Annotated in this window: 54 protein-coding genes and 1 riboswitch (1 of these 55 running past the window's edge); of the genes, 33 read left to right on the top strand and 21 right to left on the bottom strand. The window is 66.7% G+C overall.

Annotated elements, in window-relative coordinates:
• On the bottom strand, positions 1 to 3,310 hold a 3,310-nt coding region (locus ACFU4Z_RS28215), incomplete at its 3' end, for an amino acid adenylation domain-containing protein (RefSeq protein ID WP_379068529.1).
• 1,011 nt (positions 3,311 to 4,321) lie between these two features.
• Positions 4,322 to 4,963 carry a class I SAM-dependent methyltransferase gene (locus ACFU4Z_RS28220; protein ID WP_379068532.1) on the bottom strand — a complete coding sequence of 214 codons (642 nt, stop codon included), beginning with the start codon at positions 4,961 to 4,963 and terminating at the stop codon, positions 4,322 to 4,324.
• 482 nt (positions 4,964 to 5,445) lie between these two features.
• Here ACFU4Z_RS28220 and ACFU4Z_RS28225 point away from each other — a divergent pair, with 482 nt between their 5' ends.
• The 6 genes from ACFU4Z_RS28225 (at position 5,446) to ACFU4Z_RS28250 (ending at position 8,548) form a co-directional block, all read left to right on the top strand.
• Positions 5,446 to 5,835: an MmcQ/YjbR family DNA-binding protein gene (locus ACFU4Z_RS28225; RefSeq protein ID WP_379068535.1), complete on the top strand. Its 390-nt coding sequence runs from the start codon at positions 5,446 to 5,448 to the stop codon at positions 5,833 to 5,835.
• A 104-nt stretch (positions 5,836 to 5,939) separates the two neighbouring features.
• The gene (locus ACFU4Z_RS28230) at positions 5,940 to 6,365 is read left to right on the top strand and encodes a pyridoxamine 5'-phosphate oxidase family protein (RefSeq protein WP_379068537.1); all 426 of its coding nucleotides are present in this window, start codon (positions 5,940 to 5,942) and stop codon (positions 6,363 to 6,365) included.
• A 153-nt stretch (positions 6,366 to 6,518) separates the two neighbouring features.
• Positions 6,519 to 7,181 carry a hypothetical protein gene (locus tag ACFU4Z_RS28235; RefSeq protein WP_379068540.1) on the top strand — a complete coding sequence of 221 codons (663 nt, stop codon included), beginning with the start codon at positions 6,519 to 6,521 and terminating at the stop codon, positions 7,179 to 7,181.
• Complete coding sequence (locus ACFU4Z_RS28240) at positions 7,178 to 7,531, top strand: hypothetical protein (RefSeq protein ID WP_379068542.1); 354 nt, start codon at positions 7,178 to 7,180, stop codon at positions 7,529 to 7,531. Before ACFU4Z_RS28235 ends, ACFU4Z_RS28240 begins: the two co-directional genes overlap by 4 nt.
• A gap of 142 nt (positions 7,532 to 7,673) precedes the next feature.
• Positions 7,674 to 7,820: a hypothetical protein gene (locus ACFU4Z_RS28245; RefSeq protein WP_379068545.1), complete on the top strand. Its 147-nt coding sequence runs from the start codon at positions 7,674 to 7,676 to the stop codon at positions 7,818 to 7,820.
• Between the two features lie 83 nt (positions 7,821 to 7,903).
• Positions 7,904 to 8,548, top strand: a complete 645-nt coding sequence (locus ACFU4Z_RS28250; protein WP_379068548.1) for a LysE family translocator — start codon at positions 7,904 to 7,906, stop codon at positions 8,546 to 8,548.
• A gap of 9 nt (positions 8,549 to 8,557) precedes the next feature.
• Here the strand turns inward: ACFU4Z_RS28250 and ACFU4Z_RS28255 are convergent, their stop codons facing one another.
• Positions 8,558 to 10,156, bottom strand: a complete 1,599-nt coding sequence (locus ACFU4Z_RS28255; RefSeq protein WP_379068551.1) for an ABC transporter substrate-binding protein — start codon at positions 10,154 to 10,156, stop codon at positions 8,558 to 8,560.
• Positions 10,157 to 10,399: 243 nt separating this feature from the next.
• Between ACFU4Z_RS28255 and ACFU4Z_RS28260 the strand changes: the two genes are divergently transcribed.
• The 5 genes from ACFU4Z_RS28260 (at position 10,400) to murQ (ending at position 15,946) form a co-directional block, all read left to right on the top strand.
• Positions 10,400 to 11,338: a BadF/BadG/BcrA/BcrD ATPase family protein gene (locus ACFU4Z_RS28260; protein WP_379068554.1), complete on the top strand. Its 939-nt coding sequence runs from the start codon at positions 10,400 to 10,402 to the stop codon at positions 11,336 to 11,338.
• Positions 11,339 to 11,410: 72 nt separating this feature from the next.
• Positions 11,411 to 12,940 (top strand): sodium:solute symporter, encoded by a 1,530-nt coding sequence (locus ACFU4Z_RS28265; protein WP_379068557.1) that lies wholly within the window; start codon positions 11,411 to 11,413, stop codon positions 12,938 to 12,940.
• Entirely contained in the window at positions 12,940 to 14,100 is a 1,161-nt protein-coding gene (locus ACFU4Z_RS28270; protein ID WP_379068560.1) for an anhydro-N-acetylmuramic acid kinase, read from the top strand. Before ACFU4Z_RS28265 ends, ACFU4Z_RS28270 begins: the two co-directional genes overlap by 1 nt.
• A gap of 3 nt (positions 14,101 to 14,103) precedes the next feature.
• Positions 14,104 to 14,967, top strand: coding sequence for a MurR/RpiR family transcriptional regulator (locus ACFU4Z_RS28275; protein ID WP_379068563.1), 864 nt, complete (start codon positions 14,104 to 14,106; stop codon positions 14,965 to 14,967).
• 85 nt (positions 14,968 to 15,052) lie between these two features.
• Positions 15,053 to 15,946, top strand: coding sequence for an N-acetylmuramic acid 6-phosphate etherase (murQ, locus tag ACFU4Z_RS28280; RefSeq protein WP_379068566.1), 894 nt, complete (start codon positions 15,053 to 15,055; stop codon positions 15,944 to 15,946).
• Positions 15,947 to 16,136: 190 nt separating this feature from the next.
• On the opposite strand, the gene ACFU4Z_RS28285 is transcribed toward murQ, so the two are convergent.
• A complete protein-coding gene (locus ACFU4Z_RS28285) occupies positions 16,137 to 16,856 on the bottom strand; it encodes an esterase/lipase family protein (protein WP_379068568.1) in 720 nt (239 codons plus the stop codon).
• Between the two features lie 112 nt (positions 16,857 to 16,968).
• Between ACFU4Z_RS28285 and ACFU4Z_RS28290 the strand changes: the two genes are divergently transcribed.
• A complete protein-coding gene (locus ACFU4Z_RS28290) occupies positions 16,969 to 17,628 on the top strand; it encodes an RraA family protein (protein WP_379068571.1) in 660 nt (219 codons plus the stop codon).
• A gap of 33 nt (positions 17,629 to 17,661) precedes the next feature.
• On the opposite strand, the gene add is transcribed toward ACFU4Z_RS28290, so the two are convergent.
• Positions 17,662 to 18,687 carry an adenosine deaminase gene (gene add / locus ACFU4Z_RS28295; RefSeq protein WP_379068574.1) on the bottom strand — a complete coding sequence of 342 codons (1,026 nt, stop codon included), beginning with the start codon at positions 18,685 to 18,687 and terminating at the stop codon, positions 17,662 to 17,664.
• Positions 18,688 to 18,922: 235 nt separating this feature from the next.
• On the opposite strand from add, the gene ACFU4Z_RS28300 reads away from it, so the two are divergent.
• Positions 18,923 to 19,780 carry a helix-turn-helix domain-containing protein gene (locus tag ACFU4Z_RS28300; protein WP_379068577.1) on the top strand — a complete coding sequence of 286 codons (858 nt, stop codon included), beginning with the start codon at positions 18,923 to 18,925 and terminating at the stop codon, positions 19,778 to 19,780.
• Positions 19,777 to 20,592: a DUF998 domain-containing protein gene (locus ACFU4Z_RS28305; protein WP_379068580.1), complete on the top strand. Its 816-nt coding sequence runs from the start codon at positions 19,777 to 19,779 to the stop codon at positions 20,590 to 20,592. Before ACFU4Z_RS28300 ends, ACFU4Z_RS28305 begins: the two co-directional genes overlap by 4 nt.
• A 9-nt stretch (positions 20,593 to 20,601) precedes the next feature.
• Here ACFU4Z_RS28305 and ACFU4Z_RS28310 read toward each other — a convergent pair whose 3' ends face one another.
• Positions 20,602 to 20,901 carry a DUF1992 domain-containing protein gene (locus ACFU4Z_RS28310; RefSeq protein WP_379068583.1) on the bottom strand — a complete coding sequence of 100 codons (300 nt, stop codon included), beginning with the start codon at positions 20,899 to 20,901 and terminating at the stop codon, positions 20,602 to 20,604.
• A gap of 188 nt (positions 20,902 to 21,089) precedes the next feature.
• Between ACFU4Z_RS28310 and ACFU4Z_RS28315 the strand changes: the two genes are divergently transcribed.
• Positions 21,090 to 21,611 (top strand): ester cyclase, encoded by a 522-nt coding sequence (locus ACFU4Z_RS28315; protein WP_379068586.1) that lies wholly within the window; start codon positions 21,090 to 21,092, stop codon positions 21,609 to 21,611.
• Between the two features lie 81 nt (positions 21,612 to 21,692).
• Here the strand turns inward: ACFU4Z_RS28315 and ACFU4Z_RS28320 are convergent, their stop codons facing one another.
• Positions 21,693 to 22,049 (bottom strand): hypothetical protein, encoded by a 357-nt coding sequence (locus ACFU4Z_RS28320; protein ID WP_379068588.1) that lies wholly within the window; start codon positions 22,047 to 22,049, stop codon positions 21,693 to 21,695.
• Positions 22,050 to 22,358: 309 nt separating this feature from the next.
• Positions 22,359 to 23,354, bottom strand: a complete 996-nt coding sequence (locus ACFU4Z_RS28325; protein WP_379068591.1) for a hypothetical protein — start codon at positions 23,352 to 23,354, stop codon at positions 22,359 to 22,361.
• 226 nt (positions 23,355 to 23,580) lie between these two features.
• Between ACFU4Z_RS28325 and ACFU4Z_RS28330 the strand changes: the two genes are divergently transcribed.
• Both ACFU4Z_RS28330 and ACFU4Z_RS28335 read left to right on the top strand, forming a co-directional pair.
• Complete coding sequence (locus ACFU4Z_RS28330; RefSeq protein ID WP_379068594.1) at positions 23,581 to 23,790, top strand: hypothetical protein; 210 nt, start codon at positions 23,581 to 23,583, stop codon at positions 23,788 to 23,790.
• Between the two features lie 111 nt (positions 23,791 to 23,901).
• Positions 23,902 to 24,384: a hypothetical protein gene (locus ACFU4Z_RS28335; RefSeq protein WP_379068597.1), complete on the top strand. Its 483-nt coding sequence runs from the start codon at positions 23,902 to 23,904 to the stop codon at positions 24,382 to 24,384.
• Between the two features lie 15 nt (positions 24,385 to 24,399).
• Here ACFU4Z_RS28335 and ACFU4Z_RS28340 read toward each other — a convergent pair whose 3' ends face one another.
• The 6 genes from ACFU4Z_RS28340 to ACFU4Z_RS28365 form a co-directional block, all read right to left on the bottom strand.
• Positions 24,400 to 24,744: a hypothetical protein gene (locus tag ACFU4Z_RS28340; RefSeq protein ID WP_379068600.1), complete on the bottom strand. Its 345-nt coding sequence runs from the start codon at positions 24,742 to 24,744 to the stop codon at positions 24,400 to 24,402.
• Complete coding sequence (locus ACFU4Z_RS28345) at positions 24,741 to 25,064, bottom strand: hypothetical protein (protein ID WP_379068603.1); 324 nt, start codon at positions 25,062 to 25,064, stop codon at positions 24,741 to 24,743. The genes ACFU4Z_RS28340 and ACFU4Z_RS28345 overlap by 4 nt, the downstream gene beginning before the upstream one ends.
• 173 nt (positions 25,065 to 25,237) lie before the next feature.
• Positions 25,238 to 25,924, bottom strand: a complete 687-nt coding sequence (locus ACFU4Z_RS28350; protein WP_379068606.1) for a GntR family transcriptional regulator — start codon at positions 25,922 to 25,924, stop codon at positions 25,238 to 25,240.
• A gap of 72 nt (positions 25,925 to 25,996) precedes the next feature.
• Positions 25,997 to 26,845: a hypothetical protein gene (locus tag ACFU4Z_RS28355; RefSeq protein ID WP_379068609.1), complete on the bottom strand. Its 849-nt coding sequence runs from the start codon at positions 26,843 to 26,845 to the stop codon at positions 25,997 to 25,999.
• Between the two features lie 84 nt (positions 26,846 to 26,929).
• A complete protein-coding gene (glpK, locus tag ACFU4Z_RS28360; RefSeq protein WP_379068612.1) occupies positions 26,930 to 28,462 on the bottom strand; it encodes a glycerol kinase GlpK in 1,533 nt (510 codons plus the stop codon).
• A gap of 107 nt (positions 28,463 to 28,569) precedes the next feature.
• Positions 28,570 to 29,334, bottom strand: coding sequence for an IclR family transcriptional regulator (locus tag ACFU4Z_RS28365; protein WP_379068615.1), 765 nt, complete (start codon positions 29,332 to 29,334; stop codon positions 28,570 to 28,572).
• Positions 29,335 to 29,591: 257 nt separating this feature from the next.
• Here ACFU4Z_RS28365 and ACFU4Z_RS28370 point away from each other — a divergent pair, with 257 nt between their 5' ends.
• Genes ACFU4Z_RS28370 through ACFU4Z_RS28385 form a run of 4 tightly spaced genes read left to right on the top strand, consistent with a single transcriptional unit; the run spans position 29,592 to position 33,554 of the window.
• On the top strand, positions 29,592 to 29,783 hold the full coding sequence (locus ACFU4Z_RS28370; RefSeq protein ID WP_379068618.1) for a hypothetical protein: 192 nt from the start codon (positions 29,592 to 29,594) through the stop codon (positions 29,781 to 29,783).
• Positions 29,780 to 31,300 (top strand): glycerol kinase GlpK, encoded by a 1,521-nt coding sequence (glpK, locus tag ACFU4Z_RS28375; RefSeq protein ID WP_379068621.1) that lies wholly within the window; start codon positions 29,780 to 29,782, stop codon positions 31,298 to 31,300. Before ACFU4Z_RS28370 ends, glpK (ACFU4Z_RS28375) begins: the two co-directional genes overlap by 4 nt.
• Before the next feature lie 56 nt (positions 31,301 to 31,356).
• The gene (gene glpD / locus ACFU4Z_RS28380) at positions 31,357 to 33,036 is read left to right on the top strand and encodes a glycerol-3-phosphate dehydrogenase (protein WP_379068623.1); all 1,680 of its coding nucleotides are present in this window, start codon (positions 31,357 to 31,359) and stop codon (positions 33,034 to 33,036) included.
• 38 nt (positions 33,037 to 33,074) lie between these two features.
• Positions 33,075 to 33,554 (top strand): YbaK/EbsC family protein, encoded by a 480-nt coding sequence (locus ACFU4Z_RS28385; protein ID WP_379068626.1) that lies wholly within the window; start codon positions 33,075 to 33,077, stop codon positions 33,552 to 33,554.
• Positions 33,555 to 33,768: 214 nt separating this feature from the next.
• On the opposite strand, the gene ACFU4Z_RS28390 is transcribed toward ACFU4Z_RS28385, so the two are convergent.
• Complete coding sequence (locus ACFU4Z_RS28390) at positions 33,769 to 34,254, bottom strand: carboxymuconolactone decarboxylase family protein (protein ID WP_379068629.1); 486 nt, start codon at positions 34,252 to 34,254, stop codon at positions 33,769 to 33,771.
• 167 nt (positions 34,255 to 34,421) lie between these two features.
• Here ACFU4Z_RS28390 and ACFU4Z_RS28395 point away from each other — a divergent pair, with 167 nt between their 5' ends.
• Positions 34,422 to 35,351 (top strand): RNA polymerase sigma-70 factor, encoded by a 930-nt coding sequence (locus tag ACFU4Z_RS28395; protein WP_379068632.1) that lies wholly within the window; start codon positions 34,422 to 34,424, stop codon positions 35,349 to 35,351.
• A 158-nt stretch (positions 35,352 to 35,509) separates the two neighbouring features.
• On the opposite strand, the gene ACFU4Z_RS28400 is transcribed toward ACFU4Z_RS28395, so the two are convergent.
• Both ACFU4Z_RS28400 and ACFU4Z_RS28405 read right to left on the bottom strand, forming a co-directional pair.
• Positions 35,510 to 36,646, bottom strand: a complete 1,137-nt coding sequence (locus tag ACFU4Z_RS28400; RefSeq protein ID WP_379068635.1) for a metallophosphoesterase — start codon at positions 36,644 to 36,646, stop codon at positions 35,510 to 35,512.
• Between the two features lie 122 nt (positions 36,647 to 36,768).
• On the bottom strand, positions 36,769 to 37,251 hold the full coding sequence (locus ACFU4Z_RS28405) for a group II truncated hemoglobin (protein WP_379068638.1): 483 nt from the start codon (positions 37,249 to 37,251) through the stop codon (positions 36,769 to 36,771).
• Between the two features lie 156 nt (positions 37,252 to 37,407).
• Here ACFU4Z_RS28405 and ACFU4Z_RS28410 point away from each other — a divergent pair, with 156 nt between their 5' ends.
• The 4 genes from ACFU4Z_RS28410 to ACFU4Z_RS28425 all read left to right on the top strand — a co-directional run bounded on the left by ACFU4Z_RS28410 (position 37,408) and on the right by ACFU4Z_RS28425 (position 41,273).
• Complete coding sequence (locus ACFU4Z_RS28410; protein ID WP_379068860.1) at positions 37,408 to 39,039, top strand: hypothetical protein; 1,632 nt, start codon at positions 37,408 to 37,410, stop codon at positions 39,037 to 39,039.
• Positions 39,036 to 39,491, top strand: coding sequence for a FixH family protein (locus ACFU4Z_RS28415; protein ID WP_379068641.1), 456 nt, complete (start codon positions 39,036 to 39,038; stop codon positions 39,489 to 39,491). Before ACFU4Z_RS28410 ends, ACFU4Z_RS28415 begins: the two co-directional genes overlap by 4 nt.
• Before the next feature lie 67 nt (positions 39,492 to 39,558).
• On the top strand, positions 39,559 to 40,731 hold the full coding sequence (locus ACFU4Z_RS28420) for a hypothetical protein (RefSeq protein ID WP_379068644.1): 1,173 nt from the start codon (positions 39,559 to 39,561) through the stop codon (positions 40,729 to 40,731).
• Positions 40,728 to 41,273 carry a hypothetical protein gene (locus ACFU4Z_RS28425; protein WP_379068647.1) on the top strand — a complete coding sequence of 182 codons (546 nt, stop codon included), beginning with the start codon at positions 40,728 to 40,730 and terminating at the stop codon, positions 41,271 to 41,273. The genes ACFU4Z_RS28420 and ACFU4Z_RS28425 overlap by 4 nt, the downstream gene beginning before the upstream one ends.
• 28 nt (positions 41,274 to 41,301) lie before the next feature.
• On the opposite strand, the gene ACFU4Z_RS28430 is transcribed toward ACFU4Z_RS28425, so the two are convergent.
• Positions 41,302 to 42,672 (bottom strand): purine-cytosine permease family protein, encoded by a 1,371-nt coding sequence (locus ACFU4Z_RS28430; protein WP_379068650.1) that lies wholly within the window; start codon positions 42,670 to 42,672, stop codon positions 41,302 to 41,304.
• Positions 42,667 to 42,783: riboswitch (TPP riboswitch) on the bottom strand. (Overlaps the previous gene by 6 nt.)
• 542 nt (positions 42,784 to 43,325) lie before the next feature.
• Between ACFU4Z_RS28430 and ACFU4Z_RS28435 the strand changes: the two genes are divergently transcribed.
• The 4 genes from ACFU4Z_RS28435 (at position 43,326) to ACFU4Z_RS28450 (ending at position 48,624) form a co-directional block, all read left to right on the top strand.
• On the top strand, positions 43,326 to 44,552 hold the full coding sequence (locus ACFU4Z_RS28435) for a hypothetical protein (RefSeq protein ID WP_379068653.1): 1,227 nt from the start codon (positions 43,326 to 43,328) through the stop codon (positions 44,550 to 44,552).
• Between the two features lie 353 nt (positions 44,553 to 44,905).
• Entirely contained in the window at positions 44,906 to 45,355 is a 450-nt protein-coding gene (locus ACFU4Z_RS28440) for a helix-turn-helix transcriptional regulator (RefSeq protein WP_379068656.1), read from the top strand.
• A 5-nt stretch (positions 45,356 to 45,360) separates the two neighbouring features.
• Positions 45,361 to 45,771 carry a VOC family protein gene (locus ACFU4Z_RS28445; RefSeq protein WP_379068659.1) on the top strand — a complete coding sequence of 137 codons (411 nt, stop codon included), beginning with the start codon at positions 45,361 to 45,363 and terminating at the stop codon, positions 45,769 to 45,771.
• Positions 45,772 to 46,212: 441 nt separating this feature from the next.
• Positions 46,213 to 48,624 (top strand): ATP-binding cassette domain-containing protein, encoded by a 2,412-nt coding sequence (locus ACFU4Z_RS28450; RefSeq protein ID WP_379068662.1) that lies wholly within the window; start codon positions 46,213 to 46,215, stop codon positions 48,622 to 48,624.
• Positions 48,625 to 49,034: 410 nt separating this feature from the next.
• Here ACFU4Z_RS28450 and ACFU4Z_RS28455 read toward each other — a convergent pair whose 3' ends face one another.
• Positions 49,035 to 49,475, bottom strand: coding sequence for a MarR family winged helix-turn-helix transcriptional regulator (locus ACFU4Z_RS28455; protein ID WP_379068665.1), 441 nt, complete (start codon positions 49,473 to 49,475; stop codon positions 49,035 to 49,037).
• A gap of 418 nt (positions 49,476 to 49,893) precedes the next feature.
• Here ACFU4Z_RS28455 and rox point away from each other — a divergent pair, with 418 nt between their 5' ends.
• Complete coding sequence (gene rox / locus ACFU4Z_RS28460; RefSeq protein WP_379068668.1) at positions 49,894 to 51,321, top strand: rifampin monooxygenase; 1,428 nt, start codon at positions 49,894 to 49,896, stop codon at positions 51,319 to 51,321.
• A gap of 190 nt (positions 51,322 to 51,511) precedes the next feature.
• Here rox and ACFU4Z_RS28465 read toward each other — a convergent pair whose 3' ends face one another.
• On the bottom strand, positions 51,512 to 52,624 hold the full coding sequence (locus ACFU4Z_RS28465; RefSeq protein ID WP_379068671.1) for a hypothetical protein: 1,113 nt from the start codon (positions 52,622 to 52,624) through the stop codon (positions 51,512 to 51,514).
• 236 nt (positions 52,625 to 52,860) lie between these two features.
• Here ACFU4Z_RS28465 and ACFU4Z_RS28470 point away from each other — a divergent pair, with 236 nt between their 5' ends.
• Positions 52,861 to 54,102 carry a site-specific integrase gene (locus tag ACFU4Z_RS28470; RefSeq protein ID WP_379068674.1) on the top strand — a complete coding sequence of 414 codons (1,242 nt, stop codon included), beginning with the start codon at positions 52,861 to 52,863 and terminating at the stop codon, positions 54,100 to 54,102.
• Between the two features lie 208 nt (positions 54,103 to 54,310).
• On the opposite strand, the gene ACFU4Z_RS28475 is transcribed toward ACFU4Z_RS28470, so the two are convergent.
• On the bottom strand, positions 54,311 to 55,870 hold the full coding sequence (locus ACFU4Z_RS28475; protein WP_379068677.1) for an amidase: 1,560 nt from the start codon (positions 55,868 to 55,870) through the stop codon (positions 54,311 to 54,313).
• 244 nt (positions 55,871 to 56,114) lie between these two features.
• Here ACFU4Z_RS28475 and ACFU4Z_RS28480 point away from each other — a divergent pair, with 244 nt between their 5' ends.
• Positions 56,115 to 56,299: the 5' portion of a helix-turn-helix domain-containing protein gene (locus tag ACFU4Z_RS28480; protein ID WP_379068863.1), read on the top strand. It continues 154 nt past the right edge of the window; 185 of the gene's 339 nt are visible here — the first part of the coding sequence; the start codon lies at positions 56,115 to 56,117; its stop codon lies beyond the right edge, outside the window.

The following is a 56,299-nucleotide window of genomic DNA, read 5'->3' on the forward strand; positions in this document are numbered from 1 at the left end:
CTCTACAACAACCCGGGGGGTTGGGGGGCGCGGGGGCCCCATCTCGCGCCCAACCCCCGCCCGGGGGGGGGGGGGCGGGGGGGCGGGCCCCCCCCCCCCCCCCGCCGCCGGGCAGCTCCTCCAGTGCCGGTGCCGCGTCGGCCACCTCGGTGGCGACGGCAGCCAGGCCTGCGACGGTCTTGCGCTCGAACACATCCCGCACGGTGAATACCAGTCCGGCCGCCTTCGCCCGCGCGACCAGCTGTACCGCGACGATGCTGTCGCCGCCGAGCGCGAAGAAACTCTGCTCCGCTCCCACCGCATCCACGCACAGGACCTCCGCGAACAGTCGGGCGAGCAGGTGTTCGCGCGGTGTCGCGGGCGGGCGCGACACCTGCTCGCGCGCGCTGAAATCTGGGGCGGGCAATGCGGCGCGATCCACCTTGCCCGCGGTGGTCAGCGGCAGCTCGTCGAGCAGCACTACCGCCGAGGGCACCATGTACTCCGGCAGGAAATCGGCGGCGAAGATCTTCAAGTCGACCGGGTCCGGCGCGGTATCCGGCTTGGGCGACACGTAGGAGACGAGCACGGTGCCGCCCGCCGGTGTGGTGGCGGGGACAGTGACCGCCCTCGCCACCTCGGCGTGACGCTCCAGGCAGCGGTCCACCTCGCCTGGCTCGATGCGCAGGCCGCGAATCTGCATCTGCATGTCGCTGCGGCCGAGAAATTCCAGTTCGAGGCCGAGGCCGTGGTCGGCCCACCGCATCACGTCACCGGTGCGATACATCCTTGTGCCGGGTGCGGCGAACGGCGCGGCCACGAAATGCGCTGCGGTGAGGGCGAATCGACCGAGGTAGCCGCGGGCCAGGCCGGGGCCGGTCAGGTACAGCTCACCGGCGACGCCCACAGGGACGGGACGTAGTCTGCGGTCGAGAACGGCGGCCGTCATCCCGGGCATCGGCCCGCCGATCGCGATCGGGGCATCCTGGTGCATGGGGTCGGGCATGGTCGCGGCGATGGTGGTCTCGGTGGGCCCGTAGCTGTTCACCAAGCGAACCCGGAAGGCCCAATGCGACACCAGGTCTGCCGGGCACACGTCCCCGCCGACGATGACCGCACGCAGCGCGGGCACCTCGTCTGGGTCGATCGAGGCGAGCACGGCCGGGGCAACCGAGAGCTGGGTGACCTCGTTGCTGCGCAGCGCCGCGGCGAACTCCGGTCCCGCATAGGCCTGCGGCGGCACGATCACCGAGGTGGCCCCGCAGGCGAAGGCCACGAGCAGTTCCTCGATGGAGGAGTCGAAACTGGGCGAATCCGCGTGCCCGAGCCGGGAAGTCACGTCGACGTTCAGCGCGCGGCGCGACTCAGCGACCAACGTTGCCAGTCCGCGATGGGAAACGGCCACACCCTTGGGCGATCCGGTGGATCCGGAGGTGTAGATCACGAACACGGTGTTGTCGAGGCGGATCGGGGCGTGGCGATCGGTGTCGGCGATCGGGGCCGCATCCTGCCGCGCGCACAGCGTTTCGACGCCCGCGTCGTCCAGGACGAGCCAGTCGATGCCGCCGGGCAGCCCCGCCTGCGCGTCGGCGACGGTCAATCCGATGACCGCGCCGCAATCGGAGAGCATGTGGGCGATCCGATCCGCGGGCAGCATCGGGTCGATCGGGACGAAGGCCGCGCCGGTTTTCGCCACGGCCCATACCGCGAGTACCGAGCGCACGGACCGTCCGATCACGATGGCGACCGCGCGCTCCGGGCCCGCACCGCGCGCGATGAGCAGCCGGGCCAGCCGGGTCGAGCGCGCATCGAGCTCGGTGTAGGTCAGCTGTGTATCGTCCGAGACAACCGCGGCGCCGTGCGGATTGCGGCGCACACCCTGTGCGAGTAGCTCCGGGAACGACTGCGGCGCAACCGGATCCGCTCCCCGCACGGGCGTCAGCTCGGCGTACTCGCCAGGGTCGAGCAGTTCTACCGACGACACCGCCCGCTGCGGCCCGGCTGCGAGGAATCGGCGCAAGTAGCCGACGAACCGCCGATGGTGGCGCGCCAGCTCCGCCTCGGTGTACAGATTCGGGTTGGCTTGGAAGTCGATATTGGTGCTCTCGCCGCCGATGCCCGGATACAGATTGACGAACAGGTCGTCGATGATCCCCGAGGTGAGCACCCGCAACCGACCGACGGCTTCGCCGACGACCACCTTGGTATCGAATGCCATGATGTTGACCGAGGGGCCGAAGCCTGCGACCTGATCGCTGGCGTAGCCGAGGTCTCGGAAGATGTCTTCCTGGCGGTAGCGCTGCCTGCGTAGCGCACCGGTCAGCTCGTGCTGAGTGGCACGGATGGCCTCGCCGACCGTGATCTCTTCGTCCATGGTGAGGCGCAGCGGCACGACATTGGCCACCATGCCGCCGGAGTGCCGTAGTGCGGCGGTGGTGCGCGCCGAAACGGGCAGGCTCAGCAACACGTCGTCGCTCTCGCTGTCCCTGGCGCCGCTCGTGACTCGGGATAGATACGCCGCGAACGCGGCGACCAGGACCGGCGCCGGGCTAGAGTTCGCCGCACGAGCCACTGATTCGAGCAGCTCGACGGTTTCCTGCGGCAGGGTAGCGCTCACCAGCAGCGGATGCGCATCCGCCGCTGCGACAGCGCCGGACAGGCTCACCGCGGCCGGCGCACCATCCAGCCGCTGGGCCCAGTACGCACCATCGGCACGAAAGCGTTCGGAATCGCGGTAGGCGGCGTCGGCGGCGACGATGTCGGTCAGGGACTGCGCCCGCGACGGCGGCTCCGGCAAGCCGGTGACTGCGGCTGTGTAGAGCTCGGCGATCCGGCCGACCATCGTCGCGGCCGCGTAGCCGTCCAACGCGATATGGTGGATCCGGCAGTACCACAGCCAGGTGTCGTCGGCGATGCGCAGACCGGCGGCCTTCACCAGGTGGTCGTGCAGGAGATCCAGTGGCGCGGTGTAGTCGGCGTGCATCCATTCGCTGGCCGCCCGCATCGGATCCGGTTCCGCACGTAGATCAACGATCGTCGGCTCGGTCTCCATCGTGGGGTCCACCGTCTGGTACGGGATGCCGTCGATCTCGATAAGACGCAGGTACCCGGTGCCGAACTCACGTCCCGCCTGACGACTCGCGGCTATCATTGCCTCGAGGTCGATGTCGCCGGTGGTCTCGATGTACTGAGCCATGGAGATCGGGACTGACCGGGCGACTTGCTGTGCGAACCAGATGCCACGCTGCGCCGCCGAGAGCGGAAACGGCCCGGCCTCCATATCCCTCGTCGTCGTGGGATCGGTGTCTACATCCGCCGGTCGGTGCCGCATGTGTTCCTCGTTCGAGCTATTCCTTGCCACCCACCATCGGGGACAACCACGCTCCCGCAAATCGCTGCATTCAAATATATCGCTGCACGCGTCTTACATCCCGAAACCACTGTCTGGACGACGTTCCGAGGGGTGCCGTATCCCGCATCATGTCTTGGACGTACGACCTGCCTGGACCGAAGCCCCAAATTCCGCCTACTAGTGGATCGTGCCACCAACGTTCACGTGTTACACGATAAAACGAAATGCGATGTGGCGAGAAGTTCAATTCGGCGGCGAAACGACCGAAAATCTCGCCGATCCAGAGACGGAAACGACTACATGACCAGCCGTCACCGATCTTGTTCAGCGTCACACCACCGCGCTAGAAGTCGGAGATTCGGTCTTCGACCGGCCGCAATCGACAGCGAGCACGGCGAGATGTCGACGCGGAACACCATCCGGTGACAAGAAATTTCCGCTGGTGGAGTCGGTGCGCATAGATGGTCGCGTCCCGCAGCAGATCCCCGGTGCCGGATTCGGGCTCGATCTAAAGACGAGGTTTATGCTTCCCCGTATCGACCTACGGCATGACCAGAAGCGGGTTGAGCCCACCAAAGAGGCCGCTCGTCGCGAATCCGCAGCGAGAATCCGACGACCGCAGCGCCATAGCATTGCGTGTCGTATTCCATCGCGCATGCAACTATCGCCCCGGCACTCTCGTCTGGGATGAATCTGCTCAGCGACTTGTGGTCGTACACCACCAACATCGGCCGTACATAATTGGGCGCGAGCTATCGGCGCTTCATATTACTGGAAAATAAACACAGAGCGCATACTTCGCGCCACCTTGATTAATCAAGTCTTGTTCGTCGACTTGGGGGTTCGCTCCTTTCCTCAGGAATCACATTGGGGCACGCGTAGATTAGCAACGGAGATCGTAGGCGGCAGAACATAGCCGTCCGCAATCCCTGCTCGTCCTCCGAATGTGTCTGTGTGACAAAACAATCAGGCGAGCTCGCCTTTTCGCTGCTACCTCTCGGCTCGGCGCACCCTGGCCAACCAAGCCGCTTCGTCGACCACGCTGCCGGGGGCGAGTCCGAGTTCCTCGGCCTCGGTAACAACCTGGGTGACACGCCCACGGTAGCGAACGGGCTGCAATTCCTCGAGCACCCAGCCGTTACCGAACGCGTCCACAATGGCCTCGCGGCCGATGCGCGGTCCGAAACCCGGTTCGGCGGTCGAGAGAGCGAGGATATGCACCAGTCCACCAGGTTTGCACACCCGGTGCAGACTGCGGACGTAGTCGGTCGGGTCGCCGTTTTCGTGCGCGAAGACGTGAAACAGCGCGCTGTCGATGATGGTGTCGTAGCGGGGTTCGCGGCCGAGATCCAGCGCATCGGCGACCTCGAAACGCGCAGAGACGCCGTGTGCCTCGGCATTCGCCGTGGCGTAGGCGATCGCGCTCGGCGACAGATCCACCCCGAGCACGTCATAGCCGAGCCGGGCCAGATGAATGGTGTGCTCACCGGCGCCACACCCGACATCGAGCACCGCGCCGCGCACCATGCCCTGTGCGATCACATCGACGATAGCGGGCTGCGGCTCTCCGATCACCCACGGCGCGGCACCACTGTCATAGACGGAATTCCAGAATTCGGCAGGTCGAATCATGCCTCCAGTGTCCAACCTCAACTTCGATTCATGTCAATACGCGGTCGCGTCGTTCTCGGCCGTGACCGCGGCCGAATCTCGCTGATACAGGACGAGGGCCCCTTCTCTCACCTCGCGTCGGGCCCCGTCGCGGTGCCGTGCCATCGCTCTGTGAGACGCCTCGCTGGACAGCCGGAATTGCGCTGAGATCGATGCGTCAGCGACGATGCGCCATGTCGTACCACTCGTGGGGAACCGACCAATCCCACCGCGCGGCAGGCTGTGTGCCGCCGGGATCGCTGCGAGCCCACTCCGCATAGCATCGCGCCGATCCGCCGAAGCACGCTCCGCACAGGATCAATCCTCGAAGCAGGTGGCGCCACAGGGCACGGCCTGAAATGCGTCGCGGCATCGCGACCTCCTCGACGGTGACGGCCGTTCCGAATACAGACATAGCCTCAGGTCACGGACGATACCGCCGGGTGGCCCCGCAGGAATGCGAAATGAAAGTTGTCGGTACTCAGTGGCACGATCGGCGCATGGTCACCGTCGAGGACGTGCGCGGCCTTGCACTCACCCTCCCCCGTTCCTACGAGGCGGTCGTGGCGGACCGCATCAAGTTCCGCGTCGGCCGGATCGTGTATCTCGCTTTCTCCCGCGACGAGTCGGTCATGGGCTTCGCCTTTCCCAAGCAGGAACGCGCCGCGCTCATCGCGGCCGAACCGGAGAAGTTCCGGATGCCGCGAGTATCGGATCAGCGCTACAACTGGCTCGACTGCTGGACGGCCGCCATCGACGATCAAGAGATGCGCGAACTCGTCATCGACGCGTGGCGCATGGTGGTGCCGAAGTTTCTGCACGATCACCCGAGCACGTCCACGTCTGACTCGTAGTCCGGCTCCTATCCATCGCGCCCACGGCTCCTCGGCTCGGCCGCTGCGGCGTCGGCACCGGGCGATCGCGCCGCCGAGGCCGTGCCGACGGGTTAATCTCGGGCATGCCAACTACGTTGCCTGCCAAGGCTGTCGGTGCGATCAACGGCGGATTGCTCGCCCATCTCGTCACGACCAACGCCGACGGCTCGCCGCACGTCCGCTGCGTGTGGACCCGCGCGGAGGCCGACGTGCTCACCATCGGGTCCATGGGTCTGGACAAACGCTATGTCCGCAACCTGCAGCGCGATCCCCGCGTCGCGGTGTCCTATGAATCCGGCCGGATCGACGACTACGGTCTCGCCGAGTACATGGTGGTCGAGGGCAATGCCGTGGTAGCCGGGCCCGGCGGCCGTGAGCTGCTGAACCGACTCGCCAAGTCCTACATCGGACCCGACTCCGACTTCCTCTCCGATCCGGCGGCCGGTGACGGTGACCTCATCCGCGTGACCATCACCAAGGTCAGTGGCATCGGCGACTGGCTGAACTGACTCACCCTCGCGGCCGCGACAACGGCGCCGCCGAGCGTGGCCGCACCCACCCGACCGCTCCAGAACGGGCACTCCACGATGCCATCACTGCCAACGCGCATCGCCTGCACGGACTTCGGCCTTCCGACACCGACTCCCGTTAGCATGCACCTCATGACGCAGAGCCGGAGATGGCGTACGTCGGTGCTGGGAGCCTGCGTGGTCGCGCTGACTGTCACGGGATGCATCGGTGCGGTCGACCGCGGCGACTTCGAGAACCTGGTGCACGAACGGGGCGGCGGGTTGGTGACCACATTGCCGGCCGGGGCGATCGAGGCCTTGCGGGAGCGCTTGGGGGTGGCGGACTTTCAGACCAGCGTCATTCTGCTGACCGCGCCGAACTCGTCACAGTTGCGGATCGTGGTGCCCGATCAGCCGACCCAGCTCACCCGATTCCTCAGCGGGAAACACAACCTTGCCGGCCCGCAGGCGTTGGCGCACTTGCGTATTCGGGTCCCGCAGCATCCGGAGCAGCTCGACGACTACATGTTCGGTCAGGGGTCGCTGAGTAAACCCACGCCGGTGCAGGTGGCGGCGTCCGATGATCTGGACGGGGAGGCGTTCGCGGTGAGCGAGGTGACCGGCTTGTCGCGGATCGAGGACATCGTCGATACTGCACTCGCGCGCAGCGGGCTCGAACAGGGCTATGTATCAACGATTTTGGCGAATCGATTCGGCCGCGACATTCTGATCACGGTCAACGTCACCTCGCCGCGTGCCGCAGCGGTCGCCCAGTTCGACAACGCTGGAGCGTTCATTCGGGTGCAGCGGGTATGAGTCTCAGGAAACTGACGGTGATTCTCGCCGCGATCGCCGCATGCACCGCCCTTGTCGGATGCGTACTGCCGATTGCGATCTGGCCCGGAGAAGCGAAACTGACAGCACCGCTGTTCTGCGCCGAGCCGTACACCGAACCGATGGTCGTATCGGACACCTTCGTCGACTCCGAAGGCACTGGAACAAATTTCACGCTGTACTGCGTGGGCGATCGCGGCCAGTTCACCGATGAGGGCTTCCTGCTGCCATGGCTCGCACTGTGGGCCGCACACACGGTGCTCGCCGTCGTAGTGGTGCTGCTGATCGCCGCATCCCACCGTGCCAGGCCCGAAATTTCCGACCCGCTGTAGTTCGGGCACGGACTGTGGGCCGGTGTTGTCACTGGCCAGTGTCAACACTGACCAGGACGTGCCCTACCTGCGCAAACAGTGGACACCCTCCGGTGCGCAGACGTTGGATCGAACCATTCAGCACAGTGGAGGGAGGTCGACGATGAAGCGTTCCGCGCTCATCCTCGCCACCGCTGGGATAATCCTTGCCGGATCCGGAACAATCGAATTGCTCGACGCCATAGACGGGCCCGCGCAGTCCCCGGTCGTCCATCTGACCGACGACCACACGATCGAAGAGTGCCAGTAGGTCAAACGCCGTTCGCCGGGCCCGACGCTCGTAGCCGCGCGCACAGCGAGTGGAAGACGCGCTGAGCCAAGTAAATTGAGTCCATGAGTGTCTGGATGGGCCTGGTTTCCTTCGCCGCGGTGGCAGGACTGCTCACGCTGGTTCCCGGCGTGGATACCGCACTGGTGCTGCGCGCCGCCATTGTTCGAGGTTCCCACCACGCCTTCGCGACGGCGCTCGGCGTGGGGACCGGTGTGCTGGTCTGGGGCGCGGCCGCGGCGTGCGGCCTCTCGGTGTTGCTGACCACCTCGCATCTGGCCTACACGGTGTTGCGGATCGCAGGCGCGGTGTACCTCGTCTGGCTCGGCGTCAAGACCTTGGTCACGTTGTGGCGCGGGCAGGGGTCCACCGCCGACGCTGAGGACGGCGACGGCGACGCGAGCGGTGGCCTGCTGCGCGCGTGGGCGCGCGGTGCGGCCACCAATCTCCTCAATCCGAAGATCGGCGTCTTCTACATCGCGATGCTGCCCCAGTTCATTCCTCCGGAGGCGCCACACCTGGCGATGGGTGTGGCGCTCGCGGTGGTCCACGACATCGAGGGAATGCTGTGGTTCAGCGTGCTGATATTCGGCGTGCAGTTCACGAGAACGTGGATAGCCCGCCCCTCGGTCAAGCGAGCGATGGAAGCGGTGACCGGCTCGGTCCTGCTGGCATTCGGAGTGAAGCTGGCATTGTCCGAGACGCCGTGAGCATTGTGGCTACTTCTCGATTCCTTCGAAGTCGAACAGTCCGTTCCAGGTGAGCTCAGCCTTCTTCACCCGGTCCGACCGCCCCGCGGCAGCAACGTAATCGAACAGCGGGATGTCGGCCATGTCCCTGATCAGTAGAGCCTGAGCCTGGGCCACGATCTTGTAGGACTCCTCCAGGGTCGCAGCGGCCAGCGCGGCATCGAGCAGGGCGTCCAACTCGGGGTTCTTGTAGTCGACATTGTTGATCGTGGAGAAGCTGTAGTACATGGAGGTCAGGAACTGCAGCATGGTCGGGTAATCGCCCTGCCAGCCGTAACGGAACGCCTTGCCGATGGCCCTCGAATTCACCAGGTCCCGAATATTTTTGAACGTCGGATACGGCGCGCCGACCGCATCGATACCGAGCGTGTTCTTGATGCTGTTCGCGACCGCTTCGACCCACGCCTGGTGGCCGCCGTCGGAGTTGTAGGCGATCTCGTATCGACCCGACCACGGTGACATGGCATCCGCCTGCGCCCACACCTTCTTGGCCTCCTCCGGGTTGTATTTCAATACCTCGGAGCCCGGCAGATTTCCGTTGAAACCGGGCAGGGTGCTCGCGGTGAAATCACGCGCGGGCTTCCTGAGACCCTGGAAGATGTTCTCGGAGATCTGTTCTCGATTGATTGCCATCGACAACGCCTTGCGGCGCAGCAGACCCTCCTCGCCGCCGAAGTGCGGAACATTGGTCTGGATGCCGAGGCACGCTTTGTACGCGATCGGCTTGGTGATCGCTCGGTCGCCCAGATCTTTTTTGTAGGTCGAGAGCGCCGAGTCCGGGATGATGTCGAGGGTATCGAGGTTGCCCGCTTGCAGATCGGAGTAGGCCGTGTCGAACGACTGGTACATCACGAATCGCAGGCCCTTGTTCTTGGCCGGGCGCCCGCCTCGGTAGTCCGGGTTGGGCGCCAGATCGATTTTGACGTTGTGTTCCCATGTTTCGAACTTGTACGGCCCGTTGCCGACCGGGTTCGCGCCGAAGGCCTTCATGTCCTTGAACGCCACCTCGGGCAGCGGATAGAACGCGATGAAGCCCAACGCGGTCTCGAAATCGATGGACGGTTGCTTCAACTCCACGGTGAAGGTTCGGTCGTCGACGACTTTCAGCCCCGACATCGTCTGTGCCGTCGGCTTTTCCGCCGACACCTCGTCGTATCCGAGGATCGGGTCGAACATGGAGCCCTGCAACTGCGCATTGGTGCCGAGTGCACCGTAGTTCCAGGCGTCGACGAACGACTTCGCCGTCACGGTCGTGCCATCGGTGAACTTCCAGTCCGGCTTGATGGTGATCGTGTAGTTCTTCCGATCCGCCGACTTGATCGACTCCGCCACCTCGTCATGGGCTACCCCGTTCGCGTCGTAATACTTCAGACCCGCGAACAGTCGATCGGTGACACGACCACCCATATTCTCGTTGGTATTGGTGGGTACCAAGGGGTTCTGCGGCTCGCCGCCATTGGTCGTGACGATATCGGCGTCGGCATTGTCGCTCGACGAACACGCGGACAGCCCGACGCTTGTGGCAAGCAGGGCCGTCGCGATCAACGCTGTAGCTCTGGTGAATCTCAACGCATTCTCCCGGCTAGAGAAGGAGCGAATCCACGGCACGCACGTGAGGTCGACCACCGCAATGCCGATGTGGTTCGCCTAATGCCCTCGGACAGTAGCGATTCGAACGGGCGTTGTCCTCGGATCCACCGATCATCCGACGCTCTCGGGTGTGGTGCCGCGGCGTCGCACCCGGGCTGCCGGATGACATCCCTGTCACAGTTCGTGCGACCGCACCCTCGGTAACTGCAAAGATAGTGGCTCATGACCAGCTATGTCCTCGCCATCGACCTCGGCAAGACAAGTTGCCGGGGCTCCTTGCGGGTCGACGGCGGCGAGACGCGATACGCCGAGGGGCAGGGCTCCCCCGGTCTCGCGAACGCGGGCGGCGTCGCCGCGGCGGAGCACGCGATCCGCATCGTCATCGACCAGATCGCGCCGACAACGCCTTTCGTACTGTCTGTCGGCGCGGCGGGCGCCGCGTCCGCCCCGGAGGCCGCCGCGGTCCTCGCGCAACACTTGGCCGCGGTGCGCACTGTTTCCTCGGTCGCCGCGGCATCGGTCGCGGTGACCTCCGACGCCGTCACCGCCCACGCGGGAGCGCTCGGCGGATCACCGGGCGTCGTCCTCGCGGCGGGCACCGGAGCCGTCGCGACAGCGGTCGACGCGACGGGACGTTTCACCAGGGTCGATGGTTGGGGACCGTTGCTCGGTGACGAGGGCAGCGGCGGGTGGATCGGTTCCGAGGGCTTGCGTGCCGTATTGCGCGCTCACGACGGCCGCGCTCCACGCACCGCCTTGGTCGACGCGGTCGGCGAACTGTATGGCATCACCCTGGGCGAGTTGCCGAAATACCTGGGGCAACAAGACAATCCGGCTCTGATCGCGGCCCGCTTCGCCCCGTTCGTCGCCACGGCCGCCGCGACCGACGAGACAGCGGCCGCCATTATGACGGCCGCGGGCGGTGCGCTGGCTCGGACGGTCCTCGCCGCGATCGACCGATCCGGTATCCGTCCTCCGGTGCCGTATGCGATCACCGGCGGCCTGCTGAAGCTCGGCGCGGCGTTACTGGACCCGCTCGATCATTCGATAGCGCACGCGATCGATCGCCGGGCGCCGCTGGGTGATCCGATCGACGGCGCGGCACTGCTGGCCCTCGACACCACGACCGCACTCGAAGCGCTGGTGGCGCGAATAGCCTGACAAATATTGACACCACCTGTGTGACGGCTGACACTTATTTGCATTCGTCCGCCGCGTCACCGGGGAGTTGCGATGAACGCACTCAATCTCGCCGTCATCGTCGTCTACCTCGTCGTCGTCGCCTGGATCGGCCTGCGCCTGTCCGGGAAGCAGAAATCCAGCAGCGACTACTTCGTCGGCGAGGGCCGAATGCCCTGGTGGACAGTGTGTTTCTCGGTCGTCGCGACCGAGACGAGCGTGCTCACCGTCATCTCCGTCCCCGGCGGCGCCTACACCGACCAGGGCTTCGGCAATGTCGAGCTGGCGCTGGGCTACATCATCGGCCGTACGATCGTGGCGATCGCCTTGATCCCGCTGTACAAACGCGGCGGCTTCGTCAGCGCCTACCAGTACCTCGAGCTGCGATTCGGCCGCTATCTCCAGGGTGTCGCCTCGGTGACATTCGTCTGCACCCGGCTGCTCGCCGAGGGTGTGCGCCTGTTCGCCTCCGCCATCCCGATCAAGCTGCTGCTCAGTGAGTTCGGCCTGAACATCGGCTACGACGTCATCATCGTCGCACTGACACTGCTGACGGTCGTGTACACCTACCTCGGCGGCATCAAGGCCGTCATCTGGACCGACGCACTGCAGATGGGCCTCTACCTCACCGGAGCGGTCATCGCGATCTGCGTCCTCACCGGCCATGTCGGAGCCGCTGGCTGGTCGGATGCGTGGCACGCAGGCAAGTTCCGTGTCTTCGACACAGATTTCGACCTCGGGCACATCCTCACCAACAGCTTCGCACTGCCGACCGCGATCCTCGGCGGCGCACTCTTCGCCATGGCCTCGCACGGCTCCGATCAGTTGATCGTGCAGCGCATCCTCGCGACGAGGTCACTGCGCGACAGCCAGCGGGCGATGATCGCCTCCGGTGTCTTCGTCGCCCTGCAATTCGCTGCGTTCTCCCTGGTCGGCGCGCTGCTGTGGTCCTACAACGGCGGCAAGACACCCAAAGAACTCGGCCTGTCCAGCGCCGACAGTCTGTATCCCGACTTCATTCTGCACGGACTTCCGGTGGTGATATCGGGGCTGCTGGTCGCCGGAATCCTTGGCGCGGCAATGGGTTCGCTGTCCTCGGCGCTGAACTCGATGGCGAATTCGACCGTCGCGGACATCATTCGCAGCTTCAGCCGTACGGCGATCTCCGATGAGTCGCTGCTGCGGCTGGCGCGGGTCATGACGCTGGTGTGGGCGCTGCTGATGGCGCTGTTCGCCATGGGATTCAGCGCGACGACCGGCAACGTCTACCTCACGGCGCTCACGATCGCGGGATACACCTACGGGGCGCTGCTCGGGGCCTTCCTGCTCGGCCGGCTCGTCGCGCGCGCCAACCAATTCGATGCCATCGTCGCCTTCGTCGTCACCGTGATCGTCATGACGTTCGTCGTGCGGGTCATCAAGATCGATGTCACGGTCGCGGGGAAGGTGACAGAAAAGGGCATCGCCGCTCAGTGGCTGGTGCCGATCGGCGTGCTCGTCACACTGGCGGTCGGCGGTCTCACCAGCCGCTTCCATCCGGCGCCCGCACCCACCGAGCCCGAACCGATCGAGGTGGTGGCCTGATGCGCGTCATCGGGTTGATGTCGGGCACTTCCCACGATGCGATCGACGCCGTCGGCGCGGACATCGTCCTGCAGGACGACACCATGCATGTCCGCGTAGCCGGGCTGCTCAGCCGGCCATATCCCGACCGGCTACGCACAGAACTGATCGCCGCACTGCCGCCCCGCTCGCTCGACATGGCGGCCGTGTGCCGGCTCGATACCGCCATCGGACAGGCGTTCGCGGCTGCCGCCGGTGCGGCCATCGACGAGTTCTTCGACGGCACCGCCGATCTCGTCGCATCACACGGTCAGACCGTCTACCACTGGGTACACGACGGCACCACGCACGGCACGCTGCAGCTCGGGCAGCCCGCGTGGATCGCCGAGCGCACCGGTGTGCCGGTCGTCAGCGACTTCCGCGCACGCGACATCGCCGCGGGCGGACAGGGCGCACCGCTGGTCGGACTGTTCGACGTGCTGTGGCTGGCCGGGCGCCCCGGTCGCTCGGCAGCGCTCAATATCGGCGGCATCGCCAACGTGACCGTCACCGGCGACCCACCGGCGGCGTTCGACACCGGACCCGGCAATGCGCTGATCGATGCGGCGGTCGAGCTCGCCACCGGCGGCAGCGAGCACTTCGACCGCGACGGCGTGCGCGCTGCCCGCGGGATGGTGGACGACTACCTCTTGGAAACCCTTCTCGGAGAGCCCTATTACGACGCCACGCCGCCGAAGACGACCGGCAAGGAGCTGTTCAACAGCGGCTACCTCGAGCGCGTGTTGCAAGACCGCACGCTGGCCGACGACGATATCGTCGCCACCGTGACCGCAGTGACCGCACGCACCATCGCCGATGCCCTCGGCCCCTTCGAACCTACCGAAGTCATCGCCTCGGGCGGCGGAACACGCAACCCCACCCTGATGACGATGGTGCGTGAGCACCTGCGCACCGCGACACTGCGCACCTCCGACGAACTCGGCCTGCCCTCGGCCGCCAAGGAGGCCACGGCGTTCGCCGTACTCGGCTTCCTCACCGCGCACGGGATCGCGGGCAGCCACGCAGCATGCACCGGAGCGGCGCATACGACGGTGCTCGGGTCCCTCACGCCCGGCGCAGCGGGATTCGACTTCCCCGCGGCTGCGACCACGCTCCTGCGACGTCTCACGCTGGCGGGGTGAACCATGGCAGAAGGTGAGGACGTCCGCACCCGGCTACTCGCGGCCATCCCACGGCTCACCCCGAGCGCACTGAAGGTCGCGCGGGTGATTCAACACAACCCTTCCGGCGCCGCGCAGCTGACGGTGAATCAACTCGCGCAGCGGTCCGCGACGAGCACCTCCGCAGTCGTTCGGCTGGCCAAAATGCTCGGCTATGAGGGCTATCCGCAACTGCGTCTCGCACTGGCCGCAACGGGCGCCGAGGACCGGGCACCGGTGTTCGCCACCGACATCGACGCCGACGACGCGCTGTCGAAGGTGCTGCACAAACTGACCGCCTTCGAAACCGAAGGGATGTTGGCGACCGCGGAACTCGCCGATCCCGCGACCATGGAGGCGGTCGTCGACGCGCTGGTCGGGGCGCGGCGTGTACAGCTCATCGGGATCGGAGCGTCCGGGCTCGTCGCGATGGACATGGCGCAGAAGCTGACCAGGATCGGAATGTGGTGCGGTGCTTGTACATCCGAGGACGACGCACTCGTGCAGGCGAGCCTGCTGGAGGCGGGCGACGTGGCTGTCGCCTTTTCGCACTCCGGTGAAACGGCAGGGGTCGTCGACGCGGTGCTTCGCGCGGTGAGCGCCGAGGCGACGACGGTCGCCGTGACGGCCGGAGCCCAGTCGAAGCTGGCTCGTTCGGCCGCACACACAGTACTGGTGGCAGGCCGTGAAGACGGATTCCGTTCCGCGGCGATGGCGAGCCGGATGAGTCAGCTGCTCGTCGTGGACGCGCTCTACGTCGGTGTCCTGCAGCACACGCCGTCGGCGCCTGCGGCCCTGCGCCGAACCTATGACGCGGTCGCGGATCGTCGGACGAAGGAGGTGCGGTGAGCTGCACTTGCGGTGCACTGACAACGTGGGCGGACACCTATGGAGCACGGACCGGGTCGATCTCTCGCGGGACACAGGAGGCGAAGTGCACAACATCGGATCATTGACCACGGAACTACCGAATCCGCGCACCACCGCATTCGACTCGATGCCCGTCATCGAGCTGCTGGCCACGATGAACGCCGAAGACACGGGCGTGGCCGCTGCGGTGGCACAAGCAATTCCGCAGATCGCACGCGCCGTCGAGCTGATCGTCGGGTCACGGCGGCGCGGCGGCAGGCTGATCTATATCGGTGCGGGCACCAGCGGCAGGCTCGGCGTGCTCGACGCGGTCGAATGCCCACCCACCTTCGGCATCGATCCCGGTGAGGTGATCGGGATCATCGCCGGCGGCCCCGAAGCATTCTCGAAGGCAGTGGAGGGCGCCGAAGATGACCCGGCACGCGCCGAACTAGACCTCGCCGCAGCGAATCTCACCACCGCGGACGTCGTCGTCGCCCTGGCGGCGAGCGGGCGAACCCCCTACGCCATCGGGGCGTTGCGCTATGGGCGATCGGTGGGTGCCGCGACCGTCGCGATCTCCTGCAACCGCAATGCCGACGCGAGTGCGCATGCCGACGTGGGCATCGAGATCGAGACCGGCCCTGAGGTATTGACCGGCTCTACCCGGCTGAAAGCCGGCACCGCGCAGAAGATGGTCTGCAATATGCTCTCGACCGCGACCATGGTCCAGGTCGGCAAGGTCTACGGCAACCTCATGGTCGACCTGCACCCGACCAACGCCAAACTCGTGGACCGGGCCCGTCGTATCATCGCCGAGGCCACCGGAGTGGACGCACCCGCTGCCGCAGCCCTGTTGGATGCTGCGGGCGGTCACGCGAAGACCGCCATCGTCATGCAGTTGGCGGGGGTCGACGCGGCAGCCGCCCGGAAACTGCTCGACCGAACACAAGGATTCGTGCGCACCGCCGTCCTGTGAATCGGCCGCCTGGCGCAGTCGAGCCGCGTTCGCGCGGCGGCGCACCGGATCGGCTTTCCTATGCGCGGTCCACTCGATGACGGTGCCCACCGCGATCAGCGATGAGCAGCCGTGTGTCCGCCCGCACCGTGGCCGCTATCAGGTAACCGAGCCATGACCAGCCGATCAGGTTGTCGGATCGCTGGTCACGCTACGGGCAGCTGGTCGTGAGCGGCCCACCCCGCAGCGCGGAATCGATCAGTTCCCGCACCGCGCCGTCGACGGGTTCGTCGGCGTGACCGACCTGCCGTACGGGGCAGAACGACTGGATGCTCCTGTTCGTGGCTCCGGGCAGCGAGTTCGTCTCTCCCCCAGCGCCTTCGGTGAACAAATGGTAGGCGGGCAGGCCGGGCGGCACTGCGGGGTCGGCGTTGAGTTCGGTGAGGAACTCCGATCCCGGAGCGAGGTCGCGACAGCCCTGAGACCACCCCGCGCACAGCCATCCGAGCGGTTCACCGAGTTCGGGCGTGCCGAAGTCGACGTAGGTGCCGACCTCATCCGATCCGCCGAGGAACTTGGCATAGTGCCGTTGGGCCAGGCCACCCATGGAGTGGCCGGCCAGGTCGACGCGCACCGCACCGGTCTCGCGCCGGATCTCCGCAACCTTGTCGGCCACCGCCCGCGCCGAGTCGGCGATCGCCGCGGTTCCGGTCGGGTTGCCGAGCAGCACCATCGAATACGCGCGATACCCGCGCGCGCCGAGCCATGCCCGCAGGCTTTCCAGTTTCCCTTGCTCGGCGTCGTACCCACCGATCACCAACACCGGATGTCGACCGATGGCGGGGGCCGCGACCGCAGGGCCCGCGACCGAACCGACTGCCGCGCACACCATGACGACGGTCAAGCGAACTATCCGAGCAAGCATGAGCATCGACCTGCCTTCATCGACGATCCCCTGGTCCGGCTGAACCTTACCGGTGTGCCACTGACCCGTACGATGCCACCTGGATCACACACGTCGAGCCTCGAAGGGGCATTTGCCGATGCCGCACGACCAGCTGCGCGCGAAATTCCTTGCCGTCGACACCACGGCACTCTGCGACGTCGACAAGGCAACGCGCGTGCTGCACAGCGCGATTCGATCCCGCTCGGCCACCACGAGAATCTTCGGGCCCGCGTACACCGTCCGATGCCGAGACGACTTCTTCGCCGTTCTGCGCGCCATCGAATCCGCTGCGCCAGGCGATGTCATCGTCGTCGACGGCGGCGGCAAGGAGATCGCGCTGGCCGGTGAACTCTTCGCCCGCGGCGCCCTCGCCAGGAAGCTCGGCGGCATCGTCATCGACGGCGGCTACCGCGACATCGCCTACGTCCGCACCTGCGAACTCCCGATCTACAGCCGCTATGTCACCCCTATGGCAGGCACAACCGCAGCCCTCGGCGAACTACAGATCCCGATCACCTGCGGCGGCGTCCCGGTCGCCCCGGGCGAGCTGATCCTCGCCGACGACGAAGGCGTCGTCGTCGTGGATCCCGCCCGCGCCGAGGCCCTCCTGGACGCGGCGGCGGCCGTCAAAGCCGCCGAGGCGGCTGTCATCGCACAGTTGAACGCAGGATCGACCTTGAGTGACGGACTCAATGTCGCCGAACACACCGCGTTGTTGCTCGACGGGGAGCCGTCGTCACTCCGATTCCTGTCCTGATCCCGGCGCGCTGTCGGGTCCGCAGCGCTGTGGTCAGGCTTCGCGGTTCTTCGTGACGTAGTCGTCGATCTCACCGAGGAACGCGTCCAACCGGGCGGGAGTAATCCACGACGCGCGGAAGGAGTTCTTGGCCAGTGCGACCAATCGGTCGGTGTCGAGACCGGCGTGCGCGGCGAGGGCGAGGTAGTTGTCCGCCACGTAGGCGTCGAAGTAGGAAGGGTCATCGCTGTTCACGGTGACCGCGAGCCCCTGGTCGAGCAGAGCGATGATTTCGGTCGACTTCATCTGCTCGGTGACGAACGAATTCGAGACCGGGCAGCAGGTCAGTCCGATGCCCTTGGATTTGGCCAGCTCGACGAGCCGGTCGTCTTCGACGATGTTGGTGCCGTGGTCGAGGCGGTCGACGCCGATGTCCTCCAACGCCTGCCGGATGTGCTCGATGGAGTCGGTTTGGTCGATGTCGCAGTGCATGGTCAGCAGGAAGCCCTCGCGCCGGGCACGGGCGAAAACGGCGGCGAATTTGCTCGGCGGATTACCGCGCTCGTCGGAGTCCAGGCCGACTCCGATGATCCAATCCTTGTACGGCAGCGCTTCGAGCAAGGTCGCCATCGCGTACTCGGCGGAGTAGTCGCGCAGGAAGCACAGGATCAGCTCGGCGGAGATCCCGAACTCCCGGCGCGCCTGCACGATCGCCGACCGGTAGCCGGTGATCACCGTGCCGAAGGCGACACCGCGGCCGGTGTGCGCCTGCGGATCGAAGAACATCTCGACATGGCGGATCCCGTCGGCGTGCGCCCGGGTCAGATAGTCGAACGCGAGGTCGTGAAAGTCCCGCGACTGCTGCAGCACCCGCATGGCCGGGTAGTAGACCTGCAGGAACGATGTCAGATCGTGGAACTTATAGGTCTGTTTGACCTCGGCGACAGACTTCTCCGTCAACTCGATGCCGTTGCGCTGAGCCAGCCGGAACTTCAACTCCGGCTCCAGCGTGCCTTCCAGATGCAGGTGCAATTCGGCCTTGGGCAGGCCCCGAACGAACGCGGCGAGATCCGATGACATGAAGCCATCATCCCCCGCCGACGCCGCCTGACCCGGCTAAGGCATCAGGTCCGCGACGAACTCGTAACGCCGAGGGCGTCGATGGTGATGAAAGCGATGTCACCTCAGAGCTTTACGCAGCTCGGCCGACCGTGGACTTCACCCCGGGCGCACCAGCCCGCCAGGTCGAGGTCATCGATGTCGAGTTGCGTGCGGGTGCTGCGCGGGGTTTTCACGTTTCCGTAGCCTGGACCGGGTGGGAGTTGCGGATATCGGCTGCGGGCCTGGTGTGGGTTGGGATTTCGCGGGTCCGTCCGCTGCCGCGCCGTCGGGTGCCGCGATCATCGGATACCGCGATGTGGGTGGCGCTGGGTTGGACTTGCGGGTTGCCGCGACGACGGCGGTCGCCGTGGTGATCGAGTTCGGGGGTCGCGAACTGATTGTCGACGACGCTGGTGGGCGGCAGGCATTGGGCGGTTTCGTCGTGGGACTTCCCCTGGCGGCCATGCGCATTCGTAGCAGGCAGGCCGAGTGCGTGGAGGTTCGCCTGTCGCCGATCCGGGCGCACTCCCTGTTGGGTATTGCCGCAACCAATCTGGGCCGTGGCGTTGTCCCGTTGGAGGAGCTGTGGGGATCCGAGGTTCGGCGACTGCGCGAGCAACTCGCGGACGCCGGGACCTGGGAGGAACGGTTCGCACTGACGAAATCGTTTCTGGCGCAGCGCGACAGGCCGATGCGGACGCCGGATCCCGAGGTGATCGCCGCGTGGCATCGCATACTCGCCTCCGGTGGCCAGGTGAAGGTCGGCGAGCTCGCCGAATCCCTCGGATGGAGCCGTAAACGGCTGTGGGCGAGGTTCGAATCCCAGATCGGTCTGACACCCAAGCGGGCGGCGATGCTGGTCCGATTCCGGTGCGCGGTCGACGGTTTACTAGCGGGCCGGCCCGCCGCCGACGTCGCTGCGGTGTGTGGGTACACCGATCAGGCTCATCTGTGCCGGGATGTGGCGATCTTCGCGGACCGCACACCGGGGGCGCTGCACGCGGGCAATCTGCCTGTCATCGCCCTGGATCGGTACCGAGCCTGGGGAACATTTTTCCAATCTCCGGGGTGACCGATCGGTCGATAGTGGTGTTCACCTCGGGTGCGGTCGGCGAACCGAACGCAACTCGAACCCTCACCCTGATCGTCGACGAGAGGACACATGTCGTGACCGACACCCTCGGCCCTGCGAAGCCACAGACCGCCCAAACCTCAGCACAACGTACTGGCGAGCAGTCAGCGGCGATGAGACTGCTGCTGGCTTGCGGTGTCATCGCTCCGCTGCTCAACATTGTTGTCATTCTCGTCCTTGGGGCCATACGCCCTGGCTACAACGCCTGGATAGTCCCCGACAGCAACCTCGAACTGGGGCCTGGTGGGTGGATGCAAATAACCAACTACATCGTCACCGGAGCGCTCCTGCTCGCTTTTGCCATCGCGATGAGGCTGCTTCTGCGTACAGGACGTGGTTCCACCTGGGGCCCCATCCTGCTCGGCATCTATGGCCTCACCTTCATCGCCATCGGGCCTATCCTTCCCGACCCGTCGCTGGGTTACCCACCAGGAGCGTCGGAAGCGCTAACCATTCACGGCGCCGTTCATAGTCTCCTTGGTCTGGTTCAGTTCACTTCGCTGACTGCGGCTTGCTTCGTGCTGGCACGGCGCGATGAGGCGCTCGAAAGTCGCGGCTGGTCCCGGTATTCGGTTGCCACTGGCCTGCTGGTCGCCACCTCTTATGTCGCCTTCGTCCTCACCGCCAAATTGGTAGACGGGGGACCAGCGGGGCTCATTGAACGGATTGGGATCATTGCAAGCGGCATGTGGATTGCGCTGTTGGCGATCCGCCTGATGAGCAGACCAGTCCCACGCGTGTCTGTCGAATAGATGGGGCTGTCAGAACTCAGGTTCCTCCTGGCCTTCTCCTACCCGCCGGTTCAGCTCGGTCACCGTCTCGCGCACCTGCCGTTCGGTGTCCAATTCGCGCACGGCCTCCGGCAGTCGCTCCACATCACGACGCAACAGCAATGACGGCGGCAGCATCGCATCGGCGCTCGCCTCTTCGCGCCGCAGGTAGTTCTTCAGCCACCAGTTCTCGTCATCCACACCACCGGAGCCTGGAATAGGCTTTCCCGCGCCGAGCAGGTTCTGGAACTCCCCACGCTCGGTGCCTCGCGGATCTGCTTGTCGATCCACGATTCGAAGGAAACGCCCAACGGCTTGCGCTCGGTCATCGCCACAATTTCGACGGCACGTGCATACCTCGATACTACGGACGGAGCGGCATCGGACGCCGTGCCGAGATGTTTGTCGTGACCGACCTCGACGCGTGGTCGTGTTCGGCACGGTGGGGAGCAGACTCGGCACGAGAGGAGACTGACGAGATGACCACACAGACCAACCCCGGCGCGGTTGCGCGTCGCTACATCGAGGCAATCGCGGCCCAGGACTGGGACACGGTGGCGGCTTGCTGGCAGCCCGGCGCGATCGACGACTTCGTCGGGATCGCCCGACTGCGGGCGCCCGAGGAAGTCGTCGACTACTTCCGGGCTATCCATCGTGCGGTGCCCGACTTCCGGGCCGAGATCATCTCGGTGACCGAGCAGGACGACCGAGCAGCGGTGCACTGGCGCATGTGGGGCACATTCGACGGCACCGAGCCCTTGATCGGGGTCGCGCCCAACGGGTGCGCGCTGAACATCCTCGGCACCGACGTGTTCGTCGTGCGCGACGGCGTGATCGCGGCGAACACCGCGATCGCGAACGGCCTCGAGATCGCCAGGCAGTTGGCGATCATGCCCGGCCAGGGTTCGCGAGCCGAGCGGCTGATGTTCACGCTCGTCAATTCCGTTGCGCCGGTTGCCAAAGCACTGCGTGCGCGGCGGAGGCGCGGCGCGACGACCTGACCGACGCCGCTGCCGCGTGCGCGGAGAAAGTCCGTCGGCCTGTTCGAGTTCGAGGACGCGCACCAGCGGACACGACACGCGTCACCGTCGAGGTGGCGCGGCGATAGCGCGGTGTGCCGATGATGGAGCGCGAACAACGCATTCGGCCTGCCTGCTGGAGTTGGCTGCCAGCCAGTCGGCGAAGGTTCCATCGATGCAGTGGGGCATGAGTTCGCGTTCGGTATCCGCCGACGCCACCGTTTCCCGCAAACCCAGTCGAGACGCCGACAATTCGGCCGCCGCGCTGGACATATCGATGACGACATCGATGCCGTGCGGTGTCTGGTCGGCCCGAACGATCTCGACGACCTCGTGCCCCTCGCGGCGCAGCGCCTCGACAAGTTCTCGGCCTGCGCGGCCGGTGGCACCGGCCACCGCAAACCGGCTCGGGTTGTTCATCCCAGCACTCCATCCCACATCCACTCACCGGTGATCCGGCGGGTTCCAGAATGTGCGGGCACGTTGATAATTCCGCGATACGTCCGCGATGGGTCGGCGTGTGGGGCCAGTAACGAGAAAAATCGCGCTTAGCTCCGCGTCGGGCGGATCTTGTTGCCGGTGGTGACCCGGCCCTGCTGGGCGGTGCCGCGAACCGACTACCTCCACCAGTAGGTGCGCGGTACCGACGACTTCGAAGCCTCGATCATCAGTATCGCTCGGCACCGACAGTATGGGGTCGTCGGTCGGTCGAGCGGAGGAGGTTCTCGATTACGCGGAGAAGTCGTTGTATCGCTTGCGAAGGTGCTGCGGATCTCCGCGCTTGATCAGCACTCGTAGCGCGCGATATGGCACAGCGGTGTTCGCATGGGGCCCGTTCTGTTCGACGAATGGATAGCCATCGAACAGGTTGACCTCGGGATCACCGTCGCGATAGAACCATCGACCGCCCTTGACCCGGCGCAACGCCTCGCCGGTATACCAGCTTGCGCCCTCGACGAAATCCGCGTTCGCCGGATCGGCCAGAGCGTCGAGTGTCGGCGTACGGCGTAACACGATGGCGCCCAACGCTTCTAACGACTCCGAAGAGTGATCCCAGGTGATCCCGTCGCCGTATCTTGCGGTCCAGTTCGGAAACCCTGCTTGCCTCGTCCGAAGCCAGCTCTGGAGGTGCTCGACGTCGGCAGTGACGGGCTCGGAGGGGTCCAGGCCGGGGGTCGTCCTTATTGGCTCGAATTGCAGGCCGAAGGGGCCGCCGAGCACATTCAGAGCCGCCGGATCCCCGAAAAATGCTTCCGAGGTCACATCGGGATCGCCGGGGTCCACAGTGCACCATCGCGCAGGCGAGCCGGGCGGCACCAACTCTCCCACGGACCAGCAGAATATCGATTGGGCGTCGAATTCCTCGTCCGGCCCATGCGCAATCGGCCACTCGTGCGGTCGTCCATTGCAGCGGAATCGCAGCAGATGATCACCTTCGGCCGTGTCGACCAATTCCACCTCTGTGATAGTGAACAACCCGCGTCCACAGGCGGCGATCCGCTCCAGTTCCTCTCGGTACACCCATGCGTCGTCCTCACACGCGTGGCGGAAGGTCTTGTATTCCGTGCTGTATCGAACCTTCATGTAGTCGAGTAAGACCAGCACGGCCTGAGACTCGGTGGCGCCGAAGTCATCCAATGTATAGTCCAAATCCATCGGGTCCAGCACCGCCGCATCGACAAGGCCGAGTTCGACTATCTGGTCCGCTACCTCGCGAACAGTCAACTGGGAATACACCTGGACCCCATACCTCTCAGCGGGACAATACAGAAGCTGGTAGCAGCATCGAGTGAGCCGACCATCTGCTACGGACCGTAGTGTGATTGTTTTCTGCCCTGATGGTTATGTGGACTTCCCATTCATGAGGGCATAGGTGTCGGTGCCGGCGTCAAGTGCACCCGGCGATCCGGCACCGATCCGCCGGGACTGCGCCGCAATCATTTTCAGCACCATGCTCGAGCATCTCCGCAATGATCCCGGCCTGCCCGCTCAGGCCACAAAGTCGGCGACACTTCGCCAGCTCGTTCTCCAAGCCCCTGCCCCCGTCGTCGCCGATGCGCTCGGCTTCTCCGCCCAGCACTTGACCCGGGTCTGGGGCGAGGCCGGTCGAAGCTGGACGACCTACTCCACCAAGGAAACCGGCCGCGACTCAACGAGGTGATCGGGGAATGCAGACCAGTTCAATACGGGTCCTTACCAGTCCCATACGCCGGGTCTCGGTCCGCGCGAGAGCGGGGCTCCCCACCGGCACTGCCCCGAACTGTGCGCCGGCTTGCCCAGCGGGCAGCGTTCGGAAGCAGATTCACCAGGTGCGGAAAACCCTCCCCAGATCAATACGATCACCGGCATGAATGGCGCGAACGAGCTGACTTCCCCGACTACTTCCCCTGTCGACCGGCCTGAATCGGTTGCGGAGAATCACGGGAATCCACTGTGCGGCTGGGAGAATGAACGTCACATCAGCAGCACCCAGTACCAGAAGGCGCTGGCGCAATACGAGTCGACGCGTCAGGCGGTGCTTGCGGCACTGTCGGACGATCCGACCGTCGGCCGACTGACCGAAATCGGCCGCGAGTACGGCGAAGCATTCAATATCCTCGAGGAAGAGGATCCCTTCATCGACACTGCCGACCGCGAGGATCTTTTCGATGCGCTCGACCACATCTTCGACGAAGCGGAAGCCGAGCTGAGTCTCGACCTCGATTGGGCCCGTGAAAGCCTCATCGAAGGCACGGAGGCCGTGCGCGACTGGTAGCGGCTGGGTACCTGGTCATCGCGCGTAACGCTCGGATCTGAGGTCGGGTTTGATCCGTCCGGCGGCGACCAGTGTTTGGAATGCGACTCGCTTCCACGGGCACGATTCGACTCGGCAGTCCCGGTGCGTGCGCATCAATGTGTGCGCCTCATCGATGCTGAAGGCCGCGGCCGCATCCTCCGGCGGGGCATCGACCGCGGGCCATCCGAGCGAACAGAACGTCTCGCGGCCGACCCGATCACGAGACTCGTAGGGAGGCGGATCTTCCCGGCGCTCATTGAGGACCGACGTCGCGAACAGCACGCCCGCGCCGACCGCGACGACGACCAGCACGAGAAGTATCCATTGCCAGCTGGTCATGGCCGGTCGCTTTCTGTGCTGTGTCGCACGCCGCGGCGCAAGGTTTGATGCGGGGTGATGATGATCAGGTCGGCGACCACGAGCAGCGCGCGAGCGAAGTCGGCCACATGGACGTGGCTGGGTGTGATCACGACATCGGCGTCGGTTCTGCTCACCGCCACCAGGATCCGGCTGAACGGGTGCGGGACCTCCGGGCCGACAGTCACGATGGTGTCGACGCGGTAGCCCTCGGCCGCCGCGAGATCGTTGATCGCTTTTTCGTCGACCTCCCGGTCGTCGCCGGAGATGTCGCGCCGGAGGAATCCGATCGCGCGTTTCATCGCATTCCGGCCAGCTACGCTGGACATGCTTCAGGGGGCCCAATCTTCTGAGGTGTACGGAAGGCTGAAGCGGCTGGAACCGCTTTGGTGTTTGTGGCCCCGGTGGCTGGAACCACCGGGGGCCGCTCTTCTCTGGGCCCGGAGCGATCACGGGCCAACTCCCGATCGGTCTGCTACGTGAAACCGTCCACCTCCGGGTCGTGATCGAGTCTCATCCGGAACACGAAGGCGCTGTAGCGATCGCGCGGATAGCTGACGTCGGAGATCATCACCACTTCGTCGGCGGCATTGATGAATCTCTGGTGCACGGTCTTGACGAGTTCGCCTGCGGTGGTGCCCAACCACGTCGCGTGTTCGGGCGCGGGAGGCCGGTCGGTGATCGTCTCTTCCAGGTATGCCGGGGCCTTCTGGACGTGGTCGACCGGTTGATAGGTATCGGAGATCGAGATCGGTCGGCCGTCCTCGGTGACGCGAGTGATCACGTGCATTACCTCGTCGTCGGGAGCGACGCCGAGCAGCTCCGCGAGGTCGCCCGCTGGAAGCCGGCGAACATCGCGATCTACGCACACCGGACGATCCGACTCGTTGCCGAAAGAACCCTCCGCGCTTTCGAACTGCCGCTCGGGAGATACCCGGACCAGATCGGGTCGCTCCGAGACGAAAGTGCCCTTGCGTGCGACGGTGCGGACAAGCCCTTGACTGAGCAGCAATGCGATCGCCTGACGGATGACAACACCCGAGACCTCATACAGCTCGGCCAGTTCCGAATAGCTGTGTAATTGCGTGCCCGGCGAAAGCTTGCCGGTTCGGATCTGCTTCGCGATTTCGCCGGCGATGGCGACGTATGCGGGTTCCGGCATCGCGAGGTCCTTTCAACAACGTGAGCCGAGTGTATACGCAGCTGTGTATACACAGTGCGGAATCGCCGAAAGTCAGGAATGCCGGCGCCAGCACTGCGCGGTGTCGTCGAGGTTCCACCATGCGACGAAGTTCGGATCCTGATCGAGCAGTTGCCACTCGGCGTCGAGGGCCTCGAAGAAGGCGTCGTCCGCTGTCTTTCCGCCGCGCGGTTCGCCGATATAGATGACGCGATCACCGCCTGCCCGCCGGTAGGACGCGAGTGCTTCCGACGCCATCGGGTTACCCCAGCCCGGCGGCCAGCACAACAGCAGTACACCCGCGCCCTCGGCGCCCTCGGCGCGCAGCGCCGACAACTCCTCCAGATCGCCGACCCGACCCCAGGTGGCGGGTTGACCTGCGACAACGGGGAAAGACACGTTGTCGTGCGCGCCGGGCGGCTCGGAATCGAATGCCAGCACCTCGCCCCCACCCTTGGCGATCTGAGCAGCCCAGTATCCGCGACCGGCCCCGACTTCGAGCACCCGCCTGCCCTCGCGCGCCTCCGCGATCCAGTTCAGGGTTTCCGGCGAAGGGATGGCGTAGGCGTAGGCGGCCTGCAGAACGGTCTGTGCGTACCCCAATCGCGCGCTGCCGTTGTCCCGCCCTCCGTTCACCACCCTGCCGGTCGCCTCCCCCGCCCGGTCCGCGACGGCGGGAGAGACGATGTCCCAATACGGGTTGTCGCTAGGCCCACCGGTCATGTAGTGCAGCAGCCGAATGTCGAACGCACGATCGGCCTCATCATCACCGCTGCCCGGCAAGCGCGGAGCCGTGTCGAGGTAGTCCGCGACTGTCGGATACTCGGCCCGAAACCGCGCTTCATCGCCGAGCAGGGCAGCGAGCTCGTCCCGCCGCTCGGGTGATAGTAGGAATTCGGTCACCCTTTGATTCTGACCGTCTCGTCGCGCCAGCGCCGTATCAACGGTAAATCTGTTGTCCAGCAATATTTTTCGTCAGGGACAAGATCACGACGCCGGCCTTGTGCTGTCGCGTGCCCGTTTCGAACGCGACCAGCCGAAGGTCAGCGACACCGCGCGCTTCCAGTTGTCGTATTCCTCGGCGCGCAGCTCGGGATCCATCTGCGGCATCCACTGTCCGGCCAGGCGCCAGTTGTTGCGCAGGCCTTCGAGGTCCGGCCAGTAGCCCACGGCCAGCCCTGCGGCGTAAGCCGCTCCGAGAGAGACGGTTTCGGGGACGAAGGGGCGCATGACCGGGATGCCGAGCACGTCGGCGACGATCTGCATGAGCAGGTTGTCGGAGGTCATGCCGCCGTCGACGCGCAGGGTTCTGGCTTGCAGGCCGGAGTCGGCGTTCATGGCGTCGACCACTTCGCGAGTCTGCCACGCGGTGGCTTCCAGCACCGCGCGGGCGATATGGCCTTTGGTGATGTAGGAGGTGAGGCCGGCGATGACGCCGCGGGCGTCGCTGCGCCAGTGCGGGGCGTAGAGACCGGAGAAGGCGGGGACGATGTAGCAGCCGCCGTTGTCTTCCACTGTGCGGGCGAGGGTTTCGATTTCGGGGGCGCTGGCCACCAGACCGATATTGTCGCGGACCCATTGCACCAGGGAGCCGGTGACCGCGATCGGGCCTTCCAGGGCATAGACCGGCTCGGGACCGATCTGATAGCCGATGGTGGTGAGCAGCCCGTGAGTGGATTGCACCAGTTCGGTGCCGGTGTTCATCATCAGAAACCCACCGGTACCGTAGGTGCACTTGGTTTCCCCACGGGCGAAACAGGTTTGGCCGAACAGGGCCGCGTGCTGGTCGCCGAGAGCCGCGGCGATGCGAATGCCGGGGACGACGCGGCGAGTGGTGCCGTAGTCCCCGGTCGAGGGTTGGATCCGCGGCAGCATCGCCGCGGGGATGTCGAAGAAACCGAGCAGCTCCGCGTCCCAGGTGAGCGTGGCCAGGTTCATCAGCAGGGTGCGGCTGGCGTTGGTGACGTCGGTGACGTGACTGCCACCGTCGACGCCGCCGGTGAGGTTCCAGATCAGCCAGGATTCCATGGTGCCGAACAGGACTTCGCCGCGTTCGGCCCGCGCGCGCAGACCGGGCGTGGTGTCGAGCAGCCAGCGCAGCCGGGGTGCGGCGAAGTAGGTGGCCAGGGGTAGGCCGCACAGTTCGCGGATCCGGTCCGCACCGGGTTTCGCCGCCAGTTCGTGCACCAACTCTTCGGTGCGCACGTCCTGCCAGACGATGGCGCGGCGCAGCGGGATGCCGGTGCGGCGATCCCATACCACCGTGGTCTCGCGCTGGTTGGCGATGCCGAGGGCGGCGATCTGATCGACGGTGATGCCGGAGTCGCGCAGCGCCTGCGGCACGATGCGGTCGACATTGCGCCAGATCTCCAGTGCGTCCTGCTCGACCCAGCCCGGCCGCGGATAGTGCTGCTGATGTTCACGCTGCGCGACACCGACAAGGCGGGCTCGCTGATCGAACAGGATGCACCGGGTGGAGGTGGTGCCCTGATCGATCGCCAGCACAAAGCGTTGTGTCATCCGCAGCTACTTCCTGTCGGGATCGGTGGCCGCATCCGCGGGTCACGGTCGGGCAGCGAATTCGGGTCGTGCTCACGGCGGTCGAGGAACCTCCCGGTCCGGCGAGGTCAGTGTCCGGCACCGAGATCACGCGACACGGCGTGCGCGGCGTCGAGCACATGACCCACCAGCGTGGGCCGATGCCGCAGCTGCGAGTCGCAGAGCCGGTCGACGGGGCCGCTGATGCCGATGGCGCCGACCACGAGTCCACCGTGGGCACGGATCGGCGCCGCGATGCCCGCTTCGCCCGGCCTGAATTCCTCGGTGTCACCGGCCCATCCGGCCTGCCGTACCCCGGCGAGCGCCCGGGTGAGCGCGACGCGGTCGACGATCGTTCTTCGGGTGAGCGTGGGCAGGTCGTTGCCGCGCACCGCCGCCGCCAGGTCGGAGTCGTAAGCCAGCAGCACCTTGCCGAGCGCGGTCGCATGCGGCGGCAGCAGCTCCCCGACCTCGAGTGCCTGTTCGGTGTTGTCGGGCCGGAAGACGTGATGGACCACCACCACAGTTCCCTCGGCCGGGGCCCCGATCCGCACCGACTCCCCGGTGCGCGCGGCAAGCCCGTCGGCCCAGTTGATCGCTCGTGAACGCAGTTCGTTGGCGTCGAGGTAGCTGGTGCCCAGGTGCAGCACTGCCGCGCCGAGTTGGTATTTGCCGCTGGCCGGGTCCTGTTCGACGAACCCGACACCGTGCAAGGTGCGCAGGATGCCGTGCGCGGTGGGCTTGGCGAGACCGAGCGCACCGGCGATATCGGCGACGCCGAGGCGGCCGGAACCGCGAGCGAGCAATCGCAGCACCGCCGCCGCGCGCTCGATCGATTGGATCGGACCTGGCATAACCGGAAACTTAACCGGAACCCTCCGGTTCGACAATGTCGAACGCACAGTAATCGCGGAGCAACGCTCACGTCACTCGATGCGACCTGCGCCATAGCGACCTCCTCGTCGGCCGAACAGTAGCCGCGGCAGCGCCCCGCCGACACCTCGATCGTTCAGCATTGTCGAACGCGAGGTATGTCCGATTACGAAATCCCTCCGTAACCTCGGATCGACGGTCGCGGTCGCGACCGAGCACGGCGAACGGAGACTCAACGGTGAACTTCGGCTCGATCTTCGTGAGGGAAGCACCCGGCGCGGGAATGCCTGCGCTCCTCGGAGTCGGTGTGGTCGCGAATATGTTGCCAACCAATACGGGGTGGGCGCTCAGGGCAGCCATGAGCGAGCGCATCATCGAGTCACCGCCCCTCGGCGTGACGAAGCCGAGCATCGGCGAGGCGCAGTCATGAGCCGGTACGTCGGCGCCATCGATCAGGGCACCACGAGCACCCGCTTCATGGTGTTCGACCACGGCGGCAACGAGATTGCCCGCCACCAGCTCGAGCACGAACAGATCCTGCCGCAGCCGGGCTGGGTGGAACACAATCCCACCGAGATCTGGGAACGCACCAGGGCCGTCATTCAGAGCACCCTCACCAAGGCAGATCTGACCGCCGCGGATTTCGCCGCCGTCGGGGTCACCAATCAGCGCGAAACCACGGTGGTGTGGAATCGCCGGACCGGCCGCCCCTACGGCAACGCCATCGTCTGGCAGGACACCCGCACCGACCGCATCGCCGCCGAGCTCGAACGCGCAGGCCACGGCGAAATCATCCGCCGCAAGGCAGGTTTGCCACCCGCCACCTACTTCTCCGGCGGCAAGCTGCGCTGGATCCTGGACAACGTCCCCGGCGTCGCGGCCGATGCCGAACGGGGCGAGGCGATCTTCGGCACCACCGACACCTGGCTGCTGTGGAACCTCACCGGCGGCACCGACGGCGGCGTACACGTCACCGATCCCACCAACGCCGCTCGCACCATGCTGATGAGCCTGGAAACCCTCGACTGGGACGAAGAACTGTTGTCGCTGTTCGGAATTCCGCGCGTCATGCTGCCTGCGATAGCCCCCTCCGCCAACCCCGAGCTGTTCGGCACCACACGCATCGACGGACCGTTCGGCGGTGCGGTGCCACTGGCGGGCATCCTCGGTGATCAGCAGGCGGCCACCGTCGGGCAGGTGTGCTTCCGTCCCGGCGAAGCGAAGAACACCTACGGCACCGGAAACTTCCTGCTGCTCAACACCGGTCACGAAATCGTGCGCTCCCGGCACGGGCTGCTCACCACCGTGGCCTACCAGTTCGGCGCCGAGAAACCGGTCTACGCGCTGGAAGGCTCGATCGCGGTGACCGGCTCGGCCGTGCAGTGGTTGCGTGATCAGCTCGGCATCATTTCCGGTGCGGCACACAGCGAATCGCTGGCACGCGAAGCCGAGGACAACGGCGGGGTGTACTTCGTGCCCGCCTTCTCCGGACTGTTCGCACCCTACTGGCGATCCGACGCCCGCGGCGCGATCGTCGGCCTCTCGCGCTACAGCACCAACGCCCATCTCGCGCGCGCAACCCTCGAATCCATCTGCTACCAGACACGCGACGTCGTCGAAGCCATGGAGGCCGACTCGGGGGTGCGCCTGGACGTGCTGCGCGTCGACGGCGGCGTCACCGCCAACGAACTGTGCATGCAGCTGCAGGCCGACTTCCTCGGCGTCGCGGTGTCGCGTCCGATGGTCGCCGAGACGACCGCGCTCGGCGCCGCCTACGCCGCCGGTCTCGCCGTCGGATTCTGGGGCAGCACAGACGAACTCGTGCAGAACTGGCACGAGGACAAACGCTGGAACCCCACCGGCAGCGAACAACAGCGCGAGCGCGGCTACGCCCGCTGGAAAAAGGCGGTCTCGCGCACCCTCGACTGGATCGACGTCGAGGACTGAGACGCCTCGACAACCCGTTATCGACTAGTGACTAGCACTGAAACAAGGAGATCGCTGTGTCCGCTCGTTTGGACCCCGCCTACCGCGCTGCCGCGCTGAACACATTGGGCGACCACGACATCGACGTCCTCGTCATCGGCGGCGGCGTCGTCGGCGCAGGAGCCGCACTCGACGCCGCCGCGCGCGGCCTGTCGGTGACCCTTGTGGAGGCCAGGGACTTCGCGGCAGGCACGTCGAGCCGGTCGAGCAAACTCATCCACGGTGGACTGCGCTATCTCGAGCAGCTCGACTTCGCGCTGGTGCGCGAGGCATTGAAGGAACGCAGTCTTCTACTGCGCAAACTGGCGCCGCACCTGGTCCGCCCGGTGTCGTTCCTGCTGCCGCTGCAGCATCGGGTGTGGGAGCGCGCGTACATCGGTGCGGGCGTCGCACTGTACGACACGATGGGCGGGGCACGGGCGCTGCCGATGCACCGGCATCTGTCGCGCACGCGGGCACTGGAATTGGCGCCCGCGCTGCGTGCCGACGCGATGACCGGCGCCATCCGCTACTTCGACGCACAGGTCGACGACGCCCGCCACACCATGACGATCGCCCGCACGGCCGCGCAGCACGGCGCCACGGTACTGACCCGCACCAAGGTAACCGGCCTGCTGCGCGACGGCGCCCGCGTCGTCGGCGCGCACGTCACCGATCTCGAATCCGGCCGTGAATACACCGTGCGCGCCCGCCGCGTGATCAGCGCGACCGGCGTATGGACCGACGAAATGAACCAGATGACCGGCGTGGAGTTCCCGTTTCATGTCCGCACCTCCAAGGGAGTGCACATTCTGGTTCCGCGCGAACGCCTCGACCTGGATACCGGGCTGATCATGCGCACCGAGAAGAGCGTGCTGTTCGTGATTCCGTGGGGCAACCACTGGATCATCGGCACCACCGACACCGATTGGGCGTTGGACAAGGATCATCCCTCGGCAAGCAACGCCGACGTGCAGTATCTGCTCGACCACGTCAACGCGGTCCTGCGCGAGCCGCTGACCCGCGCCGACATCGTCGGCACCTATGCCGGTCTGCGCCCGCTGCTGTCGGGCGCCTCGAGCGACACCGCCACCCTCTCGCGCGAACACGCTGTCGCCGAACCGGTTCCGGGGCTGCTGGTGATCGCGGGCGGCAAATACACCACCTACCGAGTGATGGCCGCCGATGTCGTCGACGCCGCGGTCGAGGGTCTCGGTCGCGCGGCCGCGCCGTCGGTGACCGCGCAACTGCCGCTCCTCGGCGCGGTCGGCTACCAGGAACTGGCCGCCGACGTGCATAGCGTGGCACAGCGAGCCGGACTGTCCACCACCACCGTCCAACGACTGCTCGGCCGCTATGGCTCCGCCGTCTGCGACCTGTTCGAGCTGATCGCCGCCGACGCCGACCTCGGCAAGCCGATCACCGGCGCCGAGGAATACCTCGCCGCCGAGATCGTCTACGCGGTCACCCACGAGGGTGCGCTGCATCTCGACGACGTCCTCACCCGTCGCACCCGCATCTCCATCGAATCCCGGGACCGCGGCCTGGCCGCCGCGCCGGAGATCGCCTGGTTGATCGGCCCCCACCTCGGCTGGGACGCCGCCGACACCGATCGCGAGGTCGCCCGCTACCGCGACCGCGTCCAGGCCGAACTGGCGGCCAACGAGGCCGCCGACGACGCAACCGCCAACGCGGCCCGCTTGGTCGCCTGCGCCTGACCCGGTCGGCCGGGAAGGCCGCGGTTAGGATCGCCGCCATGGACGAGATCGCCCGCAAGCCAACTGTGCTCGCCGTCGAGGCCGCCCTGCGCGCGGCCGGAGTGACCCCCGTGGTTCGGGTTCTCCCGGAGACCGCCCCCACCGCGGTCGCCGCGGCCGAACAACTCGGTTGCCCGGTCGCGGCGATCGCCAACAGCCTGATCTTCGATACCGGCGGCACCCCGCTGCTCGTGCTCACCAGCGGCGCGCATCGGGTCGACACCGGCAAGGTCGCCGCGCACCTGGGCGTCCCCGAACTCGCTCGCGCGAGTGCCGCATTCGTTCGCGAGCACACCGGCCAGGCCATCGGCGGTGTCGCCCCGGTCGGGCACCCAGCTCCGATCAGGACAGTGATCGATGAGACCTTGGCCGAGCAGCAGCAGATCTGGGCCGCCGCCGGACACCCGCACACCGTTTTCCCCACGACTTTCGACGAGTTGATCGCGGTCACCGGCGCCGAGGTGATCGCGGTCGACTAGTCCGGGTGTGGAATGTTGTGGCCCGCTGTGGCGGTCACCAGGCGTAGGGGCCGGATCGGGCCCAGACGGCGAACACCGCGAGCGCGAGCAAAAGGTGGTGACTGCCAACCCGGGTCTCTTTGCGATGGAAGTGGGTGGTCGCGCCCAGGCGATCAAGACCGCAGGTCCAGCCCGGATCGAATCATCCTGGGCCGGACCGGGATCCGCCTGCTGATCAGTTGAGCACGGCGTCGAACATGCCGGGCTCGTAGGACCCTCCTTGCTGGCGCACTATCACGCCGAGGCGGTTGGCCGCGTTGATCATGGCGACCAGGTAGACCAGCGCGGCGATCTGGTCGTCGTCGTAGTGCTCGCGCACCTGGGCCCAGGTCTCGTCGGACACTCCGTGCTGGGCATCGGCGAGCCGGGTGCCCTCCTCGGCGAGTGCGAGCGCGGCCCGCTCGGCCTCGGTGAACACGGTGGACTCGTGCCAGACGGCGACCAGGTTGATGCGGACCGCGGTTTCACCGGCGGCCGCGAGCTCCTTGGTGTGGACGTCGGTGCACCAGCCGCAGCCGTTGATCTGGCTGGCGCGCAGCTCCACCAGTTCCAGCGTGGACTTCGGCAGCGTCGACTGCATGATCGCCAGGCTGGTGTTGGCGAACCGCTTGCCGATCTTGGCGCCGAGCTCGTTGGTGGACAGGTTGAAACGGGGTTCCATGACGTGGTCCTCACTCGCGGTACTGAATTGAACGAACATGAGACGGCGGCGACCGCATCCCTGTAACAGCGCGCTGACGTGACGTGCACCACTACGGCTCGGTGTTATAAAACGGCGAGGCCCGGCGTCTGGTGGGTGACACAGTCGAGAGTGAACAGGAGCCACCCATGGTCGCTACGTCGCAGACCACGCCCGGCGATCGAAGCGAGAGCAGCAGTCGCGACGACCGCCCGGACCCCGCCACCGAGGCGTTCGTCGCCCACCGCAACCTGCTGTTCACCGTCGCCTACGAGATGCTCGGCTCGGCCGCCGACGCCGAAGACGTCCTACAGGAGACCTGGCTGCGATGGGCGGGCGTCGACCTCGACACCGTGCGTGATCAGCGCGCATACCTGGTCAGAATCACCACCCGTCAGTCGCTCGACCGGCTGCGCACGCTCGGCCGCCGCAAGGAGTCCTACGTCGGACCGTGGCTGCCCGAGCCGCTGCTGACCGCACCCGACGTGGCAGAGGACATCGAGCTGGCCGACAGCGTGTCGATGGCGATGCTGCTGGTTTTGGAGACGCTCGCGCCGACCGAGCGGGCGGTGTTCGTGCTGCGCGAGGTGTTCGATCTGGAGTACGACGAAATCGCCGAAGCCGTCGACAAGACCCCGGCCGCGGTCCGCCAGCTCGCATACCGGGCACGGGCATACGTCGCCGCGCGCCGACCGCGCGGGGTCGTTTCCGCGGCCGAGGCCCGAGTCGCCCTCGAGGCGTTCCAACGAGCGATCGAAACGGGCGATCTGCAAAACCTGCTCGACATCCTCGCACCTGATGTCGTCCTCCTGAGCGACGGTGGCGGAATCGTCCAGGCCGCGCTGTCGCCAGTCGTGGGGGCCGACCTGGTGGCTCGCGTGCTGGGCAAGATCGCCGCCGCGGCGTCGCTGCAGCCGGCGCAAGTCAACGGCCACCCGGCGCTGATCATCCAGCTCAACGGCAAGGTCGACACCATCGTGGCGATACGCATCGACGACAGCCTGATCACCGGGCTCTACGCCGTGCGCAACCCTGAGAAGCTGTCGCGTATGCAACGCGAGACCGCCCTACGCCGCTGAGCCGAGACAGCACCAGGACCTGTCAGCCCTTTATGGGACAGTTCGGGTACGCCACGGTGTGGATACGCGCGGGTGTCCAGCGACCTCTCGCCATATCCGACCGATTCGGCGATTCCGGATCCCGTCCACTGACCGACAGTTCCAGGATTCCGAGGCCGTCAGCTCTGGGGTGACCGCAACACCAGGACGGTGATCTCGCTGGGCGCGAAAACCCGCAGCTGCGGGCCCCAGAATCCGGTGCCGCGGCTCGTGTACAGCTGGGTGCCCGCGCCATGGCGGCTCAAGCCTGCGACGACCGGTTGCTCGAGGCGAACAAGGTAGTGGAACGGCCAGATCTGACCGCCGTGGGTGTGGCCGGAGATCTGCAGCGCGACCCCCGCGGCGGCGGCTTCGACGACCTGGCGGGGCTGATGGGCGAGCAACACGATCGGTGTGTTCGGTTCCACGCCCGCGAGTGCGGCAGACAGGTTCGGGCCGTGGCCTTCGAGCCCGACACCGGTCGGGTCGTCGATGCCCGCCATCACCAGTTGGTCCCCGCCCCGGCCGACGGTCTCGTGCTGATTGTGCAGCGGCTGCCAACCGATCGAGGCCATGTGCTCGATCCAGCCGGGCGCATCGCCGAAGTATTCGTGGTTGCCGGTGATGTAGAACTTGCCGAGCTCGGCGTCCACCTTGCCGAGCGGATCCACCTGCGCGCGCCGCTTCGCGACCGAACCGTCCGCGAGATCACCTGCGTGGCAAGCGATATCGGGCTGCTGCGCGTTGACGACCTCGACGACCCGCTCCGACCAGCGCAACCGGTCCAGCGCCGCGAAATGGGTATCGGTGATGACCACCATCCGCAGCCCGTCGAGCCCGCGCCCGAGTCCGGGGATCGACACCTCCAGGGTGCGCACCCGAGGCACCCGCCGCGCCTCGACGATTCCCCACACCGTCAACCCTGCCGCCACCGCGAGCACTCCGACCGCGACGATGCGCGACCGTTGCGGATCCTCCACCCCGGCGACGATCAACCCGACCCGGGCAACGTTGCCGATCACCGACCAGCTGAACACCACCCACATCACACCGAGCAACGTGTCACCGACGATGGATGCGGCATCCGACTGCGCCGGCCCGTGCCCGAGGAACATCGCCGCAGGCAGACAGAGGAATCCGAGCAGAAACACCGCCGACCCCAGCCAGAACAGCGGGCCATCGCCGCCGGTCGGCGCTTCGACCACAGTCCACCAGGGCAGCAGGAACAGCACGGCGGGAATCGCCAGGAACAGAACAACACGCGGAACGTACTTCAACAGGATTCATCCTTGTTGGCGCAGGGTGCAGCGCACGGTCCACTCCCGCCCGGCGCTATGGGCGCTATCGACGATAACAGCGTTAACCGAACGTCGGCGTCGACCGCATCCCGCCACCGACCCTACGGCTGATACGGCGGCGCGACGCCCCAGCCCCAATGCGGCATCGGCGCTTCCAGCGGCGGATGCGCCTCTGGCTGCGAGTTCGTCTGCGCGATACGGGTGCCCCACTCGATGTAGGAGGCGAACGCGGCGCGGAATTCCGGGTCGGCGGGCAGACCGACCTCGTCGGCGGCATCCATCAGCAGGTTCACCCAGCGACGACGCTGCGGTTCGGTGATGGCTTTGCCGAGGTGCTGACGCACCATGTGGTGGTAGCCGCCGCGCTCGCCGCTGTAGGTCTCGGGCCCGCCGAACACCTCGGCAAGCCACATCGCGACATACTTCGGATGCCCGGGGTCCATACCGCGGAATAAGGGGCCGACCACATCGTCCTTCAGGACCTCGCGGTAGAACGCGGTGGTCAACGCCTCGAAGGCCGGCATGCCACCCGCCCATTCGAACAGGGTCGGCACGGCGGGATCGCCGACAGCAGAGTCCGTCACCAGCCCAACCCTACACAAAACCCGGACCGCACCCCGGGTGCGCGAACAACCACAGGCCGTCGGATTATCCGGGACTTCCCCCAGCACGGCATCACTCCGGCGAGGGAGGCCAAATCCCCACTGAAGGTGATGATCTCACCGATTCCCGCCCCTACCATGGCGGTGGTGACCGTTGCCGCCGATGCCGTTCGCGGCCGCGTCCTGCTCGTCGCGGGACTGTGCGCTCTGTTCGTGTCTGTCTGGATGGCGCCGGCGTTCGCCGACTCGCCTGCCTCGGGCGCGGACGTGTCGGTCGCGCAGAGCCTTGGCGATCGCGAACTGACCCTCGTGCTGCGCCGGGTGACCAGCGTGCCCGGTCCGCTTCGCGTGGACGTCGTCACCCACACCGGGACTGCCGCAGGACAACTCACGCTCGCGGCGACGCCGACCGGAGCAGCCGCCCACCCGGCAGCGCCTGCCCCGGGCGCACCCAGTACCGGGGCGGTGATCGACCTCGGCGGCACACCCGGAATGTACTCGGCCACACTGGCAATGGATCGCGCTGGGCCGTGGGAGCTGGCTGTCGGTGACGGCGTGCGCGTGGCGCGGATCCCGTTCGTGGTGCCCGCACAGGTCACCTCACCGCCGGAGCGTCTGGTCTACGGCGGATTCCTGGTCGCGGGAGTGCTGCTGCCCGTGTCGATCCTGATGGCGATTCGTGCCCGCCGCAGCGGGTGGGCGCTGCTTCCGGCCGGTGGGATGGTGGCCGGGATCGCGGTGTCGGTGACATCCGCGCTGCTGTCGGCGTCGCTACCGCTTCCTCCGCAGCCAGGCAGCCAGCTCGACCCGACGGTGGACAACCTCGAGAATCCCTATGCCTTGAAACAGCCGTTGATCTCGGACTTCTCCCGTCCCCCAGTGCTGCTCACCGTGACAGGCGACCCGGTATCCGCCGGTCGGCCGGGCAACCTCGATCTGTTCGTGATCGACGCGGCCACCGGCGCACCCGTCGACGACCTGCTCGTGCACGACAGTGCGCTGATGCATCTGCTGGTGGTCGGCCCGTCCGGTAGGCTGTCTCATCTGCACCCGATCCGGATCGCCCCCGGCCGCTATCAAGTCCATCTGGCCTCGCCGGAGCCCGGACATCATGCCCTGTCCGCCGAGGTGGCCCGCCGCGGCGGCGGGGTCCAAATGGTGCGTGCCGCAACCGGTTTCACTGTCACACCGGGTGCGACAGCACAGGTGCCGCCACCGACCGCGGTGTCTCTGGGCGCAGCAACCACCACCGCATCGACCGTGGTGGACGCCAACCCCATCACGGTCAGAACAACAACAGCGGTAGCAGGCACACCGACCACCCTCACCGTCGAAATCGGCGACACCGCCGACTTGCAACCGTGGCTCGGCATGGTCGGGCACCTGATCATGGCCGGACCGCTGCCGGACACTGATGGCACCGATATGGCTGCGGCCGTACAGGATTCGCCCATCTGGGGACACGCCCACTCGATGGGCTCGACATCGATGGCAGGTATGTCCGACATGCCGGAGATGAGCGGTATGCACGAGAGGGGTGGCGCGGCCGCCACCGCGGGTCGGGGAACCATGCTGATGGCGCCGGTGAACGGCGAGAGCGCCCCCGATGAAACCGTGGCCGCCTACGGACCCGATGTCCCTTTCACCTACACCTTCCCCTCCGCGGGCCGATATCGGCTGTGGATCCAGGTCGAACGGCACTACACCGTGCTCACCGTCCCGATCGTGCTCGATGTCGCGGCCGCCCCGACGGCGGGAGCGCACCGGTGAGCGCCACGGCCGCAGCACCGGTAAGCGGCCACGGTTCGCGGCAGCGTGGTGTTCTCGTGGGTGGTGGTGGCGTCGTCATCGTCGCCGTCATCGTCGCGCTCGTGTGGCAGGCCTGGCCGCGATCGCCCGCCCCGGTGGTGCTGAACACCGGCACGCCCCAGCACCTCGTGACCGTCACCGTCGACAGGCCGCGCCTCGGCACCACCGACATCGACATCACGATCACCGATCGGGCCGGTGTCCCGATCGACCATGCCGCAGTGCTGCTTCAGGCGAACCAGCCGATCATGGGCCACGCCGGTCAACCGGTGGCGGCGGCGCCCACGAGCCCCGGCCACTTCCATGCGGCGGGTGTGGCATTGATGATGACCGGCCCCTGGGACCTCCGGCTCTCGATCGATACCCACGACGGCGGCGAGCAGCTCACGCTGCCGGTCTGGGTCGGTGGCTGAGATCGAGCCGACTGCACACGCATCAGGAACAACCATCGCAGCACGACCAGGGAAAGGACCGCCCGTCATGAGCACCCGAGCACCGTCCGACGCGTCCGCAGACCGCGGCGGACCGGCGGTGACCACCACAGCATCCGCACCCGCCGCTGCCTCCGACAATGGCACGGCGGCTCGTATCGGCGCCTGGGTCGTCGTACTCGGCACCGCTGTCACGCTGGTGGGATTGAGCTGGGATATCCAGTGGCACAACGAAGTCGGCCCCGACACCTTCTTCACCCTGCCGCACCTGTTCCTGTACTCCGGCAGCGCCATCTCCGGGTTCGCCAGCCTCGCCATGGTCCTCATCGCCACCTCCGCCCAACGCGCCGGACGCCCGGTACCCCGGATGGGCGGCACACCCATACGGGTGTTCGGCAGCAACCTCACCGCACCGCTCGGCTATATGGTCGCCGGAGCAGGTGCGGCATTGTTCCTGCTCTACGGTCTCCTCGATCTGGAGTGGCATTCGATCTACGGCTTCGACGCGGTGCTGAACACCCCCTCACACGTGGCGCTGTTCCTGTCGATCACGCTCACCATGATCGGCAGCATCATCGTGTTCGCCGCCCATCGCGACCATCGCTGGGGCCGGATCGGCATCGTGGTGGCGATCCCGATCCTTATCACCTTCGCGCCGATCCCCACCAACGCGTTGAACAACCTTGCGCTGCCCGCCGATCCGACCATCCTCGGGATCGTGCTGTTCGGGCCGATGCTGCTGATCCTCGGCGCGGCATTGCTCGCCCGCGCCGGCGCCGCCGTCGCTATCGCCTGCTCGCTGGGAGCGATGCAGGCGATCCTCTGGTGGTTCTCGCCGTGGGCCGCCGAAACCTATGCCTCGGCGATCGGGCTGCCGCTGCGCGACGGTCTCACCGGGCGGCCACCGCAGCTGCCCGCGATCATGCCGATGTTCCTGATCGTCGCGGCCGTCGTCGTCGAGGGGTTGTTCCGGCCGGCGCGCACCCGCGGTTACGACGCCAAGAAGATCGTGCTGGTGGCCGGTGTCGCGACCGGCGTGATCGTCGGGGTGAGCTTTCCGCTGCAAATGAACCTCACCCACGCCATGTCGCACCTCGCGTTCGCCGACGTCCTGACGGTCACGCTGCTCGGGATTCCGCTCGGATTGCTCGCCGGGTTCCTCGGCGGCCGATTCACCACCATGCTGCAGGCACTCGCTCCCACGACGGAGGACCACCGATGATCGTGCTGCGCAGACTCACTGTCGCTGTACTGGCCGCTGTCACCCTGTCGCTGGTCGCGATCGCACCTGCTGCCGCGTACGCGCCGGTCGACATCGTGCACACCGAGCGGGTCCAGGCCGGCCCGTACAGTCTCACCGTCGGGTTCTCCACCTGGCCACTGCGGGCGATGAAGTCCCTGGACTTCACGTTCCTGCCCGATGGCGGCATCACCGATAAGTCCGGAACCTTGCGCGTGACCGGCCCCGCGATCAAACCGGGACGCCGCGCAGCCCCGCTGGTGCGGCACCCCCGCAAACGCGATTCCTGGGGCTTGGATGTCAAAGCGTTCGACGACCCCGGCAGCTACCGATTCGCCTTCACCATCGACGGGCCGCTCGGGCCCGGCGAAGGGACCCTCGACGGCGTCGAAGTTCTCGACCAACCCGGGCCACCACTGCCGCTGAGCTGGACCATCGGCACCCTGCCGCTGCTGGGTCTGATCGTGTTTCTTGCGGTGGCCTGGCGTCGTACCCGACCAGGCCGTCAAACCTTGATCGTCTGAGCCTGCCCGTCCGCGAACCGCGGTGCTGTCAGGCCGATTTCCGGGCGGTCGCGACCCGTCCGACGAGCCAGGCCACCAGCACCGCGGCCAGGAACGACAACAGTGACGCGCTCATCCACGGCTGTTTGGTGAAGTGCAGCTTCTCCTGGATATTCACCCAGAAGTCGGTCCACACGCCCGCGTCACCCGGGTTGATGAGCTGATACACCGACAGGCCCACCAGCCAGGCGACGATCATCCCCCAGCGCGAAGGAGCATCCGGTGCGGTGTTCCAGTCCCCCTTCGCCCGCAGGAAGAAGTCGGCGACGAGCACACCGAGCAGCGGCACGAACACCGAACCGATCAACCCGAGGAAGCCGAAGTAGTTCTCCATCTTCAGCTGCAGCGCCAGCACCGTGATCAGCGCACCGAGCCCGATCGACAGCACCCGGCGGTCGATGCGCGGCGCGAGGTTCTGGATGGACACAGCCGTGGAGTACACGTTGGCGAAGGACTGATCGGCCTCGCGCAACACGAAAACGAAGAAGAACACCGCACCGAGACTCACCTGCAGGAATGGCGTGTACTGGCCGCCGTCACCGGTCGCAAGGGCCAACGCGAACAAGCCGAGGATGTAGGCGACGATCTGGGTGATCGCATACGCCCCGCTGGCCGCGCCGAAGGCGGCGCCGGTGCTGCGGGAATGGCGGGTGTAGTCGGCCGCGACCGGCACCCACGAGATCGACACGGCCAGCGCCGCATCGGTGGCGATCCAGAACAAACTCCAGTCGACACCGAACGGCCCGGCACCGGTGGGGCCGGGATTGGTGGTCAGGTCGGGCAGACCCTTGTGCAGGAACTGGATGTAGAACCAGATCAGGGCGATCACCACGCCCACGGTCACGAACCGGCGCAGCAGCCGGACCGAGCCGAGCGGCCAGATCGTCAGCGCGGTCGTCAGCACACCGGCCACCACCACATACAGCCAGTGCGGACCGCCGCCGAACAGCTCTTCGGCAGCATTGCCGATGACGATCAACTCGAAGGTTCCCCAGCCGATGAGCTGGGCGATATTGAGCACGGTCGGCAGATAGCTGAGCTTCGCGCCGAACAGGCCACGCAGCAACACCATCGCGGGCTTGCCGGTCTGCGCCCCCGGCACCGCGGCAAGCCCGAGCATCACACCGCCGAGGACAGTTCCCACGATCATCGCGAGGATGCCCGCGGCGATCGAGATCTGCGGCGCGTACTCGGTGTTCGGAGCCAGCACCGTGTACGCGCCGGTGAACGCGACGAGGCTGACGCCGAGATTGGCCCAGAAGGCGCTCTGGTCCCAGAACGACAGCACCTTCGGTGCGGGCTCCTCGAGGGTCAGCGGCGCCTCGTGCCGTTCGGATTCATCCAGGGTCGGTGCGGACATGCCGAAGCACTACTCCCTACGCCGGCATTACCCGGACAGGTTCATGCGGTCGGCGAAACATCGAGTCCGCCCTCTCAGCCCGGCCGTGCCCGAGCTCCCGCGGTGGGGTCTTATTCGGGCGAATAGTACACGCGACGCACCGTGTCACACAGCCTTCTGTCCTTCGACCGAATCCAGCAACGGGGCGTCGTCACGCACAGCCCAGTGTTCGACCACCAACCCCGTCGGAAATCCGGAAGATGTCCACCTGCTCCAGGCCACCGGTCTTCCATCGGTGCGACCCCCGTGTCACCGCGGGAACCCAATGCGGATGTGCCGGCCGCGGCAGGCGTACGACACATGACGCGGCCCTCGCTCGACAGCACCTCGTGCAATTCCGCACTGCAGTCTGCAAAACTCGTGGCATACCACTGGACAACGACGTCGAGGATGTCCAGCCGACGGCCACTGACGTTGTCGCAGAAGTCCGGTGCGAACGAACTCAGCACGGTGCGGTCGCCGCGCAGGGTGAAGTCGAGCCGGCCGGTGGCCAACGCACGAGCGTCGACGGACGGCTTGGTTCGGATGTTCCCCATGCCGCGCAAGCCGGGCGCAGATTGCAGCGAATGCCGTCGTGCAGGCGGTGAATTCGCCGAGGAGAGGCGGGCACGGTCATGATGGGATCCACGCGTCGCGCGGTCGCGGTGCTCGGCGCGATCGTAGCGCTGGGTGGGTCGGCGGCGTGTGCGGCCGAGGGCGAACCGGACGCAGGCAGCCGCGCGACCTCGACGCCCACCGAGCAGTCGACCCGCGGCGAGATCGTCTCGGCAACACCGGTCGCCCAGCTGTCGGCAACCGACACCAGCGCGTACCTGAACACCTCGGCCCGCAACGGTATCGACGCCTATCGCGTCGTGTACCGGACCATCGACACCAGCGGCCGGCCCACCACCGCCAGTGGCCTGGTCGTGCTGCCGCGCACCGACTCGCGCAGGCTGCGCGTGGTCAGCTACGCGCACGGCACGCTGTCGCTCAAGAGCGACGCACCGTCGGTGAACGGGACGACCCGCCCCGACCGGGCGCGCACGATCATGTTCGCCGCGGCGGGCTATGCGGCGGTCGCGCCGGACTATTTGGGACTCGGTGAAGGTCCGGGGTTCCATCCCTACACGCACGCCCCGACGGAAGTCAGCGCCTCGGTCGACCTGTTGCGTGTGGCTCGGACGGTCGCGGCCCGTGAGCAACGCGAACTCGACTCCGACATCCTGGTCACCGGCTTCTCCCAAGGCGGCCAGGCAGCGACGGCGCTGGGCAAGGCACTGGACGCGGGCCAGGTCCCCGGCTTCGGGCTCGCGGCGCTGGCGCCGGTGAGCGGACCCTACGACGTACAGAATGTGCAGACGCCCGCAGGTCTCGACGGCCAGGTTATGCCCGCGAGCGCGGTCTTCTACTTCGCCTACTGGCTCACCTCGATGAACCGCATCCACCATCTCTACGACAGCCCCGCCGAAGCATTCCAGGAACCGTATGCCACCAAGGTAGAGGCGCTCTTCGACGGCAACCACACCGAAATCGCCATCGGCGCAGCCCTGCTCACCGCGCCACAACAGCTGTTGACGCCCAAGTTCATCGCCTGGTCACGCAACCCCACCGGAGCCGCACGCGACGCCGTCGCCGATACCGACGGCACCTGCGACTGGACGCCCCGCGTCCCGGTCCACCTCTATGCCGCCTCCGGTGATCGCAGTGTCCCCTACGCCAATTCCGAACACTGCCTGCAAGCGCTGCGCAGCGATAAGGCCACCCTGCTCGACCTCGGCGATATCGATCACGGCAGCACCGCCACCATCGCGCTGCCACAGATCCTGGAGGTATTCCAACAGCAGGCCCCACCCACCTGAGCCGCCCGCATCGCCGGATCGTGCCTCCGTCGGTAGCAGGGGTACACCAAGCCCCTTCCCGTTGGCGACCTCCGTCAGGTCCGGCCAGACCGGGGGCGAGGAGTAGATCCGCCCGATCCGGCGCTGAGCGGTGTTGCGGGCGCAACCCTGCCCTGGTGGAACCGCCGGGAAGCACTTGCCAAGAAACCGATTCGTCTGGATCCCGCCGCACACGGCACTGTCACTACGCGAAGACTTCGCCGACTCCGGCCCCCAAGAGCAGCACGTGGCAGACCGGGACAGAGCGGACGCGGCGTGTGGTGGAACGTCGGCGACGCTGGTCAACTCCGGCGCGACGTGGGACGATCGCGGAAATGACCAGCAAACCCGCCACGGAACAGTATCTGCGCGACCTCGCGCGACTGCGCCGCGTCCGCGACCGGATGGACCGGGAGTACACACAGCCGCTGGACGTCGAGGCGCTCGCCCGCGACGCGCACATGTCGGCCGGGCACCTCAGCCGCCAGTTTCGCCTCGCCTACGGCGAATCGCCGTACGGCTACCTGATGACGCGGCGTATCGAGCGCGCGATGGCACTGCTGCGTCGTGGTGACCTCAGCGTCACCGAGGTCTGTTTCGCGGTCGGCTGCCAGTCGCTGGGCACCTTCAGCACTCGCTTCACCGAGCTGGTCGGAATGTCGCCGAGCACCTACCGGCGCGAGGCGGCGCTCGCGACGGCGGGGATGCCGTCCTGCGTGGCGAAACAGGTGACCAGACCGATCAGGAATCGAGAAGCGCAGGTCGCCGACCCGCAATTAGCCTGATTGCCATGGACATCACCATTCACTCGAGCTTCCTGCCCCAGGACGACCCGGACGCAGCCCTGGCCTTCTACCGCGACACCCTCGGCTTCGAGGTCCGCAAAGACGTCGGATACAACGGGCTGCGCTGGATCACCGTCGGCCCGGCCGACCAGCCCGGAACCTCCATCGTCCTGCATCCGCCAGCCGTCGACCCCGGCATCACCGACGACGAGCGCCGCACCATCCTCGAGATGATGGCCAAGGGCACCTACGGCGGCATCCTCCTGGCTACCAAGGACCTCGATGGCACCTTCGAGCGAGTGCAGGCCAGCGACGCCGAGGTGGTTCAGGAGCCGACCGAGCAGCCGTACGGGGTTCGCGACTGTGCGGTCCGCGATCCTGCGGGCAACCTGGTCCGCATCCAGGAGCTGCGCTGAGCCGTCCGGCGATCGCAGGCCACGACCTGCACAGACCGCACGTGAACGAGCCTGTGCACGAGGCAGCGGCGACCGTCATAGGCACCGAGAGAAAACGTGCCGGTGCGGCTTGCATGACCGACGAGCGCTACCCACGCTTCCGGGTGTGGCGTCGCAACACCGAGCATCAGCCAACCAACGGAAATCCGGCAGCCGCACTCACCGGGGCCACGCCGTAGCGCTGATTCCGCATCTGCCCGCGTCGCGTCGAGGCTCGGCGCGTTCGACGAGAGGCTCGACCGCGAGCGGATGTGACGGCCGCCGGTTGGTCCGATGAGCCGATGACTCGGCCGGGCGCGCCGACGAGGGATAACCAAACGCACTGATCGAAGCCTGATTAGATCGAGCAAGGCCACGACGACGGAGACCGCCAACACGGCCCGCGCAACAGATGGAGACACGATGACCACGGCCACGAGGACGAAAACGAAGTCGCCCGCCCCGCACGCTGCCGACAGCCACGATCTGATCCGCGTGCACGGCGCGCGCGTGAACAACCTCCGGGACGTCAGCATCGAGATCCCCAAGCGCAGGCTGACGGTGTTCACCGGTGTCTCCGGCTCGGGCAAGAGCTCGCTGGTCTTCAGCACCATCGCCGCGGAGTCGCAGCGGCTGATCAACGAGACCTACAGCGCCTTCGTGCAGGGCTTCATGCCAACGCAGGCGCGGCCCGAGGTCGACGTGCTCGAAGGGCTGACGACCGTGATCACCGTCGACCAGCAGCGGATGGGCGCCGACCCCCGCTCCACGGTCGGGACCGCCACCGACGCGAGCGCGATGCTGCGCATCCTCTTCAGCCGACTCGGGCAGCCGCACATCGGCTCGCCCCAGGCGTTCTCCTTCAACGTCGCCTCGATCAGCGGAGCGGGTGCGGTCGCCATAGAACGCGCCGGACGGACCGTGAAGGAGCGGCGCAGCTTCAGCATCACCGGCGGCATGTGCCCGCGCTGCGAAGGCCGGGGCATGGTCTCCGATATCGACCTCACCCAGCTCTACGACGACTCCAAGTCGCTTGCCGACGGCGCGTTCACCATCCCGGGCTGGAAGTCGGACAGCTTCTGGACGGTGCGGGTCTACGCCGAGTCGGGCTTCGTCGACCCGAACAAGCCGATTCGCAAGTACACCAAGAAGGAACTCAACGACTTCCTCTACAAAGAGCCGACCAAGGTGAAGGTCGACGGCGTCAACCTCACCTACGAGGGGCTGATCCCCAAGGTGCAGAAGTCGTTCCTCGCCAAGGACCCCGACGCGCTGCAGCCGCACATCCGGGCGTTCGTGGACCGGGCGGTCACCTTCACCACCTGTCCCGAATGCGGTGGCACCCGGCTCAGCGAGCTGGCCCGCTCCTCGCGGATCGGCGGGATCAACATCGCCGACGCCTGCGCGATGCAGATCAGCGACCTCGCCGAATGGATCCGCGGCCTCGATGAGCCTTCGGTCGCGCCGTTGCTCGCCGCGCTGGGGCACACCCTCGACTCGTTCGTGGAGATCGGGCTGGGATATCTCTCGCTCGAACGGCCGTCGGGCACACTGTCGGGCGGTGAGGCACAGCGCGTCAAGATGATCCGCCACCTCGGGTCGGCGCTCACCGACGTCACCTACGTCTTCGACGAGCCCACCATCGGGCTGCATCCACACGACATCCAGCGGATGAACGACCTGCTGCGCCAACTGCGGGACAAGGGCAACACGGTGCTCGTCGTGGAGCACAAACCGGAGACGATCGTGATCGCCGACCACGTCGTCGACCTCGGCCCCGGTGCCGGTACCGGAGGCGGCACCGTCTGCTTCGAGGGCACCGTCGAAGGACTGCGAGCCAGCGGCACCATCACCGGCCGCCATTTCGACGACCGCGCCGCCGTCAAAGAGACTGTGCGCAAGCCCACCGGCACGCTGGAGATCCGCGGCGCGACGACACACAACCTCCAGGACGTCGACGTCGATATCCCGCTCGGGGTGCTCTGCGTCGTCACCGGCGTCGCCGGCTCCGGCAAGAGCTCGCTCGTGCACGGGTCGATCCCCCGCGGCGTGGATGTGGTGTCGGTCGACCAGGGCGCGATCCGCGGCTCGCGGCGCAGCAACCCGGCGACATACACCGGATTGCTCGACCCGATCCGCAAGGCGTTCGCGAAAGCCAACGGCGTGAAGCCCGCGCTGTTCAGCGCCAACTCCGAGGGCGCCTGCCCCAACTGCAACGGCGTCGGGGTGATCTACACCGACCTGGCGATGATGGCCGGTGTCGCCACCACGTGCGAGGAGTGCGAGGGGAAGCGGTATCAGGCGTCGGTGCTGGAATACCACCACGGCGGCCGCGACATCAGCGAGGTGCTGGCGATGTCGGTGACCGAGGCCGAGAAGTTCTTCGGCGCCGGCGACGCGGGCATACCGGCCGCGCACGCCATTCTCGGCCGGCTCGCCGACGTCGGGCTCGGCTACCTCAGCCTCGGCCAGCCGCTCACCACGCTGTCCGGCGGCGAGCGGCAGCGGCTCAAGCTGGCCACTCACATGTCGGAGAAGGGCGGCGTCTACGTTCTCGACGAGCCGACCGCGGGTCTGCACCTCGCCGACGTCGAGCAGTTGCTCGGCTTGCTCGACCGCCTCGTCGACTCCGGCAAGTCGGTCATCGTCGTCGAGCACCATCAGGCAGTCATGGCGCACGCCGACTGGATCATCGACCTCGGCCCCGGCGCCGGCCACGACGGCGGCCGGATCGTCTTCGAAGGCACCCCCGCCGATCTCGTCGCCGCCCGTTCCACCCTTACCGGCGAGCACCTCTCGGCCTACGTCGGCACCCGACCGGTGCTACCACGATAGGGACACCGGCCACCGCCGTGGCGCTCGTGGCCGGTGCCGGGTTGCCTCGTTCGACAGAAGCCTTCAGAGCCGATAACGGCTCCTGTCGGCACCGGACGGAAGATCTCGGCAGACGCGGACCGCTGCCGTCGGCACCTTCGCCGACAAGTAGTGGCCGAAATCACCTGCCAGATCGGCTATTCCGGCCCCGGGACGATGGAACCGGGGTTGGCGCTGAGATTGATCTTGATCGAATTGCACAGGGCAGGACTCCGTGTCGGGATTCCCTGGAAGATCGCTGGTCGCTGGCGAGGGGCGGCTACCCTCCGTCGGGTGCGGTTTTTCGTCGGGCCGGTCAGTCCGGCGATGCCGCGACGCCAAGGCGTCGTGGCCAGCCGTCAAGTCGCTTTACTGAGGCTCGCCGGCCCTCCTCACCCCCGTTGGTGATGTGTGAGCAGTCGAGTGAGCAGGCGGGTCAAGTTCTTTCTGTCCTCGGCCGGAAGCGGTCCGAGTAGGTCGTCCTGCACCTTGTCGAGCGCTCGGTCCATTCGTCGCAGTTGCCGGTCGCCCGCCTTGGTGAGGGTCACGATGTTGCGTCTTCGGTCGTCCGGGTCCGGGGTCCGCTCGACGAAACCCTGCTCGGACAGTTCGTTGATCGCCGCCACCACGTCGCTGCGGTCCATGCTGCACCGGCGACCGAGCTCGGCCTGGCTGGCGATCCCGAACTCGTCCAGCGCGGCCAGAATGCGGTAGTGGTACCCACGCGCACCCACCTCGCCGAAGCTGTCGGAGGCCAACCGGTGGGCGTGCACTGCCAACTGGGTCAGCAGCCAACTCGGCTTCGCGGTCAGGCGTGCGGGTGTCTGTTCCACGACAGCCACCCTACATTGTTGGCGCAGCCAATGAATACCCATATAGTTGGCGGTGCCGATATCAGTGGCGCCACGAAATGTGGCGCTATGTCCACGGAGACTCTGATCGCCGACCGTATCGAGATCGCGGAATCGTCGTTCACAGCGGACGACAAAAGAAATAGCAAGGAGCTTGTCAACTCCCTGCCACTCTCAACATATAGCGCACCGGGGGCCTTGCGGCAAGACCGGGGTCGTGCTGCAGAATCTCCAGCCGAAGCCAGAACCTGCGGAATCAGGGATTCGCGAAGTACGTGAGTTTTGTCGGACGTGTAGGTCTCGCGGGGTGTCGAACCGCCGGTGGGACTCACGGTGCGGTTGCCGCCGGACTACGCGGAGCAGTTGGCCGAAATGCAACCTTGTCGAATGAGGGGTTTTCATGATCGACGTGATCGTTGCCGGTGGTGGACCGACCGGCTTGATGCTGGCCGGCGAGTTGCGGCTGCACGGCGTGCACGCGCTCGTGCTGGAGAAGGAGGCCGAGCCGACCAGGCATGTCCGATCGCTCGGCCTGCACGTGCGCAGTATTGAGGTGCTGGACCAGCGCGGTCTGCTGGAGCGGTTCCTCGCGCACGGCAAGCAGTACCCGGTCGGCGGCTTCTTCGCCGGCATCGAAAAGCCGCGGCCCGACCGGCTGGACACCGCACATCCGTACGTCCTCGGCATCGCGCAGCCCGTCACCGAGCGCCTGCTGGCCGAGCACGCCAGCGAGCTCGGCGTCGAGATCCGGCGCGGCCGCGAACTGGTCGGGCTGAGCCACAACGAGGACGGGGTGACCGTCGAGCTGGCCGATGGCACGCGGTTGCGCTCGCGCTACCTCGTCGGTTGCGACGGCGGCCGCAGCACGGTGCGCAAGCTGCTCGGCGTCGGCTTCCCCGGCGAGCCCACCCGGGTCGAGTCGTTGCTGGGCGAGATGGAGGTGGCCGCGCCGCCGGAGACGCTGGCCGCCGTGGTGGCCGAGGTCCGCAAGACCCACAAGGGGTTCGGCGCCGGGCCCTCCGGGGACGGGGTGTACCGCGTCGTCGTGCCCGCCGAGGGGGTGGCCGAAGACCGGTCGGTCCCGCCGACCCTCGAGGAGTTCAAGCAACAGCTGCGGGTGTTCGCCGGCACCGACTTCGGCGTGCACTCACCGCGTTGGCTGTCCCGCTTCGGCGACGCCACCCGGCTGGCCGAGCGCTACCGGGTCGGCCGGGTGCTGCTGGCCGGCGACGCGGCGCACGTCCACCCACCGCTGGGCGGGCAGGGCCTCAACCTCGGCGTCCAGGACGCGTTCAATCTGGGCTGGAAACTGGCCGCCGAGGTCAATGGCTGGGCACCAGAGGGGCTGCTGGACAGCTACCACACCGAACGGCACCCGGTAGCCGCCGACGTGCTGAACAACACCCGCGTGCAGTCCGAGCTGATGTCCACCGAGCCGGGTCCACGGTCCGTGCGCCGACTGCTGTCGGAACTGATGGACTTCGAGGAGGTGAACCGGTACCTGACCGAGAAGGTCACCGCGATCGGGGTCCGCTACGACCTCGGCGAGGGTCACGAACTGCTCGGCCGACGGCTGCGGGACATCGGGCTGAAGCGGGGGCGCCTCTACGAGCTCATGCATGGCGGCCACGGACTACTGCTGGACCAGACCGGTCTGCTCTCGGTGGCGGGCTGGGCAGACCGGGTCGACCACGTCGTCGAGGTCAGCGAGGAACTGGACGTGCCCGCGGTGCTGCTGCGGCCGGACGGCTACGTGGCGTGGGTCGGTGAAGACCAGCAGGATCTGCTCGGCCAGCTGACCAGGTGGTTCGGCGCTGCCGTGCGCTGAGCACGCAGTTGGGGGCGGAAGGGCGCAACACCTATCTCCGGCCGAGTTCGGCGCGTTCCGGTGCCGTCCCGCCAGCTCGAAGCCCCCGGCGAACAACGCCGACCCAGCAAGATCAATCTCAGCGGGACTTCCCTATCCGAAGTCGGGGACGTTCCAGCACACCAGCTTCGGTTCCCCGGTCCCGCGTCGGCTACTGCGCTCCGGGTGCGTTCGCCGCGCCTGCGCGCCGCGCCTGGGCGAGCAGCTCGTCGAGCTGGGCTTCGGCGCGTTCGGCGCGGGTCAGGGTTTGGGTGCGGGCTTCGTCCAGGGCTTCGATGCGGTGGGCCGCCTCGGCGCGGGCCTTGTCGATGGCGGTCGCCGCTTCCGTGCGCACCACGGTGAGCTCCGCGATCGCCGTGCGGCGCGCCTGCGCCAACTCGGTGCGCGTCGCATCGAGTTCGGCGCGGACCCTGCGCCATTCCTCGCGCGCTTCGTTGGCTGCTTCGACCCGTTCCGCGGCGGCCTTTTCCGCTCGTTCGGTCGCGCGTTCGGCATCCGCGGCCCGCTGGACGGCAAGATCGCGTTCGGACTGCGCGGATGCCACCCGCGCCGCCGATTCACGTTGGGTGTGTCCGATTTCTGTGTCGGCGCGCCGCTGTGCCTGTTGCACCTGTTCGGCGGCGTCCTGCCGGATCCGCTCGATTTCCTCGGCGGCTTCGCGGCGTGCGGTGCGGATTTCGGCTTCGGCGTCGCTGCGGGCGGTGAACACGTCGTCGGCAGCTTGCCTGGTGATGCGTTCGACCTCGCGCAATGCGTCGTCGCGGGCCGTATTCGCCACGGCGACCAGACTTTCCGCGTGCTCGGCGGCGCCAGCGGCATCTTCTGCTGCGGCGTCGGCGATCGCCTTGGCTTCCTCGGCGTCGCGTCGGGCCTGCTCGGCGGCGACGCCGGCCATCTCGGCCTCGGCGATCCTGCGGGCCGCATCGGCCTGAACGGCCTGGACCTGCGCTTCCGCGATGGAAGGGTCGGCCAGCGTGGACAGTTCGGCAACGGCGGTGTTCAGGGTGGTGCCCAATTGTTCTGCCAATCCACGGAACTGGGCGAGCAGCTCGTCGGCGCGTAAGCGGGCGACAGTCACCGGGCCCTGTGGCGTCACTGTGACGGAAGCCGTCGTGGAGTCCGACTCCTGCTGTTGCCGTTGACGTTCGCGCCAGGCTCGCCATCGCGTGTGCTCCGGATGGTCGCAGTATTCCGACGGGCGGCCGGGGCCGCCGCCGCGAGTGATGGGTCGGGGGCAGCCGGGGTAGTTGCATACGCTGGACACGCTGGAATCGTAGCGTTTGTTTCGTCCGATCCAACGTATTAGGACGAAACGAAATGCGTGTCGCCTCACTACGTCCCATTCCGCGACACGAGATCCTGACCGCCGATAAGTGAACCTTATCGGCGGTCAGGCTCCGCTAGAGTTATCGATTGCCGGTGTAGGAGTTCCGTTTTCGTTTGGTTGATACCGACGAAACGAAACTGCTACGGAATCATGGAAAACTAGGGAGCTGATTCGTGGACGATCGAACCGCTGTTGTCGCGGTACCGGACTCGGTGCAAGCCGAACTGCGCAAAGGAGTCCGCAGCGTCCTGATCGACGCTGCCGCACTCCGATTGGTGCGCGAACGCTTCGACGACAACCAAGCGGGATCGCTACGCCGATACCTCGAGGCATCCCAATCCGCGAATACCCTGCGTGCCTACCGCACCGACTGGATCGCCTGGGCTGCCTGGTGCGCGGCAGAAAATAGGCAGGCCCTGCCCGCAGACGCCTTGGACGTCGCGGTGTATTTGGCCGCTGCCGCCGACGCGCGACGTCACACCGATCCAGCCACATTGCGTCACAGTGACAGCGAATCCGAGTCCCAGCACTGGGCTTTCAGCGCCGCCACCCTCGAACGCAAAGCCGCCGCGATCGCCGCCGTCCACGCCGCCAACGGACTGCCCTCCCCCACCCGCTCCGACGTGGTTCGCCTGACCCTGCGCGGCATTCGCCGCACCCGCCGCACCCAACCCACGCGCAAACGCCCCGTCCTGTTGCACACCCTCGAACAGTTACTGGCCGGTCTACCCGAACCGGGCTGGCCGACCGAACCCGCCCGCCGCCGCGACACCCTCGCGCTGCTGGTCGGATTCGCCGGTGCATTACGCCGCAGCGAACTCGCGGGCCTGCGCATCACCGACATTCGCGTACACCTCGACCATCACACCGGCGAACCCCTCCTGCTGGTCCAGCTGCCGACCACCAAAACCGACCCGACCGGCATCAGCGAACAACGCGTCGCGCTGCCCCGTGGCCAACGCCCGCACACCTGCCCCGTCTGCGCGTTCGCCGACTGGATACACCTGCTCGAAGCCCATGCCGCCTACGGCGCCGGAGGACTGCACGCCTGGCTCGCCGATACCCCACCGACACCCCCGGACATCCATCGCTGCCACGGCTTTCAAGGCACCACCCTCACCGACCAACCTCTGTTTCCCACCATCACCCGCCACGGTGGCATCGCCGCACGCCCCATGTCCGGGCGCGCCATCGCCGAACTCGTCAAGCGCTACGCCGCCCGCGCAGGCCTCGACCCCGCCCTCTTCTCCGGCCACTCGCTGCGCGCAGGCTTCGCCACCCAAGCCGCACTCGGCGGCGCGAGCGACCGCGAAATAATGCGCCAGGGCCGCTGGTCGAACCCCCGCACGGTGCACGGCTACATCCGCACCGCAAACCCGTTGGAAGACAACGCCGTCACCAAACTGGGCCTGTGACCAGTCTTTTGAGATGAATTGCATTGAACGCAACACTGCACATTGTCGCGATAGATATTGCGGTGCAGGTCGACCGGCATTCGCACTCCAGCGTGTCACCGCCGGAATGGCGGGTCTACCAGGGGAATTCCGCCGTTCCGCGAACAAGACGCAACAATGTTGTGTTCATGCAACGCCATGGAGAGGGCTGACGTGCCGGTGGTGCGCCCTATTTCGGTGCTTGGAAGCCGCCGATCGTCTGCTCGAGCAGTTCGGCCAGCCGCAGCGGGGTGCGGTCCTCGAACATCGGACCGATGAGCTGCACTCCCACTGGTAGGCCCTCGGGGGACCGGCCGGTGGGTATGGCGGTGGCGGGCAGGCCGGGCATGGTGGCCACGCCGGCCCAGACGAGCTGGTCGAAGTACGGGTACTCGACACCGTCGATGTCGATGTGCCGGTTCTCGAGACCTCCGTTGTGGTCGTGCGGGAAGGCGGGAGTGGGCGTGATGGGGCACACCACGGCATCGAACTCGGCGAAGAGCTGCCGCCAGCCGTGGCGGTGGAGTTCGCGACGGTTGTTCGCCTCGACCCAGTCGCGGTGGCTGAGCACCATGCCGCGCAGCCGCGCCGCATCGAGACTCCGGTCGTCCGCGCTCAGGGCCGCGGCGCGGGTCTGCAGCTGTTCGTACACGTCGACGGGAATACCTGCGGCGGCGTTCGACAGCATCAGCAGCATGTAGAGCGTCGCCGCTTCGGTCGGATCGGGCAGCAGCGGACTGCGCCGTTCGACGCGGGCGCCCTCGTCGACGAGCGCCTCGGCGACCCGGTTCACGCCCGCCCGCACCGCCGATCCGGTCGGAATGAGCGGATGGTCCTCGATGATCAGGACACGGAAGTCCGACAGCCGCTCGTGGCGCGCGGGCGGCAGTGCGACGTCGTAGGCGACGCCGTGGGTCAGCGGGTCAGGTCCGGCCATCACATCGAGCAGGAGCGTGAGGTCGCGGGCGGTGCGCGCCATCGGACCGACGACGGCGAGGTCGAGATCGGTCGGCAGTGCCGGCGCGGGCGGCGCGACCATGCCACGGGTCGCCGCCAGCCCGACTGTCGGCTTGTGTGCGTAGATACCGCAGAAATGCGCGGGGGTGCGCAGCGAGCCGGCGAGGTCGGAGCCGATGGACAGCGCGCCGAATCCGGACGCCAGGGCCGCGGCCGATCCGCCGGAGGATCCGCCCGACGTGCGCTCGTGATCCCACGGGTTGTTGGTGGTGCCGTAGATCTCGTTGAAGCTCTGGATATCTCGCAGCATCAACGGCACATTGGTCTTCCCGAGCACGACCGCGCCGGCCGCCTTCAACCGCGACACCTGTACCGCGTCCTCGGTCGGTACGTAGTTCGCGTGTTGCGGCATGCCCCAGGTAGTGGGCAGCCCGGCCATGTTGTAGGACTCCTTGACCGTCACCGGAATGCCGAGCAGCGGCCGGTCCTCGCCGCGGGCGCGCGCCTGGTCGGCCCGGCTTGCGGCGGCCCGTGCGCGGTCGAAATCCGGTACACAGATCGCGTTGATCGCCTTGTCGTCGCGCTCGATACGAGCGATCGCCTCGTCGGTCAGTTCCACCGAGGTCACGTCACCAGCATGCAGGGCGGCCGCGAGTTCTTCCGCCGACTGAAGATTCCATTCCATGAATCCGACGCTATCGGCCTGCCGGAGAGGACATAAAATGCCGCTTCGCACAACGAGAAAGTCGAACGGACCACGTGCACCGGTGAAGTCACACGCGCGTTCTGCCATCGAGGACGTTCCGCCCCAGGTCACAGTATCGGCAGCGGGCCAACTCCATGAGCACAGGGCATAAGAATGCCGCGCCGTGCAACGGGATAGATGTCTCAATACTCATCATGTTCCTGCCCCGGCCACAGACTATTCGCCCGACCACTGGCCATGACGACGCGCGGCCGGATCGGTGTCGGCCTGGAAGTTCAGGAGACCTTCATCGGACACCCCGCAACTTTCCTCGACTGCGATCGACGCCGCGATGTACCTGCACCGCAACACGGTTCGCCACCGGCTTGTTCGCATCTCCGGGCTGACCGGGCCGGACCTCGACAGCACAGACGACTCGATCGTCACCTGTGGCTCCTCAACCGCGCCCGACCCGAACGCACGCGGGTTGATGTGCGCAAGCGCAGCCGGGGCAGCACAGAGTAGGAGCCGACTAGC

Source organism: Nocardia sp. NPDC057440, assembly GCF_042802915.1.
Taxonomy (GTDB): domain Bacteria; phylum Actinomycetota; class Actinomycetes; order Mycobacteriales; family Mycobacteriaceae; genus Nocardia.

What these genes read in the sequence shown, in the direction of transcription:
- ACFU4Z_RS28450 (WP_379068662.1), top strand. Translation starts at nt 46,213, where the DNA reads ATGACCACGGCCACGAGGACGAAAACGAAGTCGCCCGCCCCGCACGCT.
- rox (WP_379068668.1), top strand. Translation starts at nt 49,894, where the DNA reads ATGATCGACGTGATCGTTGCCGGTGGTGGACCGACCGGCTTGATGCTG.
- glpK (WP_379068612.1), bottom strand. Translation starts at nt 28,462, where the DNA reads ATGACACAACGCTTTGTGCTGGCGATCGATCAGGGCACCACCTCCACC.
- ACFU4Z_RS28440 (WP_379068656.1), top strand. Translation starts at nt 44,906, where the DNA reads ATGACCAGCAAACCCGCCACGGAACAGTATCTGCGCGACCTCGCGCGA.
- ACFU4Z_RS28330 (WP_379068594.1), top strand. Translation starts at nt 23,581, where the DNA reads ATGCTCGAGCATCTCCGCAATGATCCCGGCCTGCCCGCTCAGGCCACA.
- ACFU4Z_RS28245 (WP_379068545.1), top strand. Translation starts at nt 7,674, where the DNA reads ATGAAGCGTTCCGCGCTCATCCTCGCCACCGCTGGGATAATCCTTGCC.
- ACFU4Z_RS28225 (WP_379068535.1), top strand. Translation starts at nt 5,446, where the DNA reads ATGAAAGTTGTCGGTACTCAGTGGCACGATCGGCGCATGGTCACCGTC.
- ACFU4Z_RS28425 (WP_379068647.1), top strand. Translation starts at nt 40,728, where the DNA reads ATGATCGTGCTGCGCAGACTCACTGTCGCTGTACTGGCCGCTGTCACC.
- ACFU4Z_RS28240 (WP_379068542.1), top strand. Translation starts at nt 7,178, where the DNA reads ATGAGTCTCAGGAAACTGACGGTGATTCTCGCCGCGATCGCCGCATGC.
- ACFU4Z_RS28260 (WP_379068554.1), top strand. Translation starts at nt 10,400, where the DNA reads ATGACCAGCTATGTCCTCGCCATCGACCTCGGCAAGACAAGTTGCCGG.
- ACFU4Z_RS28285 (WP_379068568.1), bottom strand. Translation starts at nt 16,856, where the DNA reads ATGCTCATGCTTGCTCGGATAGTTCGCTTGACCGTCGTCATGGTGTGC.
- ACFU4Z_RS28265 (WP_379068557.1), top strand. Translation starts at nt 11,411, where the DNA reads ATGAACGCACTCAATCTCGCCGTCATCGTCGTCTACCTCGTCGTCGTC.
- ACFU4Z_RS28235 (WP_379068540.1), top strand. Translation starts at nt 6,519, where the DNA reads ATGACGCAGAGCCGGAGATGGCGTACGTCGGTGCTGGGAGCCTGCGTG.
- ACFU4Z_RS28410 (WP_379068860.1), top strand. Translation starts at nt 37,408, where the DNA reads ATGGCGGTGGTGACCGTTGCCGCCGATGCCGTTCGCGGCCGCGTCCTG.
- ACFU4Z_RS28250 (WP_379068548.1), top strand. Translation starts at nt 7,904, where the DNA reads ATGAGTGTCTGGATGGGCCTGGTTTCCTTCGCCGCGGTGGCAGGACTG.
- ACFU4Z_RS28290 (WP_379068571.1), top strand. Translation starts at nt 16,969, where the DNA reads ATGCCGCACGACCAGCTGCGCGCGAAATTCCTTGCCGTCGACACCACG.
- ACFU4Z_RS28340 (WP_379068600.1), bottom strand. Translation starts at nt 24,744, where the DNA reads ATGACCAGCTGGCAATGGATACTTCTCGTGCTGGTCGTCGTCGCGGTC.
- ACFU4Z_RS28420 (WP_379068644.1), top strand. Translation starts at nt 39,559, where the DNA reads ATGAGCACCCGAGCACCGTCCGACGCGTCCGCAGACCGCGGCGGACCG.
- ACFU4Z_RS28390 (WP_379068629.1), bottom strand. Translation starts at nt 34,254, where the DNA reads ATGGAACCCCGTTTCAACCTGTCCACCAACGAGCTCGGCGCCAAGATC.
- ACFU4Z_RS28345 (WP_379068603.1), bottom strand. Translation starts at nt 25,064, where the DNA reads ATGAAACGCGCGATCGGATTCCTCCGGCGCGACATCTCCGGCGACGAC.
- ACFU4Z_RS28385 (WP_379068626.1), top strand. Translation starts at nt 33,075, where the DNA reads ATGGACGAGATCGCCCGCAAGCCAACTGTGCTCGCCGTCGAGGCCGCC.
- ACFU4Z_RS28395 (WP_379068632.1), top strand. Translation starts at nt 34,422, where the DNA reads ATGGTCGCTACGTCGCAGACCACGCCCGGCGATCGAAGCGAGAGCAGC.
- add (WP_379068574.1), bottom strand. Translation starts at nt 18,687, where the DNA reads ATGTCATCGGATCTCGCCGCGTTCGTTCGGGGCCTGCCCAAGGCCGAA.
- ACFU4Z_RS28350 (WP_379068606.1), bottom strand. Translation starts at nt 25,924, where the DNA reads ATGCCGGAACCCGCATACGTCGCCATCGCCGGCGAAATCGCGAAGCAG.
- ACFU4Z_RS28220 (WP_379068532.1), bottom strand. Translation starts at nt 4,963, where the DNA reads ATGATTCGACCTGCCGAATTCTGGAATTCCGTCTATGACAGTGGTGCC.
- ACFU4Z_RS28270 (WP_379068560.1), top strand. Translation starts at nt 12,940, where the DNA reads ATGCGCGTCATCGGGTTGATGTCGGGCACTTCCCACGATGCGATCGAC.
- ACFU4Z_RS28230 (WP_379068537.1), top strand. Translation starts at nt 5,940, where the DNA reads ATGCCAACTACGTTGCCTGCCAAGGCTGTCGGTGCGATCAACGGCGGA.
- ACFU4Z_RS28365 (WP_379068615.1), bottom strand. Translation starts at nt 29,334, where the DNA reads ATGCCAGGTCCGATCCAATCGATCGAGCGCGCGGCGGCGGTGCTGCGA.
- ACFU4Z_RS28475 (WP_379068677.1), bottom strand. Translation starts at nt 55,870, where the DNA reads ATGGCAGAACGCGCGTGTGACTTCACCGGTGCACGTGGTCCGTTCGAC.
- ACFU4Z_RS28275 (WP_379068563.1), top strand. Translation starts at nt 14,104, where the DNA reads ATGGCAGAAGGTGAGGACGTCCGCACCCGGCTACTCGCGGCCATCCCA.
- ACFU4Z_RS28320 (WP_379068588.1), bottom strand. Translation starts at nt 22,049, where the DNA reads ATGAACAACCCGAGCCGGTTTGCGGTGGCCGGTGCCACCGGCCGCGCA.
- ACFU4Z_RS28445 (WP_379068659.1), top strand. Translation starts at nt 45,361, where the DNA reads ATGGACATCACCATTCACTCGAGCTTCCTGCCCCAGGACGACCCGGAC.
- ACFU4Z_RS28430 (WP_379068650.1), bottom strand. Translation starts at nt 42,672, where the DNA reads ATGTCCGCACCGACCCTGGATGAATCCGAACGGCACGAGGCGCCGCTG.
- ACFU4Z_RS28435 (WP_379068653.1), top strand. Translation starts at nt 43,326, where the DNA reads ATGATGGGATCCACGCGTCGCGCGGTCGCGGTGCTCGGCGCGATCGTA.
- ACFU4Z_RS28315 (WP_379068586.1), top strand. Translation starts at nt 21,090, where the DNA reads ATGACCACACAGACCAACCCCGGCGCGGTTGCGCGTCGCTACATCGAG.
- glpK (WP_379068621.1), top strand. Translation starts at nt 29,780, where the DNA reads ATGAGCCGGTACGTCGGCGCCATCGATCAGGGCACCACGAGCACCCGC.